Here is a 56,428-nt window from a genome sequence, read left to right as displayed (position 1 = left end):
TCGCGCAGCCGCCGGGTCGCCCCCGGCCGGTCGCGCCACCACCCGTCGGGGCGGGAGCCGACCACGTTGGCCGCGTCGACGATCAGCAAGGGGGTGGGTCGCATCCCTCCAGCGTCGCACCGATGAACGTTTGTCGGCGCGAGGGTCGGGTAGGCAGCGAACATGCGATCACTTTCCGGTAGCGACCGGAGCCGTGGGGCGGAGCAGAGAAGGACGGGGAGTAGGGCATGACCGGACCGTTCGGACGCGGTGGCCGGGGCGGAGACCCGTGGGAAGAGCTGTTGGCGCGGTTCCTCGCCGGGGGCGAACCGCGACTGCCCGTACACCGGGTCGATATCACCCGGCTGATGAGCGCGGACGCCCGCGAGCTGCTCATCGACGCCGCCCGGCGGGCGGCGCGGTCGGGCACCAGCGACCTCGACACAGATCACCTTCTCTGGGCCGCGCTGCAACGGCAACCGCTGCGCGAGCTCGTCCGCCGGGCCGGGGCGGACCCCGACGCGCTGCTCGACCAGCTCGGTGGTGGCGGCGGCGTGCCCGGCGGCGACATCCCGATGAACATGACGCTGACCCCCGCCGCGAAGCGGGGTCTGCTCGACGCGCATCAGCTCTCCCGCGCCACCGGCGCGACCTACATCGGGCCCGAGCACATCCTGATGGCGCTCGCCCTGAACCGGGAGTCGGCCGCGGGCCGGATGCTGGCCGCGAGTCGGCTGGAGCCGCAGTCGCTGCGCTCGGCCACCGCCGAGCGCGCCGGCGCTCCGGCGGCCGCGCCCGACCACGGCACCCCCACCCTCGACCAGTACGGCACGGACCTGACCGAGTGCGCCCGGCAGGGCTCGATCGACCCGGTCATCGGCCGCGCCGACGAGATCGAGCAGGCGGTCGAGATCCTCTCCCGGCGTACCAAGAACAATCCCGTCCTCATCGGCGAGGCCGGCGTCGGCAAGACCGCCATCGTGGAGGGGCTCGCCCAGCGCATCGTCGACGGCGACGTGCCGCAGACGCTGGCGAACAAGCGGGTCGTCCAGCTCGACATCACCGGGCTGGTCGCCGGCACCCGCTACCGCGGCGACTTCGAGGAGCGGTTGAAGAAGGTCATGGACGAGATCGCCGCGCACAGCGACGAGCTCATCGTCTTCATCGACGAGCTGCACACCGTGGTCGGCGCCGGCGGGGGCGGCGGCGAGGGGTCGATGGACGCCAGCAACATGCTCAAGCCCGCGTTGGCGCGGGGGCAGTTGCGCGTCGTCGGGGCCACGACGCTGGACGAGTACCGCACGAGCATCGAGAAGGACGCGGCGCTGGCCCGCCGGTTCCAGCCGGTGCTGGTGCCCGAGCCCACCGTCGACGACACGGTGTCGATCCTGCGCGGCCTGCGGGACCGCTACGAGGCGCATCACCAGGTGCGTTTCACCGACCAGGCGCTGGTGGCCGCGGCCCAGCTGGCCGACCGGTACATCGCCGACCGTTTCCTGCCCGACAAGGCCATCGACCTGATCGACCAGGCGGGGGCGCGGGTGCGGCTGCGCACCCGTACGCCGGCGGCGAACGTGCGGGACCTGGAGCGGCAGCTGGAGCAGTTGCAGCGGGACAAGGACCAGGCGGTCGCCGACGAGCAGTACGAGCGGGCGTCGGCGCTGCGGGACCGGATCAACGAGACGCGCGACCGGATAGAGCAGGCGCGGTCCGGCGGGGACGGCGCGCAGCCGGCGGTCCCGAAGGTCGACATGCAGGAGATCGCCGAGGTGGTCGCGCGGGCGACCGGGATTCCGGTCAGCCAGCTCACCGAGGAGGAGCGGGAGCGGCTGCTGCGGCTGGAACGGCAACTGCACGAGCGGGTGGTCGGCCAGGACGAGGCGGTGAACGCGGTCGCCGAGGCGGTGCGGCGGTCACGCGCGGGTCTGGGCGACCCGAACCGGCCGGTCGGAAGCTTCCTGTTCCTCGGACCCACCGGCGTCGGCAAGACCGAGCTCGCCCGCGCGTTGGCGGCCGCGCTCTTCGGCGACGAGGACCGGATGATCCGGCTGGACATGAGCGAGTTCCAGGAGCGGCACACCGTCAGCCGGCTCGTCGGGGCGCCGCCGGGCTACGTCGGCTACCAGGAGGCGGGGCAGCTGACCGAGGCGGTGCGCCGCCGGCCGTACGCCGTGGTGCTGCTCGACGAGATCGAGAAGGCCCACCCGGACGTCTTCAACATCCTGTTGCAGGTGCTGGACGACGGCCGGTTGACCGACAGCCAGGGCCGGACCGTGAACTTCACCAACACCGTCATGATCATGACGAGCAACGTGGGCTCCGAGATCATCACCGCGGGACCGCGGCGGGCGTTCGGCTTCGGCGGCGAGGGCGGGGAGGCCGAGAAGGAGGGCGCCGACGCCGAGGCGCGTGAGCAGCGCGAGCGGCTCATGAAGCGGCTGCAGGACTTCTTCCGGCCGGAGTTCATCAACCGGATCGACGAGGTCATCATCTTCCGGCAACTGGAGCGCGACCAGCTGCGGCAGATCACCGAGCTGCTGCTGGAGGAGACGCGGCGGCGACTGCACTCGCAGGACATCGCGGTGGAGATCACCGACGCGGCCGAGGACTGGATCGCCGAGCACGGCCACCAGCCGGAGTTCGGGGCGCGACCGATGCGCCGCACCATCCAACGGGAGGTGGACAACGAGCTGTCCAGGATGGTGCTGGAGGGCGCGCTGTCGGCGGGGCAGTGCGTGCGGATCGACGCGCGCGAGGACAAGCTCGTGTTCAGCGTCTCCGATGGCGGCGCACCGCGGCGTACGCCGGCGGAGGCGACCGCCCGGCGATGAGAGGAGGGGCCCGATGTACCAGCCCGAGGAGAATTCGCACAAGTCCCGCAAGACCGACGACGTGCTGCTGCGGGGACCGGGTCGCAAGGAGCCCGAGGCCAAGCGGCTGCCGCCACCGCCGCCCGCGGAGGAGGTGCTCAGCGAGCCGGTCGGCCGGGTGACGCGCCGCGACGGCGTGGAGCCGGCGGCCGGGCCGGAACCGCCGGAGTGACGACAGCCGGGGTGTGAGAGGGGGACGGCGATGGCCAGGCGCTACCGCATCGACGCCGACGTGGATCAGCTGTGGGAGGACTTCCACGCGTGCGTCAACGTCAGCTCCGCGCAGCTGCGCGCGTGGCTGATGACCGAGGGCTCGCGGGAGGAGGCGTTCACCGATCCGAAGATGAACCTCGACAGCCGGGGCGGGGCGATCATGGCGATCCTCGGCAAGCGCAAGGTCGACCTCACCGACGACGACATCGCGGTGATGTCCGAGACCGTCGAGGACGTCCAGCGGTTGCTGGAGCGGCGACCGCCGAACGGCCCCAGCGACGACCGGTGGCGGCGGGCGCTGCTCGATCTGGGGCACGACCCGCTGCAGGAGCCGAAGGACAGCCTGCGCTCCGAGCGCGGCCGCGAGACGCTGCACCACAGCGACGGCGGCGGGCGCCGCACGTAGCGGGTCGCGCCACCGGCGCGCCAGTCGTCGGCGTCGAGGCTGGGCCGGCGCGTCAGTCGTCGGCGTCGAGGCTGGGCATGGTCAGCCCCAGCGCGTCGAGCGCCGCCTCCCGGTCGGCGCGCCGCGCCTCCTCGATCGCGATCAGATTCGAGAACTCGACGATCTCGGCGGCGGTCGGCGTCGGCGGCACGCGGCGCAGGAACGCCTCGATCTCGCGGGCGGCCGCGGTGTACGCCGCGGCGGCCCGCCGCGCCGCCTCCCGGTCGTCGACCCCGTCGGGCGGTGAGGTGTCCGTCATGCCGCACCCCGTACCCCGTCGACACTGGTTGACACCCGTTGGCGAGCGCCCCTTCCTATGCGGAGACCGATAAGAAGGGGCCGTTCCTCTCGCCGGGGTCGGTGGGGAGCTGGGCGCCGAACGTCGGGTTGCGGCGCAGCCAGCGGAGGTATTGCGGGTTGCGGGCCAGTGAGTCGGTGTACGCGGCGGTGGCGTGCGAGAACACCCGGTCGGCGTACCGGGCGGCGGGCGTCTCGGGATGCCACCCCAGCAGCAGCCGCCAGCGCAGCGGCGCGCCGGCCAGCGGCCGGGTGACCAGGCCGGAGATCGGCCGGAAGGTGGCCTGGCAGAGCGCTACCGCCTCGCCGGCCTCCACCAGGTCGATGCAGCCGCGGATGTCGGTCTCGTACATCTTGCGCGGGGTGAAGCCGGCGCGCGCGCAGGCCGCGGCGAAGCAGTCGGCGAAGCAGCCGTCGCCGGGCGCGGCCACCCACTGCTCCTCGGCCAGGGCGTCGAGGTGGACCTCTTCGCCCGCGGCCAGCGGGTGCCCCTCGGGCAGCATCACGAAGACCGCGTCCACCGCCACCGCCCGCCACGACAGGCCGAACTCCGCCGACGGCACCGCGTCGCCGCAGACCCCGGAGAGCGCGTAGTCCAACCGTCCGCCGAGCACCATCTGCGCGAGCTCGTCGACGTACCAGGACGCGTACGTGCTGATCTGCGCGTGCGGGTGGTCGGCGGCGAGCCGGTGCACGAGCCCGCCGAGGATGGGGCTGTTGACCCCGCCCAGCCGGAACCGGTCCATCACCGTGCCGGTGCCGGCGAGCCGTGCCGCCTCGTCCTGCAGGCCCTTCATGGCCGGCAGCAGCACCCGCGCCCGGGCCAACACCAGCTCACCCAGCGCGGTCGGGCGCGCACCCCGGCGGTCGCGCTCGAACAGCGGTCCGCCCAGGGTCCGCTCGATGCGCTGGAGCTGAGCGGTGAGGGCCGGCTGCGCCAGGCCCAACATCGAGGCAGCCTTCGTCACGCTGCCCGTCTCCGCGATGGCGACGACCACTTTCAGGTGCCGCAGCTCCAGGTTCATAGCGTGACGGTAGGACCTGATTGGGATCGACGGGAAGACCTTCGGCCAGTGAAAGATCCGCCAACCGTGAAGAACTGGGTAACCGTTCGGTTACCTAATTCTCACGGCCTGCCCACAGTAGGTCACGTTCAGTAACGAGCCGCACGTCGGACGCCGCAAGATCATCGATGCGTTGACTCTCGGTGTTAACACAGACACGCGATGCCCGGCCCGCGGCTCCGGGCATCCGCGGCGGTCACGGCAGATCCGCGATCGACGTACGCCGCCCGGTCGCCACGTCCCGCACCTTGTCCACCACGCCGAGGGCCGGGTCGACCACCTTGTTCCACGGCGGGGTCGCGGGGGCGTCCGGGTGGGGACGGGTCGGCGCCGCCTCCTCGGCGATCTCGACGCGGTTGCCGAGCCGCACCAGCTCCTCCCGGGTGGCCGACGCCCGCAGTCGCGGCAGCAGCCGCGTCGCGGCCGCCTCCACGTGCCGGCGCAGCCGGCCGGCGAGCGTCTCCGCCAGCCGGTCGAACTCCGGATCCGGCGGCGCGGTGCGCTGCAGGTCCCGCAGCGTCCGCAGCAGCGCGCGGTCCTCGGCGATCTCGGCGTCCGCCAGCTCCCGGCCGTCGGGTAGCGCGGCGCGCACCGCCGGGAACAGGTACTGCTCCTCACCCGACAGGTGCCGGGCCAGCGTCGCGGTCAGCACGTCGGCGGTCTCGCGCCGGAGCTGCTGGTCCACGCCCGGGTCGGTGAGCCGCTCGCACAGCAGCGTCAGCTGCCGGTGCTGTTCCGCGAGCAGGTCCACGATGTTGGGGCCACCCGGGTCGTGCGCGGCATCGTCGGGGACGAAGACCGACGGCAGCGGGGGCAGGGGCACGGACACGGTCCCTCCTCGGGGTCGCTCGGCGGACGTCCGCGCGGATACCCGCCGCGCGACCGCGGCAAACGTCGATGCGTGCGGCGGCCGCCACCGGGCGGCGCCGGGTGGGCTGGTATGAAGAACCGCATGGACCGCCACCCCCCGGCGCCGCAGCCGGCCCCGACCGACGAGGTCGTCGAGCTCTGCCGCGACCTGCTCCGCATCGACACCACCAACACCGGCGACAACGCCACCAGCACCGGGGAGCGGGTGGCGGCGGAGTACGTGGCCGACAAGCTCGCCGAGGTCGGCATCGCCGCCGAGATCCACGAGGCGGCGCCGGGCCGGGCCAGCCTGGTCGCCCGGATCCCCGGCACCGACCCCGCCCGCGGCGCCCTGCTGGTGCACGGCCACCTCGACGTCGTCCCCGCCGACCCCGCCGAGTGGTCGGTGCACCCGTTCTCCGGTGAGCTGCGCGACGGCTACCTGTGGGGCCGCGGCGCGATCGACATGAAGGACTTCGACGCCATGGCGCTCGCGGTGGTGCGCGACTGGCAGCGCAGCGGCGTGCGCCCGCCCCGCGACATCGTGCTCGCGTTCACGGCCGACGAGGAGGCCGGCAGCGACTACGGCGCGCACTTCCTGGTCACCGAGCACCCGGAGCTCTTCGAGGGCTGCACGGAGGCCATCGGTGAGGTCGGTGGCTTCTCCTACACCGTCAACAACGACCTGCGGCTCTACCTGATCGAGACGGCCGAGAAGGGCATCGAGTGGCTGCGGCTGCAGGCCCGCGGCCGCCCCGGACACGGCTCGATGGTGAACGACGACAACGCCGTCACCGCGCTCTGCGAGGCGGTCGCGCGGCTGGGCCGGCACCGCTTCCCGGTGGTCGTCACCCCGACCGTGCGGGCCTTCCTCGAAGAGGTCTCCGAGCTGCTCGGCATCGAGCTCGACCTCGACGACCCGGAGGCGGCGATCGCCAAACTCGGACCGATCGCGAACATCATCGGGGCCACCATCCGCAACACCGCCAACCCCACGCGGCTGGACGCCGGATACAAGGACAACGTCATCCCGGGCCGCGCCACCGCCACCATCGACTGCCGCACCCTGCCCGGCAACTCGGAGCTCTTCCTGGAGCAGCTGCGCGCGGTGATCGGCCCGGACCTGGAGATCGAGCACATCCAGCGGCAGCCGGCGCTGGAGACCGACTTCGACGGTCCGCTGGTCGACGCGATGGCGGCGGCGTTGCGTGCCGAGGACCCGGGCGCGCGGGCGGTGCCGTACATGCTCTCCGGTGGCACCGACGCGAAGGCGTTCAACCGGCTCGGTATCCGCTGTTTCGGCTTCGCTCCGCTGCGGCTGCCGCCGGATCTGAATTTCTCCGGCCTCTTCCATGGCATCGACGAGCGGGTACCGGTCGACGGACTACAGTTCGGCGTGCGGGTGCTCGACCGCTTCCTCCGGAACAGCTGACCCGATCGGGGACGGGACAGCCCGCCCCGGCGCGGGGCGGGTCGCACCAACCATCATCGGCGAAGGGACAACCAGACCATGACCGACCAGCACGCGGAGCTCGACGCCGCCCTGGAGCGGGTGATCGAGGCCGCCCGGACGCACCTGGCCGCGGTCAAGGGCGCGCAGGGTCGGATCGACGACGACGGCGTCTGGCAGGCGTACGTCGCGCTCAACAACGCCTCGTACGAGTACGACGAGCTGCTGCTCGACGCGTACGGCGAGGTGACGCCGTGGGACGTGGAGTCCATCGACCCCGACGAGGCCGACCAGCGGTTCGGGGTGGGCATCGGCGGCGTCGACGGGGCGGCGCCGGCCGACCCGCACCCGCACGTGGTGTCGGTGCGGCAGCGGCGCGACTACCGGGTGCCCAGCGTGGCGGCGCTGATCCGGATCGCGGAGGCGGCGCGCCGCGAGGGCACGCCGGACGACGGTGAGAGCGAGCCCGTGGAGACCGTCGGCGAGGCGGTGCTGGAGCTGCTGCAGGCGGGCGACGGGTCGCTGGGCGCCCTGGACATCCCGGAGCTGGAGCCGCTCGACGGGGTGGTGACGGTGCACGAGGTCGCCGAGCGGCTCGACCTCGAGGCGTTCGACGAGGACGACAGCGCCGGCCCGTTCCGGCCGGCGGAGGGGGACCGTCTCGTCGGCCGGCTCGACGAGCACCCGTTCATGCCGCTGGATGCCGACGTCGAGCCGGCCTAGCCGCCCCGGGTCGTCAGTAGGAGAGGCCCGGTTGCGGCCGGTCCGCGACGCGGCGACGCAGCATGACCTGCCGCGTCCCGTCGCGGAACAGCCGCACCCGGGCCAACTCCCAACCGGAGAACTCCGCCTGGATCGCCAGTTGCGCCGCCGCGGTCACCCGATCGACATTCGGCGGCAACCGCAACGGCGCGTATTCGTAGTCCATGCGCTCTATCCTGCCCGCGCCCGCGCCGCCGGCACCACCCCTCGGCGCAGCCGGGGCCGCATTTGAGGTATGTCACGGCAGCGGGTGGGGTACCTCGCGTCGCACCGGGCGTGTCAGCCTTCCCGTTCCGGGTAGCCGACCGGCACCGCGGAGACGTCGTCGAGGGCGATCGCGATCTCTTCCGGCAGCGTCATCCGTTCCACCTGCAGCGCGCCCTGCAGCTGCCCGACGGTCCGGGCCCCCAGGATCGGGGCGACCACGCCGGGCCGGTCGCGGATCCACGCCAGCGCCACCTCCAGCGGCGCGACGCCGAGCCCGCCGGCGGCGGTGACCACCGCCTCGACGATCGCCGAGCAGCGCGGCTCGAGATAGGTGGCGACGAAGGGTTCGAAGTGTGGCGAGGCGGCGCGGGAGTCCGCCGGCCGGCCGTGCCGGTACTTGCCGGTCAGCACCCCGCGTCCGAGCGGCGACCACGGCAGCACGCCGAGCCCGAGCGCCGCGCAGGCCGGCAGCACCTCGCGTTCGACGCCCCGCTCCAGCAGCGAGTACTCCACCTGGGTGGCGACCACGGGCGCCCGACCCGGGTAGGCCGCCTGCCAGGTCGCCGCGCGGGCGGTCTGCCACCCGGAGAAGTTCGAGATCCCGACGTAGCGCACGCGTCCGCTGGCCACCGCGTGGTCGAGCGCGGCGAGCGTCTCCTCCAGCGGGGTGTCCGGGTCGCAGCCGTGCACCTGGAACAGGTCGACGTGATCGGTCCCGAGCCGGCGCAGCGAGGCGTCCAGGGTGCGCAGCAGATGCCCGCGGGAGCCGTCGCGGCGTCGCCCCGGCCCCGGCCGCAGCCCGGCCTTGGTCGCGATGAGCAGGTCGTCGCGGGGGACGAGCGTGCCGATCAGCGACCCGATCACCGCCTCGGCGTCGCCGTCGCCGTACACGTCGGCGGTGTCGATGAGGTTGCCCCCGGCGTCGAGGAAGCTCTTCAGCTGAGCGGCAGCGTCGTCCGCGTCGGTGTCCCGACCCCACGTCATGGTGCCGAGCGCGAGCCGGGAAACCGCCAGCCCGCTTCGGCCCAGCGGTCGCTGTTGCATGGTTGAACCTTATTCAGAACATCGCGTCGCCGATATCCTCGCACCGGTCAAGCGTTGAATCATCTCCCCGCTCGATGCGGGCGCCGATTCCCCGACCGGTGAACCGGCGTATCCGAGCCATTGCGTAACCTCTGGTGCGACTCGTGGCGCCGGAGCCGCTGTGCGCGACAGGCCGGCTCGGTCGCCGCCTTGATGGGGGAGGATCAGTGCGACTCGGACTCAGCCTCGGATATCAGACGGCGTGGAGCACACCGGCCGGGCATCTCGCCCTGGCGCAGGAGGCCGACCGGCTCGGCTATTCGGTGGTGTGGGCGGCCGAGGCCTACGGCTCGGACTCGCCGAGCATGCTGGCCTGGATGGCCGGCCAGACGTCCCGGATCGACCTGGGCGCCGCGGTGATGCAGATCCCGGCCCGGACGCCCGCCGCGACGGCCATGACCGCCGCGACCATCGACACGCTCTCCGGCGGCCGGTTCCGGCTTGGGCTCGGCGTCTCCGGCCCGCAGGTGTCGGAGGGCTGGCACGGGGTCCGCTTCGGCAAGCCGCTGGCGCGCACCCGCGAGTACGTCGACATCGTCAAGCTGGCCATCGCGCGCAAGCAGGTCGAGTACGACGGCGCGCACTACACGCTGCCGCTGCCCGACGGCCCCGGCAAGGCGCTGCGTCTCGGCTTCCACCCGCACCGCGACCACATCCCGATCTACCTGGCCGCCGTCGGCCCGAAGAACCTCGAACTGGCCGGGGAGATCGCGGACGGCTGGCTGGCCATCTTCTTCGCCCCCGAATTCGCCGAGGAGCACCTCGCCGCGGTGCGGGCCGGGCGGGCCAGGGCGGGCAGGGAGCTGGCCGGCTTCGACATCGTGCCCAGCGTCCCCGTCGTCGTGGGCGACGACGTCGCGTCCTGCGCCGAGCTGGTCCGCTGGTACGCCGCGCTCTACGTCGGCGGGATGGGCAGCCGGGAGAAGAACTTCTACAACCAGCTCGCCACCCGGATGGGCTACGGCGACGCCGCGCGCGAGGTGCAGGAGCTCTACCTGTCGGGGCGGCAGCGCGACGCCGCGGCGGCGGTGCCGATGGAGTTCATCGACCGCACCTCGCTGCTCGGCCCGAAGGAGCGCATCGCGGAGCGGATGCGGGAGTACGCGGCCGCCGGCGTCACCACCCTGTCGGTGACGCTCTTCGCCGCCGACGTGGACAGCGGCGTGCAGACCCTGCGCACGGTCGCCGAGGCGCTCGAGCTGTCCGGGGTCGGCGAGTGAACCAGATGGGCTGGATCGAGGCGATCGTCCTCGGGATCGTGCAGGGGCTCACCGAGTTCCTGCCGGTCAGTTCCTCCGCGCACCTGCGGATCACGTCCGCGCTCTTCTTCGAGCACGACGCCGGGGCCTCGTTCACCGCGGTCACCCAGCTCGGCACCGAGGCCGCGGTGCTGCTCTACTTCGCGAAGGACATCTGGCGGATCGCGAAGACCTGGATCGTCGGGATCTGGGACCGGTCGGTGCGCAGCAGCCCGGACTACCGGATGGGCTGGTACGTCATCGTCGGCTCGATCCCGATCGGCATCCTGGGGCTGCTGTTCAAGGACGCCATCCGCGGCGCGGCCCGCAACCTCTGGATCACCGCGACCGTGCTGATCGTGTTCGCCTTCATCCTGGCCTTCGCCGAGTACTGGGGGCGCCAGACCCGGACGCTGCCGCGGCTGAACATGCGCGACAGCGTCGTGATGGGCTTCGCCCAGGCGATGGCGTTGATCCCCGGGGTGTCCCGCTCGGGCGGCACCCTGACCGCCGGACTCCTGCTGAACCTGACGCGCGAGGCGGCGGCCCGGTTCTCGTTCCTGCTCGCCATCCCCGCGGTGGTGATGTCGGGCGTGTTCAGCCTGCCGGACGTGTTCGCGCCCGGTGAGGACGGCACCTCGGTGCCGAGCGGCCCGCAGATGGTCGTCGCGACCGTGATCGCGTTCGGGGTCGGCTACGCGGCGATCGCCTGGCTGCTGCGCTACGTCGCCCACCACAGCCTTTACGCGTTCGTGCTGTACCGGGTGGCACTGGGCAGCCTGGTGATGGCGCTGCTGATGACCGGCACGATCTCCGCCACGTAGCACCGCGGTGCGCCGGGCCGGGGCCGGCACGACCGAGCGCCACGGGTGCGCCGGGCCCGGTCGGGATCCGGTGCACCCGTAGGCTGACGGGGTGGCGACCCTCCTGCTTCTGCGACACGGCCGTACCGCCGCCAACGCCGGCGGGGGCCTCGCCGGCCGCCAGCAGGTCGAGCTCGACGACACCGGACGCGCCCAGGCCGCCGCGGTCGGCGAGCGACTGCGCGCGATGCCGCTGGCGGCCGTGGTGACCAGCCCGCTGGTGCGCTGCCGCCAGACGCTGGAGCTGGCGTTGCCGCAGGCGACCCCGACCGTGGAGGAGGGGCTGATCGAGTGCGCCTACGGCGCCTGGGAGGGGCAGCCGCTCAAGAAGCTCGCCAAGGACCCGCTCTGGCCGGTCGTGCAGCAGCATCCCAGCGCGGCGGTCTTCCCCGACGGGGAGTCGATGGCGGCGATGTCGGCGCGCGCGGTCGCCGCGGCGCGGCGCTGGGACGCCCGGGTCGAGGCCGAGCACGGGCCGGAGGCGATCTGGCTGGCGTGCAGCCACGGCGACATCATCAAGGCGATCGTCGCGGACGCGCTCGGCGTACACCTGGATCATTTTCAGCGGATCGTGGCCGATCCCGCGTCCGTGACGGTGATCCGCTACACCCCGATCCGGCCGTTCCTGCTGCGCCTCAACGACACCGGCGGCGACCTCGCCGGGCTCATCACGCCCAAGCGCCGGCGTTCCCGCCGGCCCCGGCCGGGCGACTCGGACGCCGCGGTGGGCGGCGGTGGCGGTGGCGGGGGCGACAAGGGGCCGTCACGATAGCGGGGATTGTCCCGCGGCGGGCAACCCCCGGCGATTCTCCGTCGGTGCGTTGCGCGGCCGGGTTCGCCGCCGGATAGGGTCTGGTTATGACCCACCAGGTGCACGCCTTCGAACCGCCGGAGCGGTTCGTCGCTGGGACCGTGGGTCCGCCGGGCGAGCGGACGTTCTTTCTGCAGGCCCGCGGCGGCGGGCGGCTGGTCAGCGTGGCGTTGGAGAAGGTCCAGGTGTCGCTGCTGGCCGAGAAGCTCGAGGAGTTGCTCGCCGAGGCGCACCGCCGCTTCGGCGTCCAGCTGCCCGAGGGTGTGGCCGCACCGTCCGACAACGACCCGCTGGACACCCCGGTCGACGAGGAGTTCCGGGTCGGCACGCTCGGGCTCGCCTTCGACGTCGACACCGCGACCGTCGTGATCGAGGCGATCGCGACGGGCGAGACCGAGGCGGTGGAGCTCAGCGAGGGCGACAAGGTCGAGGAGACGGACGAGGAGCCCGATGACGACCTCGACCGGCTGCGCGTGCGGATCTCCCCGGAGGCGGCGCGCGGGTTCATCGAGCGCGCCCGGCGCGTGGTCGCGGCCGGTCGCCCACCCTGCCCGCTCTGTGGCCAGCCGCTGGACCCCGCCGGCCACCTCTGTCCCCGCCACAACGGCTACCACCGCTGAGCGTCGTGACCTCGGGTCTGCAACCTGTGCTCGACGAGAGTGACGCGCTGCGGCTGCTGCGAAGCGGCGAGGTGGAGTTGGAGGGGCGGCTCGTCGACGCCTCCAACACGACGCTGCGCGCGTTCCTGACGCTCGACGGGGTGACCGCGCGCTGCGTCTACAAGCCGGTGCGCGGCGAGCGGCCGCTCTGGGACTTTCCGGACGGCACGCTCGCCGGCCGCGAGGTCGCCGCGTACCTGGTGTCCCGGGCCACCGGCTGGGGGCTGGTGCCCCCCACCGTGCTGCGCGACGGCCCGCTCGGGCCGGGCGCCTGCCAGCTCTGGATCGACGAGCCCGCGGAGGCGGAGCCGCTGGTCGGCTTCGTGCCCGCCCGCGAGCTGCCCGCCGGATGGTTCCGGATCGCGGCCGCCCGCGGCGACGACGGCCGGGCGTACGCGCTGGCGCACGCCGACGATCCGCGGCTGGCCCGGATGGCGGTGTTCGACGCGGTGATCAACAACGCCGACCGCAAGGGCGGCCACCTGTTGATGGGTCCGCAGGACCGGGTGTACGGCGTCGACCACGGCGTCAGCTTCCACGTCGAGGACAAGCTGCGCACGGTGCTGTGGGGCTGGTCCGAGCGGCGGCTGCCGGAGGAGGCGGTCGAGGTGCTGCGCCGGCTGGCGGCCGCGCTGGACGGGCCGTTGGCGGCGGAGCTGGCCGAGCACCTGACCGTCGCGGAGGTGCACCAGGTGGGCTCGCGGGTGCGCCGGCTGCTCTCGACCAACCAGTTCCCGTTGCCCCCGGAGGACTGGCCCGCCATGCCCTGGCCGCCCATCTGACGGCTCGGCGGCGCGCCGCCACCCGCGGCGCTGTCGCGTTGATCACTACGGCCGCGCCGCGCCGCCCGACCGCCGCTGGTTAGGCTGGCAATCATGGAGTCTTGGACCGGGCATCAGGTGCCGCGGCTGCCGGGCACGGGGCAGCCGCTCGCGTTGTACGACTCGGCGCGGCGCGCCGTCCACCCGACCCGACCGAGCGACACGGCGACGATGTACGTCTGCGGCATCACGCCGTACGACGCGACCCACCTGGGACACGCCGCCACCATGATCACTTTTGATCTGGTGCAGCGGATGTGGCGCGACGCCGGCCACGCCGTGACGTACGTGCAGAACGTGACCGACATCGACGACCCGCTGCTGGAGCGCGCCGCGCGCGACGGCGAGGACTGGGTCGTGCTCGGCATGCGGGAGACCGCGCTGTTCCGCGAGGACATGGAGGCGCTGCGGATGATCCCGCCGGCGCACTACGTCGGCGCCGTGGAGTCCATCCCCGCCATCGCCGAGAAGATCCGTGCCCTGCTCGACGACGGCGCCGCCTACCGGCTCTCCGACGGCACCGGCGACGTCTACTTCGACATCACCGCCGCGCCGGCCTTCGGCTACGAGTCCAACCTCTCCCGCGACCAGATGCTCGCCTTTTTCGCCGAGCGCGGGGGCGACCCCGACCGGGCGGGCAAGCGCGACCCGCTCGACCCGCTGCTGTGGCGCGGCGCGCGCGACGGCGAGCCGGCCTGGGAGGGGGGCCGGCTCGGCCCCGGGCGACCGGGTTGGCACATCGAGTGCACGGTGATCGCGCTCGGCCTGCTCGGCGACACCATCGACGTGCAGGGCGGCGGCAACGACCTGCTCTTCCCGCATCACGAGTGCTCGGCGGCGCACGCCGAGCGGCTGACCGGCAAGGCCCCGTTCGCCCAGCACTACGTGCACGCCGGGATGATCGGCCTGGACGGCGAGAAGATGTCGAAGTCCAAGGGCAACCTGGTCTTCGTCTCCCGGCTGCGCGGCGACGGCGTCGACCCGATGGCGCTGCGGCTGGGGCTCGTCGCCGAGCACTACCGGGGCGACCGGCAGTGGACCGACGACGTGCTCAAGACCGCGCAGCAGCGGCTGGCGCGCTGGCGCGAGGCGGCGGCGGCCCCGGCCGGGCCGTCCGGCGCCGGGCTGCTGGCCGCGGTCCGCGCCCGGCTCGCCGACGACCTCGACACGCCGGGCGCGTTGGCGGTGGTGGACGCGTGGGCGGACGCGGCGCTGGCCGGCTCCGGCGACGACCGCGAGGCCCCCGCGCTGCTGGCCGACACCGTCGACGCGCTGCTCGGCATCCGCCTCTGACCCCGGCGCCGGCGGGCGCCGGCGTCGACCGGCCTTGGGCGGTTACCCGAGCACCAGGCCCGGATCGGGGTCCGGGTCGGGCTGCGGCGCGGGGATCCGGTACTCCTCGGTCAGCGTGGTCACCGGGCCCGGCCAGGTCGCCTGGGCGACCTCGAGCGGCTTGTGCGCGGCGTCGTACGCCACGTGCAGCAGGTGCAGCACGGGGGTGTCGGGGCGGATCTGCAGCAGCTCGGCCTCTTCCCGGCTGGGCTGCCGGGCGCTGATCGTGTCGCGGGCGGAGACGTACGGCCGGCCGATCGCCTCCTCGGCCTCCTGGTACAGCGGACGCCCGAACGCCTCCATCCGCTCCAGCGACGTGCCGGCCGCGTCGGCGACCCGGAACCACGAGGCGCCGACCTCGACGGGGGAGTCCTCGGTGCGCACGATGTGGCGGCGTACCAGGAGCTCGGTGCCGTCGGCGACGCCGAACGCGTCGGCGACCTCCGGCGGGGCGGGCGCGCGCCCGACCTCGACCAGGTGTTGCCGGTAGCGCGCCGCGAGGTCCGCGTGGTAGCCGCGGTGTCCGCCGTAGCGGCCGCGGGAGAGCCGGTTGAGCCGCCGCCGGGTGCCCCGGACGTACGTCCCGGAGCCCGGCTTGGTGATCAACAGCCCCTCGACGCGGAGCTGGTCGATGGTGCGCTGGACGGTCTGTTTCGCCACCCCGAACATCTCGGCGATCGCCGGGATCGAGGGCAGCCGCTCGCCCGGCGCCCAGTCGCCGCGCCGGATCTGCGCGCGCAGCTGCTCGGCGATCTGCCGGTGCGGCACCTCGGCGGCGCCCGGATTGATCGTCACGCCTCCACCTCCACTCGTACACCTAGCCTCCTAGGATGCCTTACGGGGTGTGGCGCCGCGCACTCGACACGCGAAAACGGCCCGCCGACGGGGGTCGACGGGCCGTTGGCGAAACCGGGGGAGCGGACTACCAGGAGCCGGCGGTGGGACCCGCGGACCCGCCGCGCCGCCGCAGGTACTTCTCGAACTCCTGGGCGATCTCGTCGCCGGTCAGCGGCTGGATGCCCTCATCGCCGACGCGTTCCTCCAGCTCGCGCACGTACTCGCCGAGCTCGGCGTCCTGCTCGGCAGCGGTGCGCACCCGCTGCTCCCACTCGGCGGCCTCCTCGGCCAGGTCCGCGGTGGGCACCGGCAGGTCGAGCACCTCCTCGACGCGGTGCAGCAGGGCCAGCGTCGCCTTCGGGCAGGGCGGGTTGTTCGCGTAGTGCGGCACGTGCACCCAGAACGACACCGCGTCGACCTCGGCGCGGTTGCACGCGTCCTGCAGCACCCCGACGATCCCGGTCGGGCCGTCGTACCGGGTCGGCACCAGCTGATAGCGCTCCGCCGCGTCCTTGTCGGACGCGCTGCCGCTGATCGGCAGCGGCCGGGTGTACGGCACGTCGGCGAGCAGCGCGCCGAGCAGCACCACGCGGTTGATCTCCAGGCTGTGGCAGACCTCGAGCACCTGCTCGCAGAAGGTGCGCCAGCGCATGCTCGGCTCGATGCCGCGGATCAGCACCACGTCCCGTTCGGTGCCCTCGGGGCTGGCGACCATGAACCGGGTGGTCGGCCACTCGACGCGCCGGGTCTCCCCGTCGGCCATGGTGATGTTGGGTCGGCTCACCTGGAAGTCGTAGAAGTCCTCCGGGTCCAGCGCCGCCACTTCCCGCGCCTGCCACACCTGCTCCAGGTGCTCCACCGCGGCCGTCGACGCGTCCGCAGCGTCGTTCCACCCCTCGAACGCCGCGATCGCCACCGGCGAGCGCAGCATGGGCAGCCCGTCGAACTCGCTCACGACGTCTCCTTGCGGCGGATGGTCACGGCATACCTTTCATCCCTCACATCCGCCAGCCTACGTGCCTGCTCGGGTTGCGTCCCGGTGGCCGCGCCGTCGCCTTCCCGCCGCCGGGACGTGTCCGGGCGGCACGCCGGGGCAGGCCGACAGAGGCCGACGGTCGAGCGATGCCCATCACATAATGTGGGAGCGCAAAGCTTGGCGATCGGTGGCACGCGCGGCGGGCATTAGCCTAGGGACGTGCCGACTTCCCTGCTTGACGCGCTCGCCCACCGGATCCTCATCGCCGACGGGGCGATGGGCACGATGCTGCAGGCGGCTGACCTGACCCTGGACGACTTCCAGGGCCACGAGGGCTGCAACGAGGTCCTCAACGTCACGCGTCCGGACGTGGTCCGCGGTGTGCACGAGGCGTACCTCGCCGCCGGCGCCGACTGCGTCGAGACCAACACCTTCGGCGCCAACCTGCCCAACCTCGCCGAGTACGGCATCGAGGACCGGATCTGGGAGCTGTCCGAGGTGGGCGCCCGGCTGGCCCGCGAGGCCGCCGACGCGTACGCGACGCCGGAGCGGCCGCGCTTCGTCCTCGGCTCGATCGGGCCGGGCACCAAGCTGCCCACGCTGGGACACGCCAGCTACGCGACCCTGCGCGACGCGTACGCGCAGAACGCCGGCGGCCTGATCGCCGGCGGCGCCGACGCGCTCATCATCGAAACCTGCCAGGACCTGCTGCAGGTCAAGGCCGCCGTGGTCGGGTCTAAGCGGGCGATGGCCGAGCTGGGCCGGCAGGTGCCGATCATCTGCCACGTCGCGGTCGAGACGACCGGCACCATGCTGATCGGCAGCGAGATCGGCGCGGCGTTGACCGCCATCGAGCCGCTCGGCGTGGACCTGATCGGACTGAACTGCTCGACCGGGCCGGCGGAGATGGGCGAGCACCTGCGCTACCTGTCCCGCTACTCGCGCATCCCGCTGTCGGTGATGCCCAACGCCGGGCTGCCCGTGCTGACCGCCGACGGCGCGTACTTCCCGCTCACCCCGGACGAGCTGGCCGACGCGCTCGAACAGTTCGTCACCGACTACGGCGTCGGGCTGGTCGGCGGCTGCTGCGGCACCACCCCGGAGCACATCCGGGTGCTCGCCGAGCGGCTGCACGGCGCCGCGCCCCGCCCGCGCGAGCTGCGTCCCGAGCCGGGCGTCTCCTCGATCTACCACCACGTGCCGTTCGCGCAGGACGCCAGCGTGCTGATGGTGGGGGAGCGGACCAACGCCAACGGCTCCAAGGCGTTCCGCGAGGCGATGCTCGCCGCCGACTGGCAGGCGTGCGTCGAGATCGCGCGCGGCCAGGCGCGGGACGGCTCGCACCTGCTGGACCTCTGCGTCGACTACGTGGGGCGCGACGGCACCCTGGACATGCGGGAGCTGGCCGGCCGGTTCGCCACCGCGTCGACGCTGCCGATCATGTTGGACTCCACCGAGCCGGCCGTCATCGAGGCGGGCCTGGAGATGCTCGGCGGGCGCTGCGTCGTCAACTCCGTCAACTTCGAGGACGGCGACGGCCCGAACTCCCGCTACGCCCGCGTGATGCCGGTGGTCAAGGAGCACGGCGCCGCGGTGGTGGCGCTGCTCATCGACGAGGAGGGTCAGGCCCGCACCGCCGAGTGGAAGGTACGGGTGGCGGTGCGGCTGATCGAGGACCTCACCGGCCGGTGGGGGATGCACTTGTCGGACATCCTGATCGACGCGCTGACCTTCCCGATCGCCACCGGGCAGGAGGAGACGCGGCGCGACGGCATCGAGACCATCGAGGCGATCCGCGAGATCGCCCGCCGCTACCCGGGCGTCAACTTCACCCTCGGCATCTCCAACGTCTCGTTCGGCCTCAACCCGGCCGCCCGGCAGGTGCTCAACTCGGTCTTCCTGCACGAGTGCGTGCAGGCCGGGCTGACCAGCGCCATCGTGCACGCCAGCAAGATCCTGCCGATGTCGAAGATCCCCGACGAGCACCGGGAGGTCGCCCTCGACCTGATCTACGACCGCCGCCGCGAGGGGTACGACCCGGTGCAGCGCTTCATCGAGCTGTTCGAGGGCGTCGACGCGGCATCCGCGCGGGCGACCCGCGCCGAGGAGTTGGCGGCGCTGCCGCTGGACGAGCGGCTCAAGCGGCGCATCATCGACGGCGAGCGCAACGGCCTCGAGGCCGACCTCGACGCGGCGCTGACCCAGCGGTCCGCGCTGGCGATCATCAACGACACCCTGCTGGAGGGCATGAAGGTCGTCGGTGAGCTGTTCGGCTCCGGGCAGATGCAGCTGCCGTTCGTGCTGCAGTCGGCCGAGGTGATGAAGACGGCGGTCGCCTATCTCGAGCCGCACATGGACAAGGCCGACGACGCCGGCAAGGGCCGCATCGTGCTCGCCACGGTCAAGGGCGACGTGCACGACATCGGCAAGAACCTGGTGGACATCATCCTGTCCAACAACGGCTACGACGTGGTCAACATCGGCATCAAGCAGCCGATCAGCGCGATCCTGGAGGCCGCCGAGCAGCACGGCGCCGACGCCATCGGCATGTCCGGCCTGCTGGTCAAGAGCACTGTGATCATGAAGGAGAACCTCCAGGAGATGATCACCCGCGGGGTCGCGGAGCGCTGGCCGGTGCTGCTCGGCGGTGCCGCGCTGACCCGGGCGTACGTCGAGGACGACCTGCGGTCGCTCTACCCCGGACAGGTGCACTACGCGCGCGACGCCTTCGAGGGACTGTCCCTGATGGACCGGGTGATGACCGCCAAGCGCGGCGGCGCCGCGGTCGTCGACCCCGAGCGGGAGGCGGCCCTGGCCGCGCGCCGGGCGCGCCGGGAACGGCAGCGCGCCCTGGTCTCCGAGGCGCTGCCCGACCTCGACGACGCGTCGGTCCGCTCCGACGTGGCCCGCGAGGTCGACATCCCCACCCCGCCGTTCTTCGGCACCCGCGTGGTCAAGGGCATCCCGCTCGCGGAGTACGCCACCCTGCTCGACGAGCGCGCCACCTTCCTCGGCCAGTGGGGGCTGCGCGGCTCGCGCGGCGGCAACGGCCCGTCGTACGACGAGCTGGTCGAGACCGAGGGGCGGCCGCGGCTGCGCTACTGGCTCGACCGGCTCACCGCCGACAAGGTGCTCGAAGCCGCCGTCGTCTACGGCTACTTCCCGGCGTACTCCGAGGGGAACGATCTTGTCGTGCTCGACGAGAACGGCCACTCCGAGCGGGCGCGGTTCAGGTTCCCGCGGCAGCGGCAGGAGCGGCGGCTCTGCCTCGCCGACTTCTTCGCGCCGAAGGGCGACAAGCTCGACGTGGTCGCGCTGCAGCTGGTCACCGTCGGCCAGCCGGTCAGCGAGTACACGGCCAAGATGTTCGCCCGCAACGAGTACCGCGACTACCTGGAGGTGCACGGGTTGTCCGTGCAGCTGACCGAGGCGCTGGCGGAGTACTGGCACCGTCGGGTGCGCAGCGAGCTGGTGCTGCCCGGTGGCCGTACCGTCGCCGACGACGACCCGGCCGACCTCGCCGGCCTGCTGCGCACCGACTACCGCGGCTGCCGGTACGCCTTCGGCTACCCGGCCTGCCCGGACCTGGAGGACCGGGCGAAGGTGGTCGAGCTGCTCGGCGCGGAGCGGATCGGCGTGCAGCTGTCGGAGGAGTTCCAGCTGGTGCCGGAGCAGGCCACCGACGCGATCGTCGTGCACCACCCGGACGCCAACTACTTCAACGCCAAGTAGCAGGCGGAGGGGTTGTGAGCTGGGCAGAAGCACTCGACAACGCCCCTTGGACCGTGATCAGGCCGTCGCCGGGCCGTCACCGGTCTCCGGGTCGTCGGCGAAGGCTTCGTCGATGGCCCGGCGGGTCCGATCCTCGCTGCTGGGTAACAGGTGCGTGTAGACCCGCAGCGTGAAGCCGGGGTCGGCGTGGCCGAGGTATGCCGACAGCGCCTTGACGCTCTCCCCGGCGTCGAGGAGAACCGACGCGTAGGTGTGCCGGAGCACGTGCATCCCGTTGTGCCGCGTGTCCTCGATCCCGGTCGCACGGATCGCGGGCTTCCACACGCGCGCGTTGAACTTGGGTCGGCTCCGGCTGCCGGCGATGCCTGGTCTCGCATGATGGTTGAACCCGCCCGGAACGGCGTCGCAGGATGCTTGACGCTTAGGATTGCGATCGGGTTCGGGACTGTGAGCCACGCACCGAGAGCCACCAGGCGATGTCGATGACAACCTGTTCCGTTTCGAGGACATCACGCTCGAACGCTTCCACGTCGACGGGTCCCGGCGATTGATCCATCAGCTCGATGATCTCATTGGGGAGTCGCACGTTGTGCGCGTCGATGTAGTGCGCGAGCCCCTCTGGCCACACGAAGTACTTGCCGTCGGTCAGCTCGGTGGATCCATTGCTGGTGCCACACAGCCGACACAGTGAATGGCCCGCTGTAGCCACGAACCACGTGCCGCCACGCAGGTAGTCGCTTACCCGTCGCTGGCTCGCCACATCGGCCTCGCGGTCCACGAAAAGCGCGGCGTCGGGCCAGTGCTCTTCGCCTGGCTCACACCAGTAGCCGATCAGTCGCAAAGTCCGGGTGTTGTCTGCCTCGCTGCTCGACACGGGCATCATCATCGCAGGATCGGATAACGGGTCGAGCGTCAAGGATCAGCCGAGCCCGCCGGAATCCGTCCACCAGATGCTTGACAGTCGACCTTGGTCTGCTACGAGACTGAGCAGGGCGCGAAGACTGGGAGGGTGCCTTGATCGCGACGGAGCTGCAACTCTTCGCGGACTACTACCAGGTCCACCTGTTCGATGACGGATCCGTCACCGATCTTGGGGACGCCTGGACCGACGAGGCGGTGCTCGACAACCTTGCCGTCGACACGGACGCCATGGCCGTCGGCACCACCGTCAACGTCAACGTGGCGGTAACCGTGGAGGTGTTGGAGGCAGCGCCAGAAGACGACAGCGCGGAGTTCGACCACGTCGTGGAGGCAAGCTTGCAAGTTTCCTCGGGTCGACTCGTCGTCATGGGCTGCACCGACTACGAGCCGGAGGCCGCACGGTTCCGGGTAGCGGCGGGACCGGTTCGCGTACGCGCCGCGAGAAGCAACCTGGCCGAAGAAGAACATCTCGGCATTGATTCCGACGACGATCCGGCGACCATGGAGCGTCTTCGACTGCAGGTATGGCCTGCCCCACATGCTGACCCGGTTGTCATCAAGCGCTGGAAGCCGCTGGCGGCTTAGCTCACCCGCCGACCAACGCTGCCCACGGCGATCATGTCCAGCATCTGGTGGGACGCAGGTGTAAAGCATCAGGCGGGACACAACGCAGCCGGTATGTCGGGCTTCAGTTGATGCGTTACGGATCGTGGTCGGATGATCCGTGACAGCTCCGGTTGGAAATTTTGGGTCGATGCAACGTGAAGCGTATCGGCCGAAGCCGGTTGATTTTGTCAACCCTGAGTGGCCCCACCTGGACGGAGGTACCTGGCCCATCGCCAGGTTGGTCGAGCTGTGTCCCCGTTCCCCGCGCCATCGCCTGCTACGGTCCGCACGGCCGCTTGCAAGTCGCGATCACTCAGGAGGTTCGCGGTGCCGGACACCACTTGCCACATGTCGATCTCGCTGGACGGCTTCGTCGCCGGGCCGGACCAGAGCCGCGAAGACCCCCTGGGCAAGCGGGGGCGGGAGCTGCACGGCTGGCACATCGGCGACCCGCGAGCCAACGATGCCGACAAGGTCGCGAGCGAGTGGCTCATGCGCCCGCGGGGTGCGTATGTGATGGGTCGGAACATGTTCGGCCCGATCCGCGGGGACTGGGATGAGGAATGGACCGGGTGGTGGGGCCCCGAACCGCCGTATCACGCGCCGGTGTTCGTGCTGACCCATCACGGACATGACCCGATCGAGATGGACGGCGGGACGACCTTCCACTTCGTCACCGAGGGCTTCGACGCGGCCTACTCCGCAGCGTGCCAGGCTGCCGGAGACAACGGCGTGGACATCGCCGGTGGGGCCTCGACCGTCCGACAGGCACTGATCGCCGGCGTGATCGACGAGTTCACCCTCGACATCGCACCGGTCCTGCTCGGTTCGGGCGAGCGCATCTTCGACGGTGTTGAATCATTCGGCTTCGAACCCGCCGAGGTGCTTCACTCACCGCTGGCCAGCCACATCCGCTATCGCCGCGTCAGCTGACTCCTCAGGTGCTGCCCGCGCTATCGTGCCGTACTTCGCGGCTTCTCGGGTTTGCGGACCTTGAACCGAACTGCGGACTCGTAATGCGCGGGTCGATCAGCCGAGAAGATGATCTGACAACGGGCACCTGGGGCACTAGGCTCGCTGGCCATGGCTGGTGGTTTGGCTGGTCCGCGGGGGCGGGACACGGGGTTGGTATGGGGGACCGTCGCCGGGCTGTGTCTTGTCTCGGTCCTTTACGCGTGGTTTCGATCGCCCGATGCGACTGACCGGGCGGTGTTCGGTCGGCCGCTGTCGCTGGCGGTGCTCGTGGTGTCGCTGCTGTTGACGGGGATCGCCGCGGTGGCCTCGGTGGTGGCGTGGTATGGCGCGCGGGACTGGTCGCGTGGCCGCCGGTGGGGCATAGCTGGGCCGCTGGTCGCCGTCACGGTTGGGATCGTCGTGCTGGGGATGGGAAGCGTGGCGTCGACTCGTACCGGCAGCGATGCGGTGCTGGGGATGCTGCTGCTGGTCGGGGCGGCGGCGATGGCTGCGGTGGCTATGCGGCTGGTACGGGTACGTGCCACCGCCAGTGGCGAGCGGTTGCGGGGACGTTTCGAGCAGCTACGAAAGGACCGTTCGTGACCGCCGACATCCTCAGTTCGTTGCAGCAGTTCCAGCAGTACGCCGTGGGGATGCAGAACCTCTTGGCGCAGGCACAGGCCGGTGTGCCGGAACGGGTGGAGGCGACGGACCGTAGCGGCATGGTGCGCGCGGTACTCGGCCGCGACGGCCTGCCCGAATCCATCACCGTGGAGCCGGACTGGCAGCACCGGCTGACCGCCGACGGATTCGGTGCCGCGGTGTTAGAGGCATGTCAGACCGCTGCCGGTGAACGGATGGCGGCCTGGTCGCAGGCGTTGCAGGCCGACGGGCTGCGTGCACGGGTCGATCGGATGCGTGAGGACCTGGCCGAGCGGCCGGCGCCGGCGCCGGCCGATGCGCTGCCCGCTGAGCTGCGGCATCAATGGGACCGCGCGCGGCCACGCGGACTGGAGTACCTGGTGGAGGATGTGCTGCGGGCCGCCGACCGGGTCGACGAGTTCGCCGCCGCGTCGCCGTTGGCCGTTAGCGGAACCGGCACGGACGCATCGGGTCGACTGGTTGTCACCGTGTCCAAGGCCGGCCTGGTGTCGTGCGAGGCCGAACCGCGATGGGCGGGCCAGCAGCGTGGGACGGCCCTGACCGCCGCGCTGCGTGAGGCAGTCGCCATGGCTCGCGCGGACCTGGCTCGCGCATCTCAGCCCTCTCACTCAACCGGCGAGCTGGACCAGTTGCTTACCGAAGCCCTCGCGATCCTGAACGACCCGCAGCGGCTGGCCCAATCCTGAAGGGAACTGTCGTCATGTCTCCGCCCCCCAGCAAGCAAGAGGTCGCGGTCGCCACCGAGACGCTGCGTACCGAGGCGAACATGTGGCTGCGCCACAGTGACCAGATGGAAGTTATCGCCGGCAAGGCCCAAGGGCTGCGGATGACCCGGCTGGAGGCGGGAATCTTCCAGTTGCTGGTCTCCCCGTACGACGAAGTCGCCGATCAGATCACCGCCCGCTGCCGCGAGGGTCAGCAGCGGATGGCCGACATCGCTGCCACGCTGCGCCAGGTCGCCGACACCTACGACGCCGAAGACGCCAGCAACGCGCACAAGCTCCAGAACCTCTACTGACTTTGGGAACCGATCCGGATGGCATTCAGCGTCGCTCAGTACGAAGCCACTATCGACAAACTCACCGCCGGTATGGCAGACCTGTCAGCCAAGCTCCAGGAGGTCGGCCCGACGGTGCAGAAGGCGACCAGCCATTGGTACGTCACGCAAAGCGTCGCCGATGACCTCGTCTGGGTGGGCAACAAGATCCTCGAACTCGGATCGTGGGTCCTCGACAAGCTCGCAGAGCTACTCAAAGGCGCCGCCGCGCCCGTGACCTTCTTCTTCACCGCCCGGGACTGGGAAGATGTCCGCGGGCTCGCCACCGGCGTGTCCGGCCAGCTCAAGCCGGAACTGCTCGGGGTGGGCCGGGTCTGGCACGGCAGCGCCGCCGACGCCTACGTCAAGCAGATCAAGCCCCAGTCGGACGCCGCCGCCCGCGTCGGCACCCTCGCCGACAAGACCGCCGTCGCGCTGTACACGTGCGCGGCGACCGGCCTGGCCTTCTACGTGGCGCTCGCCGTCATTCTGATCAAGTTCATTGTCGCGACCATTACCGCGCTCGCGGCGCTCGGCAGTGTGGTCTTCTCCTGGGCCGGTGCCGCGCTCATCGTCGAGGAGGCCGCCGTCAACACAGGAATGATCGTCGCGGCGGTGAGTGGCCTCGTCGCGGTCCTCGGCGCTCAGGCCAGCCAGATGGTGGTACTGCACGGCGAAGCGGTTGACGGCAGCACCTTCCCCGGTGGTCAGTGGCCCAACGCCACCCCCGACCATTTCAGCGACGCCACGGTCACCGACGGCGACGCAGACTGGTCGCTCCAGCGCTGACAGCCACCTCTTCCTAACTCGAGGCTCTCCCCGCTGCCGCAGGCCGAATACCTCGGCCTCCGCCTACAGGCGCTGGGCGCCGCGCGGCTGTACCTGATGAACCGCTTCCGGTGCGGTGACGCCGCCGTCCGGTGCGCCGAGGTCCAGCCGGAGTCGATCGCCCACCCGCTGCGCCTTTGGGTGCCGGCCGCCGACGCGCACCCCGCGGGGGACGACCCGTCGGTCCGGCCGGCCGGGTGACCGCCCGGGTCACTTTCGGTGACTACGCGATCCTGGCTGGTGAGGGCGTCATCGCCTCGGTGCAGGTGGCGAACTGGGACGACGCCGCCTTGCCGCACCCCCGAGACGATCGATCCCGACCGGCCGCGCGCTCCTCGGCACCTCGCTTTCGGTGACGGCATCCACGTGTGCCTCGGCGCGTTCCTCGCCAAGCTCGAACTCAAGATGGTGCTGGAGCAGCTCGCCGTCCGCTATCCCCGCATAAAACTAGCAATTCCGGCGTCCAAGATTCCCTATCGTGCGTCGACTCACCTGCACGGATGCTATGCGCTGCCAATCGATGTCGGCTTGGTGTCGCATGAGTGCGGTAGCGTTGTCACGGACCCGCGATAGTGAGCATGCTATTGATGCAGGTCAGTCTGCATCATGGCAGTAGGGCCGTTGACACCCGCCGGAGCCTCTGTCAGGATCGGCCGGCTGGATCGCTCGGCCCGGAGTTCATCCGGCAACACGAGCAGCTTCACGGGGGAGGCGCTTTGAACAGCATTGGCTCCGTGCTGTACGCACCGCAAAATTCAAGCACCGAAGGTAAGGTTTTCGTCAATCTGCTGGGGCCGCTCGAGATTTTGGACGAATGCGGCAATTCGATCACGCCCGCGCCCGCGAAGATGCGTGCCCTGGTGGCTCTGCTCAGCGCCCACCCGGGGGTGGTCATGACCACGCAGCAGATGCAGGTCGCGCTCTGGCCCGACAACCCTCCCCGCACCGCGACGACCGCGATGCAGGTGTACGTGTCACGGCTGCGCAAGCACCTGGACGCCAACGGCACTCCGCAGGGGGCGATCGCCACCCGGCCGTCGGGATACGTGCTCGACGACGGCGACTACGTCATCGACCACCAAGTCTTCCGGTCGCTGGTTCGGCAGGCCGACCACGCCGAGAGCGAGAACCGCATCGAGGACGCGGTCGAGATGCTCCAGCAGGCGCTGCTGCTGCGCCGTGGGCCGGCCCTGGCCGACCTGCGCATGCTGCCGGCGTTGAACGCGATCGGGCGCCGGTTCGACGAGCAGATGCTGGCGACCTTCGGCCGCAAGGCGGAGCTGGAACTCAACCTCGACCGGCACGCCCGGTTGATCCCCGAGCTGATCGCGATGGCGGCGGAACACCCGCTGCACGAACACATCCACCAGCTCCTGATGTTGTGTCTCTACCGCAGTGGCCGCGCCGCCGAGGCGCTGTCCATCTACGCGCGCCTGCGTGAGCTGCTGATCGACGCCGCCGGCCTGGAGCCGAGCGCGACCACCCAGCGGCTCCAGCACCGGATCCTGCAGCTCGACATGCGACTGAGCGGGGCCGACGCGCTCGCGGCCTGACCGGTGACACCGTGCCCGCGCCGCCCCGTCGAGCGGCGCGGGCACCGGGGGGCCACCGGTCACCGAAGATCACGCCGAGGTGTCACACCACTTTCTCAGCCGCCGGACCGGCCCGCGCTGCCGGGCGTGCCTGACGCGGCGGCGTCCGGCCGGACGGCATAGGCGTTGACCGTCTCCTGGCCGGTCAGCTCCGCGATCCGGTCCATCACCTCATCGGTCATCGCCCGGATTTCCCGGGCGTTGCGCCGCGTCTCGTCGGAGCCCCGGAAGTGGAGCGGCTTGCCGAAGTGGACGCCGACCTCGAGCCCGGCACGGGGTAGGAGCTTGCCGCGCGGCTGCACGGCGTCAGTGCCGATCAGACCCACCGGGACCACCGGGGCGCCGGTCATCAGTGCCAGTCGGGTAACGCCAGTTTTGCCTCGGTAGAGCCGGCCGTCGACGGACCTGGTGCCCTCCGGGAAGATGCCGAATACCTTTCCGCTGAGAATCACCTGACGGGCCTGCTCAAGGCCGGCGAGAGCGGCCCGCCCCCCGCTGCGTTCCACCGGGATCTGACCCACCGACCGCATGAACAGGCCACGCAGTCGTCCTTTGGCGCCGGTTTCGACGAAATAGTCGGACTTGGCCATGAAGAACACCAGACGTGGACAGGCGACGGGCAGAAAGAGATGATCGGCCACGGAGAGGTGATTTGCGGCGAGAATGACCGGGCCACTTTCCGGCACGTGCTCGAAGCCGCTGACCCGCAGTTTCCAGAAGGTCTTCAGTGTGGGGCTGGCAATCATGCGGAGGCTGGAATATGCGAGTGACAACGTACCTTCCAAGTGTCACGGGGCCGGCTCCCCAGGCGGTCGCCCGGCCATTCTGGGTTGCATCACGGCCCGCTTCCGCAGCCCTCCGTATGGTAGATCCCCCTGACGACTCCGGGGAACGGAGCCGGACCGCCGTCGGCCGTTTCAGTAGACGAGTCCGCCGTCCACTCTGATCAGGACGGCATTGATGTAGTCCGCGTCGCTGCCGGCGAGGAAGACGGCGGTGGCCGCGATGTCGTCGACCGAGCCGATGCCGAGCATCGACCGCTGCGCCTTCTCCTCGCGGATCTTCTCATCGAGCGCCTCGCCCAGCCCGGTGTCCAGTAGGCCGGGGGCGAGCACCACGGTCCGGATGCCGTACGCCGATGGGGGAGGGGCCGGCGTGGTGGTGTTCAAACGCGCCGAGCACGCCGCCGCGCGCGGGGCCCGGATCCACGCCCGCCTGGTCGGCGCCGGGGTGACCGCCGACGGTCACGACATGGTGCAGCCCCATCCGGGCAGCCGGGGCGCGATCCGGGCGATCACCCTCGCCCTCGCCGAGGCCGGGCTCGACCCCGGCGAGGTCAGGCACGTCAACGCGCACGCGACCAGCACGCCCGCCGGCGACCTCGCGGAGGTGCGGGCCATCCGCAGCGCCCTCGGCGAGCATCCGGTCGTGACCTCGACCAAGTCGATGACCGGGCACCTGCTCGGCGCGGCCGGCGCGGTGGAGGCGATCGCCACGATCCTCGCCATTCGCGACGGCGTCGTGCCGCCGACGATCAACGTGGACGAGTTGGACGAGGCGGCGACGCTGGACGTGGCGGCGCACACGCCGCGGTATGTCGACATCCCGGTGGCGTTGAACAATTCCTTCGGCTTCGGCGGGCACAACGTGGCGCTACTGTTCAGCAGTCCGTGAGAGGGTCATGACGGGACCACCGTGGCGAAGGTACCCTGAATGCCGATCGGCCAGCGGCGCGGCTGGCGATCGGCCCGCGCGTGCCGATTGGCGAGGAGTTGCTCTCTTGACTGGGTCGAAGATCATTGGGCTGGGTCATTATCAGCCGTCGAAGGTGGTCACCAACGACGATCTGGCGAAACTGGTGGACACCAGCGACGAGTGGATCACGACTCGGGTCGGCATTCGCACCCGGCGCATCGCCGAGAAATCCGAGACGGTCGACGAAATGGCCGCCCAGGCCGGCGCCAAGGCGCTCGCGGCGGCCGGCCTGACCGGCGCGGACATCGATCTGGTCGTGGTCGCGACCTGCACCGCGATCGATCGTTCGCCCTACATGGCCACCCGGGTCGCCGCCCGGCTCGACATGGTGGCGCCGGCCGCGCTCGACGTGAACACCGCCTGCTCCGGGTTCACCCACGCGCTCGCCACGGCCGACCATGCCATCCGGGCCGGCTCGGCCAGCCGGGCCCTGGTCATCGGCGCGGACAAGCTCAGCGACTTCGTCGACTGGACCGACCGCAGCACGTGCGTGCTGATCGGCGACGGCGCGGGCGCGGCGGTGGTGGAGGCGTCGGACGAGCCGGGCATCGGGCCGGTCGTGTGGGGTTCGGTGCCGTCGATGGCGGGCGTGGTCCGCATCGAGGGTCCGTCCGGCCCGTTCCAGCAGGAGGGGCAGACCGTCTTCCGGTGGACCACCACCGTGCTGCCCGAGCTCGGCCGGCGGACCTGTGAGAAGGCGGGTGTCCGGCCGGAGGAGCTCGCCGCGGTCGTGCCGCACCAGGCCAACCTGCGCATCATCGAACCGTTCGTGAAGCGGCTCGGCGCCGAGCAGGCCCTGCTGGCCCGCGACGTGGTGGAGTCCGGCAACACGGCCGCGGCCAGCATTCCGATCGCGCTGGCGAAGCTGGTCGCGGCGGGTGACGTCCCGTCCGGAGCCCCGGTGCTGCTGTTCGGATTCGGTGGTGGCCTGGCGTACGCCGGTCAGGTGGTGCGCTGCCCGTAGGGCCGCGCAGAGGACGCTTTCCGGCCGGGCCCCGAGGGCCCGGCCGGAGTTTTTTCGCGCTCGTGTGCGGATCGCTAAAACCGCGCTTAATTGACGCCGAAGCAATCTCTTGCCGGCCGGCTAAGCGCGTTGCGGGTGAGGTCGGGCGTCTCCTACTTTCGAAATCGACGCGGGGCCGTCGGCGGCCGTCCCGAAATGCGGACGATTGGCTGTTCCGGCGATCCGATCATCGGTCATTCGAAAGAGGGGAAGCGATGCGCGTTACTGAGCGGAGCGGTGCCAGGTTCGGCGTGACCGTCGAATCGTTCGATCCGCGGACGGCTTCCGCAGACGAATTCGAGGCGCTCAAGAAGCTGGTCTACACCGAGAAGATCGTGGTGCTGCGGGGGCAGCGCCTCTCCTCGCCCGAGTTCATCGACCTCGGTCGGCGACTGGGACGCATCGACGTCTACTACGAGCCGATGTACCACCACCCGGAATACCCGGAGATCTTCGTCTCGTCCAACGTGAGCAGCGGGGACCAGCGCGTCGGCGTACCCCAGACCGGCAAGTTCTGGCACGCCGACTACCAGTTCATGGCCGAGCCGTTCGGGCTGACCCTGATCTACCCGCAGGTGCTGCCCAAAAAGAACCGCGGCACCTACTTCATCGACATGGGTCGGGTGTACGAGCAATTGCCCGACGAGCTGAAGGCCGCGGTCGCCAGCACCCGGACGATGCACAGCCCGCGCCGCTACTTCAAGATCCGCCCGAGCGACGTCTACCGGCCGATCAAGGACCTGCTCGAGGAGATCGAGCAGAAGACGCCCGCGGTGGCGCACCCCACCGTGTTCCGCCACCCGGTCACCGGCGAACGCGTGCTCTACCTGAGCGAGGCCTTCGCGTACGAGATCCACGACGCCGACGGCACGGTGCGCACCGACGACCTGCTCGACCGGCTGCTGGAGTTCAGCGGCCAGCTCGACGCCACCTTCACCAGCGAGTACATCCACCTGCAGACCTACGAGCCGGACGACCTGCTGATCTGGGACAACCGGTCGCTGGTGCACCGGGCGCTGCACACGGCCACGCCCGAGCCGGCCGTCTCGCACCGGGTGACCGTCCACGACGCCCACCCGTTCTACGAAGACGCGTCGTAGTCCCGTCGAGTCCCCGGAGCGCTTCTCATGACCGACGCCCAGAGCCGCTGCCCCGTCGCGGCGTTCGACGACACCTTCTTCGCCGACCCCTACCGCGCCTACGCGCTGATGCACCAGGCCGGCCCCGTGCACAGCATCGTGACCCCGGAGGGGGTGCCGGCCTGGCTCGTCACCGGCTACCCGGAGACCCGCGCGGCGCTGGCCGACCGCCGGCTCGCCCGTAACATCAAGCACGCCGGCAGCGCCTACCGAGCCATGCCGCTGCCGGCCGAGTTCCGCAGCCGCACTCTGGCCACCGAGGACGCGCCGGAGCACACCCGGCTGCGCGAGTTCATGAACCGCGCGCTGGCCTTCAAGCGGGTCAAGGGCCTGCGACCGCGGGTCGAGCAGATCACCGAGCAGCTCATCGACGCCGTCGTCGACAAGGGCGAGGCCGACCTGGTGACCGCGCTCGCCGCGCCGCTGCCCATCACCATCATCGGCGACCTGCTGGGCGTGCCGGACGAGCACCGCGCCAACTTCGTCCACTGGAGCGACGCGATGCTGGCCACCATCCCGGTGGCCGACGCCTCCGGCCGCGACTTGGCCGAGGTCGCCCACGAGGCGTCCGGCAGCATGCTGCGGTTCCTCGTCCGGATGGTGGCCGAGAAGCGCGCCGATCCCGGCGACGACGTGTTCTCGCAGTGGATCCTGGCCCGCGACGACCAGGGCCAGAGCCTGGACGACCACGAGCTGATCGGGCTCGGCTTTATGGTGCTGCTCGGCGGCTACGACACCACCGTCGGCATGATCGGCGGCAGCATCCTGTCGCTGCTGGAACACCCCGAGCGGATGGCCGAGCTGCGCGCGCACCCGGAGCGGCTGCCCGCCGCGGTCGAGGAGTTCCTGCGCTACTACGGCACCGCGCACACCGGCGTGCGGCGCTTCGCCACCGAGGACATGGAGATCGGGGGCGTGCAGATCGCGGCCGGCGACGTGGTGATCGTGGCGATGGGCGCCGCCGACCGCGACCCACAGCGGTTCCCCGAGCCGGACGAGCTCGACTTCAGCCGGCCGGAGAACCACCACCTGGCCTTCGGGCAGGGTCCGCACTACTGCCCGGGCTCGGAACTGGCCCGGATGGAGATGACGGTGGCGCTGCGGGCGGTGCTCGACCGGCTGCCGAACCTGCGTCTCGCGGTGCCGGCCGAGCAACTGCCGTGGCGGCGGTCGTACCTCATCCGCATCCTGCAGTCGCTACCCGTGACGTTCTGACCGACGCGTACGCGAGGAGGGTTCTTCGATGCCAGCCCCGGAGGAGGAGCACGCCCTGCGGTTCGGCGAGGACGCCGAGCTGTTGGATCGGGTGCTGCGGCCGTACCGTGAGCACTGCAAGTACCTCAAGTCGGCGGTGGTCACCGCGTCCACCGACCCGGACACCGCGCCGCTGACGGCGCGGTGCGAGTTCGAGATCCCGGAGTCGTGCTACATCGACGACACGGGCCACTTCAACGCCGTCGAGTTCAACATCTGCTACAACCAGATGTTCTACTACGTGGCCGCCAAGGCGGTGCTCGAGAAGGCCGCCGAGCCGTACGCGCAGTGGACGATGGACGACTACTGGCGCCGCCAGCTGCCGAACATCCTGATCACCGACTTCCGCAGCTCGTTCCGGCGGGCGATGCACGGCAAGCGCTTCTACGGCGAGATCAGCTTCACCCGGATCCACCAGCGCGGCAGCCTGCTCATCAACGACACGCGCTGCCGCTACTGGGACGACGGCACCGGCGACTGTCGCGGTGAGGTCAAGGTGGTCATCACCGACGCGCCGGCGGTGGGGTGAGCCGGTGACCACCGCCCCCGCCCGCCGGCACCTCGCCGAACTGCCGCCCCACGCCCGGTGGGCGGCCCTGGAGAACCTGGTCGTCGAGAAGTTCCGGGCCGCGCTGCTGCTGACCCCGGACGAAAACCTGCCGTTGGACGAGAACTACTTCGGGCTGGGTCTCACCTCGCTCGGGGTCACCGAGATCAAGCAGACCCTGGAGGCCGAGCTCGGCTGCGAGATCGACACCTCCGCGCTGTTCCACAAGCTGACCGTCGCCGACCTGCTCGACCACCTGACCGCCACCGGGCTGTCCGACCTGTTCCCGCCGCGTCCGGCCGCCCCGGCGGCCGACGACGGACCGGACCGGGCCGTTCGCCAGGCGCTCGTCCGGGACCTGCTGCACCGGCTGTACGAGGCCTGAACCCCGCCGTCGACCGGCGATCTGCCAGCCACCAGGGAGAACACATGCCGACGAGCGACCACGCCGATCCCGGTGCCCGGGACGAGCTCCTCAACGACCTGCTTCTGGAACGGTACGAACCCGTCGCGATCGTGGGGGTGGGGCTGCGGTTCCCCGGGGACAACGACTCGCCGGGCGGATTCGCCGAGTTCCTGCGCTCCGGCGGCTCCGGCACCGGCCCGATCCCGGCGGACCGCTGGGACGTGGCCGGGCTGGCCGCCACCGAGGCGGGGGAGAAGGGTGCGGTCGGGACCAGCGGCGGTGGGTTCCTGAGCGGCATCGACCAGTTCGACCCGCGCTTCTTCGCCATCTCGCCGAAGGAGGCCCAGTACATCGACCCGCAGCACCGTCTGGTGCTGGAGACGACCTGGGAGGCGCTGGAGCACGCCAACATCGATCCGGCCTCGCTGCGGCACGGCTCGGGCGGCGTCTACGTCGGGGTCAGCTGCGTGGACTACATCCTGGAGGTCGACGCGCTGGGCTACGAGGAGCTGGACGCCTACATCGGCACGGGCACCGCACACAGCGCCATCCCGGGCCGGGTCTCCTACTTCCTCGGGCTGCGGGGCCCCAGCATGGCCGTGGACACCGCCTGTTCGTCCTCCCTCGTCTCGCTGCACCTGGCGGTCGAGGGGCTGCGACGGCGGGAGTGCGAGATCGCGCTCTGCGGCGGCGTCAACGCGATCCACCACCCGCGCAACCACATCGTGTTCTCCCAGGCCAACATGCTGGCACCCGACGGCGAGTGCAAGACCTTCGACGCGGCCGCCGACGGGTACAGCCGCAGCGAGGGCTGCGGCATGCTGGTGCTCAAGCGGCTCTCCGACGCCAAGCGCGACGGCGACCGGATCCTCGCCCTGGTCCGCGGCTCGGCTGTCCGACAGGACGGCGAGAGCGGTGGCCTGACCGTGCCGAACGGCTCAGCGCAGGAGGCGGTGATGCGGGCCGCCCTGGACGCCGCGATGCTGGCGCCGGAGGAGATCCAGTACGTCGAGGCCCACGGCACCGGCACCCCGTTGGGCGACCCGATCGAGATGGGCGCGATCCGTGCCGTCTTCGCCGCCTCGCACAGCATGCGGGAGCCGATCCTGGTCGGCTCGCTTAAGACGAACGTCGGCCACATGGAGGCGGCGGCCGGCGTCGGCGGGATCGTCAAGACCGTCCTGCAACTGCGCGACGGGCAGATATACCCGCACCTCAACCTGGCCCACCCGTCCGAACACATCCCCTGGGCGAGCGCCCCGGTGGCGGTGCCCACCGAGGCCCGGGCATGGCCGGCGGGGACCAGGCGGGCGTTGGTCAACTCCTTTGGGTTCGCCGGCACCATCGCCAGCGTGGTCCTGGAGCAGGCGCCCGGCTGGGGCGAGGTGTCCCCGGCCCCGCCCTCCGGGGACGCGGAACCGCATCTGTTCACCCTCTCCGCGATCACTCCCCGGAGCCTGCGGCTCCAGGCGGCGCGTTACCGCGAATTCCTCGACGCCCGGCCCGAGTTGTCGCTGGCGGACCTCTGCCGCACCGCCCACCTGGGCCGCGCCCACCTCGGCACCCGGCTCGCCAGCGTGGTCCACAACCGGGACGAGCTGACCGAGCTGCTGGCCGCCGAGCCCCGCCCGGCCGGCCCGGCCGCCGCGCGGGTCGCCTTCGCCTTCACCGGGCAGGGCGCCCAGCGTCCGGGGATGGGCGCTCCGCTCTACGACCGGTATCCGGTCTTCCGCCGCCACGTCGACGAGTGCGATCGGCTCTTCGCCGGTCACCTGGGCCGCTCCGTCCGGGACCTCATGCTGGGCCGCACCGACGATCCCGACGAGATCCACCAGACCCGCTTCACCCAGCCGGCCCTGTTCACGCTGGAATACTCGCTCGCCCAGCTCTGGCTGAGCTGGGGAGTACGACCGGACGTCCTGATCGGGCACAGCATCGGAGAGGTGACGGCGGCGGCGCTCGGCGGGGTGCTGACCCTGCCGGACGCCGTGCGGCTGGTCGCGGCGCGGGCCGAGTTGATGCAGGCGGTGTCCGCGCCGGGCGGGATGGTCGCGGTGGCCGCGCCGATGGAGCAGGTGGCGGATCTGGTCTGCTCCCACGACGACCTGGCGTTCGCCGCGATCAACGCGCCCAACCGCTGCGTCGTCTCGGGAGGACGGGAGTCGCTGGCCGCCGTCGTCGAGGCAATCGAAGCGCGCGGCATCGGCACTCGCCGGCTGCCCGTCTCGCACGCCTTCCACTCGCCCCTGATGGCGGAGATCTACCCGCGCTTCCGGGCCGCCCTGGACGGCATCGAGTGGGCCGAGCCGCAGGTGCCCGTCGTCTCCAACGTGACCGGCCGGCTGGCCGATCCGGGCCAGATGAGCGACGCCGACTACTGGGTCCGGCACGTCGGCGAGCCGGTGCGCTTCGCTGACGGCGTGGCCGCCATCGGCGAGCGGGGGTCGCACACCTTCATCGAGATCGGCCCGGGGTCGACGCTGCTGACCCTCGGGCGCGAGTCGCTGGGCGCCGGCGAACACCGCTGGCTGCCCAGCCTCCACCCCGGAGACGAGCACGGCGACGTGCTGCTCCGCGCGCTCGCCGCCCACTACCAGGCGGGGGCGTCGATCGACTGGGCGGGTTTCCACGAGGGCGAGTCGGGACGGCCGGTCGATCTGCCGACGTACGCCTTCGACCGGAAACGGTACTGGCTGCCGCTCGACGGGCGCCGGCACGCGCGGGGCGGCGCGGCCGACGCCGCGGCCGTCACCCATCCTCTGCTGGGGCCCGAGGTCACCACCACCGAGCAGCGGGCCCGCGGGGAGCGCGAGTTCCGCACGACGCTCTCCCCGGACCGGCCGCGATACCTGGCCGACCACGTCGTGCTGGGTCAGGTGGTCTTCCCGGCCGCCGGATACGTCGAGGTGCTGCTCGCGCTCCAGGACGAGGTCTGGGGGGAGACCGGCCGGCTGATCCGCGACCTGGACATCCACGAGCCGCTGCTGCTCCCCGCCGACCAGGAGGTCGAGCTGCGGGCACGGCTGCGTCCGGAGGACGGCGGCGCCGCCGTGGAGGTGGTCAGCCGGGCGCCGGAGACCGGTGTCGAGCGGCGGCACGTGACCGCGTTCATCGCCGCCGACGCCCCGGCCGAGCCGCTGACCGTGCTGACGCGCCGGCTCACCGCCGACGCGGCGGCGCCGGCGACGGTGGTCACCGAGGGGGCGGAAATCTACGCCGACTACGCCGACCTGGGGCTCGAGTACGGGCCGGAGTTCCGCCGGATCGAGCGGATCGAACGGCATGGGGACGTCGCCGTGTCCGTGCTGCGTGGTCACCGCACCGCCGCCGTGGAGATGCTGGCCCCGTTCGTGCTGGACTGCGTGATCCAGACACTGGCGGCGGTCGCCGAGACCGAACACACCTACCTGCCGGTGCGCTTCGGCGCCTTCCGGTTCCTCCGCAAGCCCAAGGGCGAGCGGCTGCGCGGCCTGGTCCGGATCACCGGCGCGGACCCGGAGCGCGACGAGATCAGCGCGGAGCTGCTGCTGCTCGACGAGGGGCGGCCGGTGTTCCAGGTGAGCGGGCTGGCCTTCCGTCGGGTGGTCAACACGGCCGGTGCGGGGCGCCGGCTGTTCCACGAGCCGTCCTGGACGAAGCGGTCCCTGGTGCGGCAGCAGTCCCGGGTCCCCGAGCGGGTGGTGGCGGTGCACCCGGCCGCGGCGGAGGTGGCCCACCTGACCGAGCGGGTTGAGCGGGCCGGCATCGAGCTGGTCGTGGCCGAAAGCGCGGCAGAGGCCGGCAGGCTGCTGGCCGACCGGCCGGGCGACGTCTGCTGGTTCTGGCAGGCGGGCGACGGCCCGGTCGACGCCGGATCGTTGCGGGAGGAGTGCGAGCGCAACTACCGCGACCTGCTGGACCTGGCGCGCCGGCTGGACGGTGTCCCGTTCGGCGACGACCGGCGACTCTGGCTGGTCACCACCGGCGCGCAACGGCTGCCCGGCGACCGCCCGGCGGATTCCCGGCTCGCGCCGGCCACGCTCTGGGGTTTCGGCCATTCGTGGTGGAGCGAACACCCGACGTACCGCGTGACGCTCGTCGACCTGCCCGCCGGCCGTCCGGACGAGGCCGCCGAGTCGCTGGTCACCGAGTGGTGCGGCGCCGAGGCGGACGAGTTCCAGGTCGCCTACCGGGACGGGGCGCGGCACGTGCGGCGGATCCGAGCCGTGCAGCCGGGCGTCGCGACCGACGACGTCGAGCTGGTGATCCAGCGGCCCGGCGAGTTCGACGGCGTGCGACCGGTCCCGGTGCGGGCGGTCGCCCCGATCGACGACCAGGTGCAGGTCCGGGTGCACGCCGCCGGGCTCAACTTCAAGGACGTGTTGAACGCCCTCGGTCTGCTGCGCCAGCACGCCGAGGACACCGGCACCCCCTACCAGGAGCTGCCCCTGGGGTTCGAGGCGGCCGGCACCGTGGTCGCCAGCGGACCGCGGGCCGACTTCGCGCCCGGCGACGAGGTGATGGTCAGCGCGCTGGGATGCATGAAGCGCCTGGTCACCGTCCCGTCGACGGCCGTCGTGCGCAAGCCGGCGGGGATCGGCTTCGCCGAGGCGGCGGCGTTGCCCACCGCGTACGTGACCGCGTACCACGCGCTGCACGAGCTGGCCGGCATCCGGGCCGGCGACCGGGTGCTGATCCACGCCGCCGCCGGTGGCGTGGGTCAGGCGGCGGTGCGCCTCGCCCAGCTCGCCGGGGCCGAGGTCTACGCCACCGGGAGCCCGCGCAAGCAGGAGTTGCTGCGGCGGCAGGGGGTGGCCCACGTGTTCAACTCCCGCACCCTCGACTTCGCCGACGAGATCCTGCGGGTCACCGACGGCGCCGGCGTGGACATCGTGCTGAACAGCCTCAACAAGGACTTCATCCCGGCCGGCCTGCGCGCGCTGGGCCACGGCGGGCGGTTCGTGGAGCTGGGCAAGATCGGGATCTGGTCCACCGCTGCGGTACGCGACGCCCGGCCGGACGTGGCATACCACTTTTTCGACCTCAGCGAGTTGCCGGCGGACGAGCTGGCGGCGACCAACCAACGGATCCTCGGCCGGGTGGCCGATCTGATCGAGCAGGGCGCGCTCACGCCGATCCCGACCACCGAGTACGCGCTGAGCGAGACCGCGGAGGCGTTCGGTGTGCTCAGCCGAGGCGGCAACGTCGGCAAGCTGGTGCTGCGGTTCGGCGACGAGCGACCGCGACCGCGGCCGGTCGAGCTGCGGCCGGACCGGACCTACCTCGTCACCGGCGGGTTGGGCGCGCTCGGCTTGCTGGCCGGCGAGCGGCTGGTGGCGGGCGGGGCGCGCCACCTGGCGCTGCTGAGCCGGCGGGCGGTCGACGACGAGCGGCGGGCCGAGCTGGCCGCCCGGTTCGGGCCGGACGTCCGGCTGGAGGTCCTCCGCGGCGACGTCGCGGACCCCGTCGACATGGCGCGGGTCACCGCCGCGCTGCGCGCGGCGCCGCACCCGCTCGGCGGCGTCGTGCACGCCGCCGGCGTGCTGGCCGACACCCCGATCGCCACCATGGACTGGGCGCAGGTCGAGGCCGTGCTCCGGCCCAAGGTGTACGGCGGTTGGCTGCTGCACCGGTTGGCCGAGGACCTGGGCGGCGTGGACCTCTTCGTCACCTACTCCTCGGTGTCGGCGCCGCTCGGCCCGGTGGCCCAGGGGAACTACGCCGCCGCCAACTCCTTTCTGGACGGGCTGGCGCACTGGCGCGCCGGGCAGGGCCTGCCGGCGCTGAGCATCGACTGGGGCCCCTGGGCCGCGGTCGGCATGGCCGCCGGCATGGACGACCGGAGTCGCCGGCGGATCGAGCAGCAGGGCCTGCGCTTCCTCAGCCCGGTCGACGGTGGGCGCGCCCTGACCCGGCTGCTCGCCGACCCCCGACCGCAGGTCATGGTCGGTGAGTTCGACTGGGACCGGTACGTGGCCAGCCGGCCCGCCGGCAACGCGCTCTACCGCGAGGTGGCCCGCGAGGCCGCGCGGCGCGCGGTGCGGGTGGATCTGGACGAGCTGCGCGCCCAGCCGGCAGCGGTCCGGCTGGCGAGCGTCGGCGAGCTGCTCCGGGCCAAGCTGGCCGCGGTGCTGCACTTCGACGGCGCGGACGACGTGCCGGCCGGTGCCAAGTTCGCCGAGCTGGGCCTGGACTCGCTGATGGCGGTCGAGCTGAAGAACGCGCTCGAGTCGGTCTTCGGCGTCCCGCTGCCCACCTCGATGGTCTTCGACCACCCCACGGTCGACGCGGCCGCCCGATTCATCGACCAGCAGCTCGCGCCGCCGGAGCGGGCCGGCGCTGCAACGCCGGAGCGGGAGGTCGACGTGGCGCAGCTCAGCGACGCCGAGGCGATCGCCGAGCTCGACGCGCTGCGGGGGAGCTGACCGGTGCGGGACTACATCGACTCGCTGGGCGAGCTGTCCAAGCACCAGTTGATTCTCGCGCTGGCGCGGCAGCGCCTCGCGGAGACCGAACCGGCGGCCGTGGTGGGCATGGCCTGCCGGTTCCCGGGCGGCATCTCCGACCCGGCTGCGTTCTGGGCCACCCTCGTGTCCGGCCGGGTGGTGCTGGACGAGTCCCGCGGCATCCCGCGGATGAGCACCGGCGCGCCGCGCTGGAACGTGGCGGCGCCGGATCTGGCGCCGTACGCGGACCTGCTGGCCCGTGGCTCCTACCTGACCGACGTCGACCTGTTCGACCCGGAGCCGTTCGGCATCGGCGAGGACGAGGCGCTCTACATGGACCCGCAGCAGCGGCTGTTGCTGACCACGGCGGCGGCCGCGCTCGCCGACGCCGGGCTCGACGCGCCGACCGAGCGGTCCGTCGGGGTCTTCGTCGGGGTCAGCACGGTGGAGTACAACCTGGCCGGGCTGCGTAACGGGGCAGACCCGTCGCCGTGGATGGGCACCGGCGGCGCGCTGAGCGCCACTGCCGCGCGGGTCGCGTCGGCGTTGCGCCTCAACGGGCCGGCGCTGACCGTGGACACCGCGTGCTCGTCGGCGCTGACCGCCCTGCACCTGGCGGTCGGCGCGCTGCGTCGTCGGGAGTGCGACGTGGCCGTGGTGGGCGCGTGCCACCTGCTGCTCTCGCCGTACACCAGTGTGGTCTTCGACCGGGCCGGGATGCTCTCGCCGACCGGTCGCAGCCTGCCCTTCGACGGGCGCGCGGACGGCCACGTCCGAGGCGAGGGGTGCGGGGTGCTCGTGCTGCGGCGGGAGCGGGAGGCCCGGGCCGACGGCGTCCGGCCGTACGCGTCGGTGTGCGGCGGCTCCGTGCACCAGCACGGCGACCGGCCAGGCCTGGCGGCGGTCTCGGCGGCTGGTCAGCGCCGGACGATCCGGCAGGCGTTGCACGCCGCCGACCTGCCGCCGCACGACGTGCACTACGTCGAGGCGCAGGCGAACGGCAGCCGGATCGGCGCCGTGGTGGAGCTGGAGACGCTGGCGGCGGCGTACGACCGTGGCCCGGACGCCCCGCCGCTGTACGTCGGATCCGCCAAGGCGAACCTGGGTTACCTGGAGACCGCCTCCGGGGCGGCCGCGCTGATCAAGACGGTGCTCGCGCTGCATCACGGTGTCATCCCGCCCCAGCCCGGCCCGCCGGCGCTCGACCCCGCGGTCCCCTGGGACCGGATCGGGATCGAGGTGCCGACCCGACCGCTCAGCTGGCCCACGGCCGAACGACGGCGGGCCGGCGTCAGCGCGTTCGGGTTCACCGGCACCAACGCCCACGTGCTGCTGGAGGCCACGGACGAGCCGGCTGTGCCGGCCGCGTCACCGGCCGACGTCGCACCGGTCACCGGCCGCAGCTACTGGCCGGCCGTCAACGCCTGGTCCTGAGGAGAGACGTGCACCACTCGCAGCTGCGCACCGTCGCCGCCATCCCCGCCTTCCACGCGTCCCGCCGACCCACCGCCACCGCCCTGGTCTGCCAGGGACGCGCCCTCGACTACGCCGCGCTGCACCGGGAGAGCAACCGGGCCGGTCACGCGCTGCGGGCGGCGGGCCTGCGCCCGGGGGCGCGGGTGGCCTACCTGGGCCGGGAGTCGGAGCACTATTACGAGATCCTCTTCGGCTGCGCGAAGAGCGGGACGGTCCTGGTGCCGGTCAACTGGCGGCTGACCGCGGCCGAGGTGCGGCACATCCTGGCCGACTCCGGCACCGAGCTGCTCTTCGTGGAACGGGAGTTCCACGACTCGGTCGCGCGGATCCGCGACGAGCTGCCGGACCTGCGCCACCTGGTGGTGACCGACCGCGACGGCGAGCCCGGCGCCGGCTACCGGGCGTGGGCGGCGACCGGCTCCGACGACGAGTTGGACGCCGGGACCGGTCCGGACGATCCGATCGCGCAGATCTACACCAGCGGCACCACCGGGCTGCCCAAGGGCGTGGTGCTCGCCCAGCGCAGCTTCTTCGCGGTCCGTGACCTGCTGGCCGCGCATGGGCTGGACTGGATCGACTGGCGGGCCGGTGACGTCAGCCTGGTGGCGGTGCCCGGCTTCCACATCGGCGGGCTGTGGTGGGCCCTGCAGGGCCTGTCGGCCGGCGTCACGAACGTGGTGATGCGGATGTTCGCCGATGGGGACGCGGTCGACCTGATTCGCGAGCACAGGGTGACGACCACCTGCATGGTGCCGGCCATGCTGCAGATGGTGCTGGCCGAGCCCCGGGTCGGCCCGGCCGACTTCGCCAGCCTCCGCAAGGTGGTCTACGGCGGCTCGCCCATCTCCGAGTCGCTGCTCGGCTCCTGCCTGGCCACCATGCGGTGCGAGTTTGCCCAGATCTACGGGCTGACCGAGACCGGGAAACACCGCGGTCTGCCTGCCGCCGGCCGAGCACGTCGCGGGCGCGTCCCGCCTACAGGCGGCCGGTCGGCCGTACCCGGGGGTCGAGGTGCGGATCGTCGACCACGCCGGCGGTGACCTGCCCGGCGGGCAGATCGGTGAGGTGTGGATCCGGACGCCCGCCCGGATGCTGGAGTACTGGCGGCTGCCGGAGGCGACCGCGGCGACGCTCGTGGACGGCTGGATCCGGACCGGCGATGCCGGGTTCCTGGACGACGAGGGGTTCCTGTTCATCCGGGACCGGCTGAAGGACACGGTCATTGTGGCGGGGGAGAACGTCTATCCTGTCGAGATCGAGAACGCTCTCTGCCTGCATCCGGCAGTCGTCGAGGCTGCCGTGGTGGGTCGTCCCCACGACCGCTGGGGGGAGACGATCCACGCCTTCGTCGCGCTCGCCCCCGGCACCCGGCCGACCCCGCGGGAACTCACCCTCTTCCTGCGGCAACGGCTGGCCGATTTCAAGCTTCCCACCGGTTACGACTTCGTGGACCGGCTGCCGCGCAACCCCAGCGGCAAGGTGCTGCGTCGGGTGCTGCGGGACCGCTTCTGGGCAGGCCGTGACCGGCAGGTCAACTAGTCGGAGGAATGATGAGCTCATTGGTCACCGCGATCAGCACCGGCCTCAACACCACGTCCCTGGCGTCGGCCCGACTGGCCGGCGGTCTCGCCTTCTGGCTGTTCCGGCACCCGCTGCGGCGGGCCGCCGTGTCGGCCCGGGAGCAGGAGGTGCACGCCCGCGCCGAGCGGGGCACGCTGGTGGTGGACGGGCGGCCGGTGGTGACCTACCGGTGGGGCGACGGTGAGCGACCGGTCCTGCTGCTGCACGGCTGGGAGTCACGCGCGTCGCACTTCGCCGCGCTGGCCGCGGGGCTGGTCGAACGCGGCTGTTCTCCGGTGTCTTTCGACGCCTCTGGGCACGGTGACTCGGCGGGGCGTCGTGGCAGCACCATTCTGGAGTACCGGGCGATCATCGAGCGGCTCAGCGCCGAGCACGGCCCGTTCGTGGCGATCGTCGCGCACTCGTTCGGCGTGCCCTGCGCCTTCTACGCCGTCCGTACCGGGGCGGCGCGGACCGAGCGCATCGTCTCGCTGGCCGGGATCAGCGAGTTCGCCCACCTCACCGACGCCTTCTGCGCGCAACTGCGGTTGCGCCCGGCCATCCGGGACGACTTGCGCCGGCGCACCGAGCGATACTTCGCCGCCGAGGAGCACATCTGGCAGCGCTTCTCCGCCTGCCACGAGCCGGCGCAGGTCGGCGTGCCGGTCCTGGTGGTGCACGACCCGGCCGATCCGGAGGTGCCGATCGCGCAGGCGCACCGCATGCGCGACGCGTACGGGGCGACGTTCGTCAACGCCGACGGGGCGGGCCACCGGCGCATCCTGAAGGATCCCGCCGTGGTCGCCGCGGTGCTCGACTTCGTCGCCCCGGCGCCGGCCCGGTCGTGACGCGCCGCGCCCTGAGGCGGGACCGCGTGGTCGGGCAGCGCGGTGGCGTGACGACGAGCGACGCCTCGACGGTCGCCGTGGTCACCGTGTAGAGGACCGGTGGCCGCATGGACCACCTCGGCGGCGAACAGTAACGCTTCGGCGTACCTTTTCGGCCCGGACGACACATCCACCCGCGTCACCTCTCCTTGCGGTGACACGCGGTCAGGGATGGTTGGCGCCCTCCCGACCACCTCCGTCAGAGCAGAGCCGGGCAGGCCCTACCCACTCCACAGTGTGCGGACGAGGGGCGACGGGATGGCCAGAGGCGCAGCGGGGGAGGTCGGCACAAGCCGATGAGCCGGGCGTTGAACGAGCCCCCGGAGTCTGCGATAGAAGCCGGGCGGACCTTCCCAATGTTGGTGTAAACGCAGGTCAGCAAGCGCGTACTGTACGGCTCCGTAAGTGGTTCCGCAGGGGCATCCCGCCAGTCGTCGACCCGGGACATGCCGAGCAGACCACGGCCCGGCCCGCGAGCGTCCGAACACGTCAAGGTTCGCTTGACGTGTTCGGACCAGGCGGCGGCCCGCTTCCCACGCGGGCGGGCCGGCGGCAGACGGCATGGCCGGGAAGGAAGGGTGCTTAACGGGGTGCTGCTGCGCCAACGAGGCGGGGCTTATTCTGGCCTGCCTCGTGCCATTGGGATCACCGAAGGGTAGATATGGAAAACCTGCTCGTGTGTGTAGTGGTGCTCGCCGCTTTCTTGGCGGTCATGGTGCTGATGGGGCTGCGGAAGGGTAAGCAGTTGCGCGCGATGCTGAAGAACTCTCCTCAGCTTCCTCCTGACCAGCTACGTGCCCTGGGTTTGTCGGTATTGGGCAAGCTTGTCGAGGAAGGTCCCGACAAGGATGGTTACGTCGCAGTACTGCCCGTGCTTAATTCTCTGAAGATCCGTCCCATGTCCCGGGAGCACGTTGACGTCACGACATTCCTCGTTGAGCAAGGCTTCGTTGTAGAGAAGTCGGGTGAGCCAGTGCTGGCCAAGGCGATGGTCACGGATGCCGGCCGCGCTGCACTTGAAGCAGGACGTCCTCTTGCGACTGAGCCATAATGGGCGGATTCAACTGGTCGTCGCAACACCCTGATCGTGGGGGTGCTGATGGGCAGACCAGCGGGGTGGATGAAGGAGTTGACGGGCAGGTCGCCGATGAAGTCGCCGGGGGCACCGTCGCTTCGCCGGGACGTGGAGCGCTTGTTCTGGCGCGAGATCGCCAAGGGGCTCACGAGCGAGGAGGCGGCGTTGGCTGTCGGCGCGTCGCAGGCGGCTGGCAGCCGTTGGTTCCGGGACCGTGGCGGGATGCCCTCGTTCATGCTCACCCCTGTCACGGGCCGGTATCTGTCGTTTCCGGAGCGGGAAGAGATCGCCGTGCTGAAGGCCCAAGGCGCCGGGGTGAGGGAGATTGCCCGCCGGCTGGGCCGTGACCCCTCGACCGTCTCTCGGGAGTTGCGCCGCAACGCGGCGACCCGAGGAGGGAAACTGGACTATCGGGCGTCGGTGGCGCAGTGGAAAGCAGAGCTACTTGCGCGGCGCCCCAAGACGGCGAAGCTCGTCGTGAACGAGCGGTTGCGCGAGTACGTGCAGGAGCGGCTCTCAGGCCAGGTTCGCCGCCCCGACGGGACACCGGTGTCGGGGCCGGTGGCCGCACCGTGGAAGGGGCGTAACAAGCCGCGGCGCCAGGACCGGCGATGGGCAACGGCGTGGAGTCCGGAGCAGATCTCTCACCGGCTGACGGTCGATTTCCCCGATGATGAGTCCATGCGCATCTCGCACGAGGCGATCTACCAGGCGCTCTACGTTCAGAGCCGCGGCGCGCTCAAGCGCGAGCTGGTCGCCTGCTTGCGCACCGGCCGTGCGCTGCGTGTTCCCCGCTCTCGCACCCGCCAGCGCGCAACCGGCCACGTGACGCCGGAGGTGATGATCAGCGAACGGCCCGTGGAGATCGAAGACCGTGCAGTGCCCGGACACTGGGAGGGCGACCTGATCATCGGAACCGACCGGTCTGCGATCGGCACCCTCGTGGAACGCACCACCAGGTTCACGATGCTGCTGCATCTGCCGCGGATGCAGGGCTACGGCTTCGAGCCGCGCGTGAAAAACGGCCCCGCACTGACCGGCTACGGCGCCGAGGCCATGCGGGAAGCCCTCACCGCTCGCATGGCCACGATGCCCGACGAACTGCGGCGTTCGTTGACCTGGGATCGCGGCAAGGAACTCGCCCAGCACACTCAGCTGAGAATCGACACCGGCATCGCGGTCTACTTCGCCGACCCCCACAGCCCCTGGCAGCGCGGTACGAACGAGAACACGAACGGGCTGCTGCGCCAGTACTTCCCCAAGGGCACTGACCTGTCCCGATGGAGCGCCGAGGACATTGAGGCGGTCGCGGCCACGCTCAACGCTCGGCCCCGCAAGACACTCGGGTGGAAGACACCCGCCGAGGCGTTCAACGAACAGCTAACCTCGCTCCAACATGCCGGTGTTGCATCCACCGGTTGAATCCGGTATGAGTGGCTCGGTCGGAGTGCCCGACGCGGCATGCATCAGCGGCCTGTAAGGGCACCTCGATGCCCAGGACCTGAACGAGCCATGCTCCCTGCCAGGGAGCATGGCTTAATCGGTGTAGATCAAACCGACTCGCGGTTCTCCGGGAGGACAACCTTACGAGCGGGTTGAGTCTTGGCCGCCACTGCCTGAACGTCGGGCTGGGCGCTGCTCCCCGCGCGACGCGGGGGCTATCAGGTGTTTGTCACCCCGGTCCAGTGAGGTTCATTTTCGACTCAGTCCCTGGTCGAGTGCGGAGTGACGACCTGCGCGCCGGATACTGGCACGATGACGGATGAGCGGATCACGGGGACGACCCGGTGGACGATCCATGGTGAGCGCATCGTGGACGACACCCGTCGAGCCAGCTTGAGCATCGCGGACGTGGAGTTGCCGGACGGCGTGCGATTCGAGCAGTACGTGATCCGAGCGCCGCGTTCGGCGATGGTTGCGGTTGTCGACGAGCAGACGCGGTTGTTGCTGATGCGCCGGCACCGGTTCGTGTTCGACCGCTGGGTCTGGGAGCTGCCCGGCGGCTACGTCGATGACGCCGAGGATCCGGCCGCGTGTGCCGTGCGGGAGGTCGAGGAGGAGACCGGGTGGCGGCCGCGATCGGTTGAGCCTCTGTTGGCGTTCCAGCCGTGGGTGGGCACCGCGGATGCGGAGAACCTGCTGTTTCTGACCAGGGACGCGGAGCACGTCGGTGACGCCGTCGACGTGAACGAGGCCGAGGAGATCGCCTGGGTTCCGATGGACGAGGCGCGGGAGTTGATCTCACGCGGTGAAATCGTTAGTGCGGGGACGGTCATTGCGGTGCTGGAGTTGGTGGCCCGCCGCCAACGCGGGGAGTTGTAGCGGCTACCGCCGTGGTCCGAGCGCGGCGTCGACCCGGGCGGTGAACTGGCGTACCGTCGGGTGGCGGCGGTGCGGCGCGAGCTGGCTTTGCAGGTTGCGGACGTAGCGGACCGCACGCGCCGAGCGGAGTTGGCGGGTGACGGCCAGGGCCTCGGTGCCGATGGCGCAGGCGCGGTCAAGTTCGCGTTGTCGGGCGTAGGCCGTGGCGAGTAGTGCGAGGTTGAAGGCCCGGCCGCGTACGTAGCGGTTGTCCATCTGGAGTGAGCGTGCCGCGAATCGTTCGGCCTGTTTGGCCTGCCCGAGCGCGAGGAAGCAGTGGCCGAACTTGGCCGACAGGTATGCCTCGTCGAAGTAGCTGATCCATTGGGGATCCCCGTGCCGGTCGGCCCGGTCGAGGGTCTTTTCGGCCTGGTCCAGCGCGAGCGTGCAGGCGTGCGGGTCGTTGGCGCGGGCGTGCGCGTGGGCTTCGAGCACGTGCGCTTCGGCGATGAGGACCGGTACGCCGGCCCGGCGGGCGGTGTGGGCGGCGGCGCGGGCCAGGTCGATGCCGGTCGCGGCGTCGCCGAGGTACGTGGCCTGGTGACTCATCGCGGCAAGGATCTCCGCGCCCAGGCCGTCATCGCCAGCGGCGCGCGCGAGGTCGAGGGAGAGCACCAGGTATCGCTGAGCGATCCCATGTCGGGCACTGTCGTACGCCTGCCATCCCGCGAGCTGCGTCAGCTCGGCGCTGGCGCTGAACAATTGCTGTCCGGTGGCCCGGTCGTATCTGCCGTCGCGTAGCAGCGGCGACACCTCCTGGTCGAGGTAGCGGGTGACTGTGTCTCGGGCGTGGCCGCCGCCGTACTGGTTGTCCAGCCGCCGGTAGGTCGCGGTCATCTCGCGGATGGTGTCGATGTCGGATTGGCCGACGATGCGCTGGCCGTTCTGAACGACGGGAGCTGGGTCGGGGGCGGTGAACCAGTGCAGTGCCGGAAGCATGTAGCCGGCGGAGCTGAACGCCGCCTGGTGCAGTACGTCTCGACGGTTCACGTCACCTCGCCACAGTTCGCAGGCGCTGGTCACGACGTCGCGCCAGGATGGGATGCCGGGATTGGTTGGCCGGACCGACGCCGGAGGTGAGCGGTACGGGGCCTGCTGTGCCGCGAGCCCCATCGCGGTGCGTGCGTCGTCGGGCATGTCGCATCCGTCGGCGATGCGCTCCAGCACGTCTATTGACGTGACCTTGCGTCCGGCGATGATCCGGCTGACGTACCCCTGCTCCAGGCCGACCGCGGCGCCGAGCCGGCTCTGACTGGTGCCGGTGAGCTGGAGGATCAACCGGAACAGCGCCGCGGTGTCGCGCTTGCGCAGGGCCGCACGCACGTCGTCACGCAACCACAGATCCGGCGGGACGCGCAGAGGTTCCACTGGCATCGCCGATCCCTCCTGCTTCCGATATGAGCATCGACGGGGCTGACTGGGAGCGTAGAACCGTGCGCGACGAGCGTCGAGCCAGCTCATGTCACGGTGACATGGCTGCCGGACATGGCTGCGCACCGACGTCCGGCGCGATCGTTCGGGCATGTTCTTCGATGTCGACAACCCGCCCGACGACCCGCCCTCGGGGTGCCAGCACCGCCTGCTGTGGCGGCTGGCGCGGGCATTGTGGGACGCGCACACGCCGGATGGCGACGGCTTCTGCCTGGCGAGCCCGTGCCGCCGTGACAACCACCTGAGCCCGTGCCCAGCGACTCGCCTCGCAGCCGAGGGGATGCAGACCGCCTGCGGGGAGACGGTGCCGACGTCCCCGCAGTGGATCGCGATCACCAGGGCGAGGATCACGGCCGGCGAGATCGACCCGGTCGACGCCATCGCGGAACTTTTGTGGCACCACCACCAGCGCCGGGCGGGGAAGTAGATGGGAACGATCTACGGCTCGGACGCCTTCCGCCGGCACGCGCAGTGGCAGATCGACTGCGCGGACGTCTTCCTGGCCGTGCACGCCGAAGCGGGCCTGAGCCTGTGCCGGTGCGGCCGGCTACATCCGTGCGACGAGCGGCTGTACTGGTTACGAATGCGCGAGCACTACGCCCGGCTCCTCGACGAGGCGGTACAGCAGGGAAGTGCCGCGACCGGGCAGCCCGAACCCGACCGTCAACCCCCCAGCCAGCCGTCGTGACCTCGCACGAAACCCCACGCGCGAAGCCGAACGCGTCGCTCCAGTCGCAGTCCGCTGGTCGCCCTAGTGAGTTGGGGGACGCTGAAGCAGACCGCTCCAGGCGGGACCGAGTCATCGGCGGGTGCGATGGCCGATGCCCCGGTCCTTGCTGTCCGCCATGTTCGTGCTCGTCACGCCGATGGCGCGGTGGTCAGTCGGCCGCTGGCGGCAATAGCGGCCGCAGCGACGGCGCAGCATGCTGCGGTGGCGGCGAGGACCGGCGTGTAGCTACCGACGCTGGTGTGCACGGCGGCCGCTGCCAGGGGCGCGGCGGCCTTCGCGAGGGTCATGGGGACGACGAGGATGCCGGCGAGCGTGGCGTAGCGGTGGGTGTCGTATCGCTCAGCGAGTAGAACGGGTTTGGCGATGGTGGCGACGCCGAAGCCGATGCCGAACCCGATCACGGCTCCGATCGCGCCCGCGATCGTCGCGCCGACGATCGGCAGCGCCAGTGCGGCTGCTCCCTGAACCGCGAAGATCGCGGCGGTGATGGTGGTGGTGCGGTAGCGACGTTGCAGGCCGGTGGTGACCAGTCGGCCGGTCACGGACAGCACGCCGAGCAGGCCGGCGACGGTGGCGGCGAACGCGGGTGGGTGTCCCCAGGCGGTCAGGGCGGCGACGAGGTGCACGCTGAGGCCGGTGATCGCTGCTGTGTGGGCGGTGAACCCGGCGGCCAACAGCCAGAACGCGCGGTCGGCGAGGGCGGCGCGCAGCGTGCCGGCGTCACGGGTGGGTGTCCGCTGTGTGCGTTCCCGGGTGCGGGCTGTCCGTGGCACGGTCAGGGCGTGCAGCGGCACGGTGACGGCCTGGACGGCGGCCAGGACGAGCAGTGCGGTGCGCCAGCCGTGTCGGTCGACGAGGTAGCCGGTCAGGGGCATGAACACGGTGCTGGCGAATCCCGCCACGACGGTGATGGCCAGGACCGCGGTGGAGCGGCGCTCTGGCGTGAACCAGCCGATAACGACCGCGAACGCGGCCTCGTAGAGGCTGGCGGCGCTGGCGGCGCCGATGCCGACCAGCACGGCGTACAGCTGCCACAGGCTGTCCACGTGGGACCAGGCGACCAGCAGCGCCGCGCCGGCGGCGGAGCCGGCGGTCATCAGGGTGTGGCCGCCGTGGCGGTCCAGCCACCGTCCGATCGGTACGGCCAGCACCGCGCCGGTGAGCACGCTGACGGTGAGGGCGCCGGTGACCGCTGTGGTGGTGGTGTGTAGGTCGGCCGCGAGTGGGGCGAGGATGACGGCGAAGGCGTAGTACAGCGCGCCGTAGCCGATGGTCTGGGTGATGGCGAGGGCGGCGAGGAGCCGCCGTCCGGAGACACGGTTCCCGCCGGACCCGGCGGGAACCCGCGTCGCGTGCGACAGGGCCATCAGCCGCAGCAACCGCCGCTGCTGCCGCCGACGGTGATCAGCTGCGGGCGCTCGTCCGAGGCGCGGGTGTCGAACTGCTGGGCGGCATCGTCAACCATCGCGGCGGCGCCCAGCGTGGTGGAGCAGACGCCCGTTTCGGGCAGGACGAGCTGTACGTCGCGCGCGGCGTCCCAGTCGCCCGCGAGGGCGGCGACGATGGAGCGGACCTGCTCGTAGCCGGTGGCCATCAGGAATGTTGGGGCCCGGCCGTAGCTCTTCGACCCGACGGCGAAGTAGTTCGGTTCCGGCTGGGTCAGCTCGTCGACGCCGTGCGGGCGTACGCTGCCGCAGGAGTGCTCGTTGGGGTCGATCAGCGGTGCGAGCGCGCGGGTGCAGCCGAGGGCCGGGTCGAGATCGAGGCGAAGTTCGCCGGCGATGGTGTGGTCCGGGCGGAAGCCGGTGGCGCCGACGACGCGGTGCGCGACGATGCGGCGACCGGTGGCGTCGACCAGCTCGACCCGGCCGTCCGGCAGCGGGCGGACGGTGTGGACGCCGAAGCCGGTCACCAGGTCGACCCGGCCAGAGGTGACCAGCAGCCGCAGTCCGGTGCCCAGGGCCCCGCGAGCGGGCAGCGCGTCGGCGTCGCCGCCGCCGTATGCGCGGTCCGCGCTGCCGCTGCGCATCGCCCACGTGATGTGGGTGTCAGGCGCGGTCTCGGCGAGTTCGGCCAGCGCGAGCAGGGTGTTGGCCGCGGAGTGGCCGGAGCCGACGACGACGGTGTGCGTGCCGGCGTAGGCGTCGCGGTCGCGGCCGAGCACGTCGGGCAGCGCGTGGTCGATCCAGGCGGCGGCGTCGATCTCACCGTGGGCGGGCAGGCCGTTGGCGCCGAGCACGTTCGGGGTCATCCAGGTGCCGGAGGCGTCGATGACCGCGCGAGCGAGTAGCTCGGTGCCGTCGGCCAGGCGCACCACGAACGGCGCGGCCTCGCGGCCGGCGGTCCGGACCCGGTCGACGCCGAGCCGACCGATCGCGGTCACCCGGGCGTTGTAGCGCACGTGGGGGGCGAGGCCGGGCAGCTCGGCCAGCGGGCGCAGGTACCGCTCCGCCAGTTCACCGCCGGTGGGCAGCTCCTCCGGGTTCGGCTCGGTCCACCCGCCGGCGTCGAGGAGTCGACGGGCGGCGGCGTCGATGTTGTAACGCCAGGGGCTGAACAGCCGTACGTGGCCCCACTGTCGGACGCCCGCGGCGACGTCCTCGCCGGCCTCCAGCAGCAGGAACGGCAGGCCGCGCTCGGTCAGGTGGGCGGCGGCGGCCAGGCCGACGGGCCCGGCGCCGATGACCAGTACTGGCAGGTGCGTGACCTCGCTCTGGCCGGCGGCGGGGCGCGCTTGGGTCGCGGCCTCAGTGGCGCCGCAGCAGGGTTCGGTGGCAGCCGCTTCGGTCGCGACTGTGGGCTGGTCGTCGGCGGCGGCGGAGCCGCAGCAGCCGCCGCCCGAGGTGGTCTCGTTGCTCATGGCTTCTCCCGAAGGACCGGTCATTCCGAACTCTCTGCCTTGACAATTATCGAATCAGATCCCGACCCTGGCACCTGTTTCGACATCCGTCAAGCTAGGCAGGCATCAAAGTAGCTGGTGTGGTCGCCGTCGCCCCGCGGCGCGTGTTGGTTGCCGTACGCGCTGCCGCCTGGCAACCTAGACGCATGTCGAAGCAGCGGGGGTCTCTGCCGGAGGTCGTTGCGGCGTGCTGCCCGCCGCTGGCGGTCGCGCCCCTGACCGGCGAGCAGGCCACCAACCTCGCGCCGATGTTCAAGGCCCTCGGCGACCCGGTCCGACTGCGCCTGATGTCGCTGATCGCCTCCACCGATGAGATCTGTGTCTGCGACCTCACCGACGCGTTCGACCTGTCCGGCCCGACCATCTCCCACCACCTGCGGGTGCTGCGGGAGGCGGGCCTGGTCGACGCCGAGCGCAGGGCGACGTGGGTGTGGTACCGCGCCCGCCCGCAGGCGCTCAAGCAGCTGGCCGGGCTGCTCGACGTCGCCACGCCCGCCGCCGTCTGACCCGCCGGCGACGTCACCACTGTTCACCCACGAAGGCCGTTGCCCGGTGGACGACGAGGCAACGGCCTCGCACAGCGGGCCCGCGTCAACGCCGAGACCCGCCGGGAGTGCCCGTGACCACCACCGACCAACCTGCCGCACCGACCGCGGTGGTCGGCAAGCTCTCGCGTCTGGACCGGTTCCTGCCGCTGTGGATCGGCCTGGCGATGGCCGCCGGTCTGCTGCTCGGGCGACACGTTTCGGGCCTGAACACCGCCCTGGAGGCGGTCAAGGTCGGCGGCATCTCGCTGCCGATCGCGCTCGGCCTGCTGATCATGATGTATCCGGTGCTGGCGAAGGTGCGCTACGACCGGGTCGCCGCCGTTTCCGGCGACCGGCGGCTGCTGGTCTCCTCGCTGCTGCTCAACTGGATCCTCGGCCCCGCGCTGATGTTCGCCCTGGCCTGGATCTTCTTGCACGACCAGCCCGGATACCGCACCGGCCTGATCATCGTCGGGCTCGCACGCTGCATCGCGATGGTCGTCATCTGGAACGACCTGGCCTGCGGTGACCGCGAAGCCGCCGCCGTGCTGGTCGCCCTGAACTCGGTCTTCCAGGTGCTGGCGTTCGGCCTGCTCGGCTGGTTCTACCTGTCCGTGCTGCCCGGCTGGTTGAACCTGTCCGGCGCGGCACTGGACGTCTCCGCCTGGGACATCGCCCGCAACGTGCTCATCTTCCTGGGCATCCCGTTGGCCGCCGGCTACCTCACCCGCCGCCTCGGCGAGAAGGCGAAGGGCCGCACCTGGTATGAGTCGACGTTGCTCCCCAGGATCGGGCCGGCTGCGCTGTATGGGCTGCTCTTCACCATCGTCATCCTGTTCGCCCTGCAGGGCGAGGCCATCACCAGCCGCCCGGGGGACGTCGCCCGCATCGCCCTGCCGCTGCTGGCCTACTTCGCGATCATGTGGGCCGGCTCCTACGCCCTCGGCCGCGCCATCGGCCTGAACTACGAACGCACCACCACGCTCGCGTTCACCGCCGCCGGCAACAACTTTGAACTCGCCATCGCCGTGGCCATCGGCACCTTCGGTGTCACCTCCGGCCAGGCCCTCGCCGGCGTCGCCGGCCCGCTGATCGAAGTGCCGGTGCTGGTCGCCCTGGTCTACGTCAGCCTCGCCCTGCGCCAGCGCCTGTTCACCACCGACGTTCGATAGGAGGGTCCGCCATGACCACCAAGCCCAGCGTGCTCTTCGTCTGCGTCCACAACGCCGGCCGCTCCCAGAAGGCCGCCGGTTGGCTGCGGCACCTCGCCGGCGACGCCGTCGAGGTCCGCTCCGCCGGCAGTGCGCCCGCCGCGCAGATCAACCCCGTCGCCGTCGACGCCATGCGCGAGGTCGGCATCGACATCACCGCGAACACCCCGAAGATCCTCGACTACGCCACCGCCGAAGCCTCCGACGTGATCATCACCATGGGCTGCGGCGACGTCTGCCCCGCCTTCCCCGGCACACGGTACGAGGACTGGACGCTCGACGACCCCGCCGGGCAGGGGATCGAGGCGGTGCGCCCGATCCGCGACGAGATCCGCGACCGGGTGCGGCGGCTGCTCGACGATCTGCTGCCCGCCCACTCCTGACGCTTCGGATCGGCGCGCCGCCCGTTGTCAGAGCCCGCGTCCAGCCGACGGTTCGCCAGGTCGACGGAAGCCCCGTCGACCTGGCGAGGTCACCGGTCAGTCGACGGTCTCCGCGACGGCGTGGATGAGGTTGCGAGTCTGCTGGGCGATCGCCAGACGCCAGGCGTCGAAGGTCGCGTCGCTCGGCTGGTAATCGGTCTCGAAGTGCTGCATGTCCGGGGTGTGGATGTGGCCGGCCGGGATGTCCAGGCCCATCCGGTCCCGCAGCAGGGTGTTGCGGTACGCGCTCTCGTTCGACAGGTAGTTACCGCCGCCGCCGCTGTAGCTGCAGCCCTGCGGGTCCGGCGCGATCGGCGGCGTCACCGGCGGATACTGCACCGGCGGCGGGCTGTTGCGTGTTTCCCGCGTCGGCGAGGCGCAGTCGGGGAACTGGGTGTAGCTGGTGTTCCAGACCACCCCGAAGGCCACCGACTGGTCGGGCCACGTGTCGCCGGGCGGGCGGGGAACATTCCGTCCGGTGTCCGCCGCGATCATCTCGGCGATCGGCAAGGTCGCGGACGTCCACTGCGGCGGGTTACGGAGATCGAACGTCGACGGTCCGCCCCAGCGGTCGACGACCATGGTGTTGCATTCCGGGTTGTTGATAGCGAGTTGCGGCACGCCATTGACCTGTGGGCAGGGCCGGAACCGGTCGTTGCCGAGGGACACCCCGTGGTAGCGCGCGTTCCACTGCTCGAGGTTGAACTGCGAGCCACCGGCCTGGCTGACCGTGATGGAGGCGTCGACCTGCCGCGGGCCGGGGACCATGTATGGCCCGACCGTGTCCTCCAGGTAACCGCGGCGGAACTCCGGGAAGCTGACCGGAAGGGTGTACGCCTCGACGTAGGCGATCTCGCCGTCCGTCGTCCGATAGGTGGTGCCGTCGAGCGAGAGCGCGGTGGCGCCGGACGGGTTGCCGTGCCGGATGTTGTTGCCGGCCGCGCCGGGCGCGGTGCCCGCCGGGCCGCCATCGAGGGTGTACGGGTCGAAGCCGCTCACGATCACCCGCTTGACCCGTTCACCGCGGGGGAGGGTGATGTCGAACATGCCCCGCGACCCGCGGTCGAACGCTTCGATGAGGCCGAGCCGCTGTCCGGACGTCAGCGCGAACCGCGGCGTCCACTGCCGGATCGCGGCGGTGGCCTGCACGCGCGTCCAGTAGAGCGGCCGGTCGTCGCTGTAGGGCAGATCGCCCCGGACGTCGCGCCGCTGGGCGCGGTCGACGGCCATCCGCCACAGCTGCGCGGCGCGGCGCGACACCAGCGCCTCCGCGGCCGTGAGGCTGCCGGCGCCGCACAGCTGCCGGACGAACGCGGGTGTGAAGCCCTGGAAGCCGGCGCCGTCGATCATCTGCTGTGCGAACGGCCTGCTCTGCAGCACGGCTGGGTTGTCGTTGTCGGGAAGGGTGAAGGTCAGGCGGCTTTCCTCGACGGAGAGCGTGACGCTCTGGTCGCGGCAGTCACGGGAGGCCGGGCCGTGGGCGTGGGCGGCGGTCGTGGTGGTCGCGACGGCGGCGGCCGACAGCAGCGTCAGAATACTGATGCCGGCCGACGCGGATCGTGATCTTTTTCGGATCATCGTTTCGGTGCCTCCCCTTGAATGCCAAGATGGTTGTGGCACGCGCGTGTGCGGAACGGGTTCCGGCGGAGACTGCCAAACATAGGGGACCGTCGAATGATCCGCAAGATCGAGAAATCGCGGAGCCGGTGCGGCAAGGCCGCCATTGACAGGGCGGCGCCGGACGGTCCAACGTAGACGCACGGCGCTGCGATCGTCGATCGGAGGTAGGCCGCGATGGGTTCTGCGACGCCTTCCGTTCCCGACCGGCCTGGCGATCGACCCACCTCCGTGCGGCGGGTCATCGCTGCCAGCCTCATCGGTACGTCACTTGAGTGGTACGACTTCTTCATCTACGGCACGGCGGCGGCGCTCGTATTCAACAAACTGTTCTTCCCGAGCTTCGAGCCGCTGGTCGGCACGTTGCTGGCGTTCGCGACGTACGCCGTCGGTTTCGTCGCCCGGCCGCTCGGCGGCGTGGTGTTCGGGCACTACGGCGACCGGGTCGGGCGCAAGAACGTCCTCGTGGTGACGCTGCTGATCATGGGGGTCGCCACGTTCGCCATCGGGCTGCTGCCGACGTACGGCGGGGTCGGCGTGTGGGCGCCGGTCCTGCTGGTCGCGTTGCGGTTCCTGCAGGGCCTGGGCTTGGGTGGCGAGTGGGGCGGCGCGGTC

General features: G+C 71.3%; 55 protein-coding genes and 1 pseudogene (2 of these 56 only partly in view). 40 read left to right on the top strand and 16 right to left on the bottom strand.

Features of this window, described 5'->3' with window-relative positions:
* A protein-coding gene (locus tag BLW47_RS14730; protein ID WP_139307300.1) for a PIN domain-containing protein crosses the window boundary here: on the bottom strand, nt 1-104 show its start. The gene continues 319 nt to the left of window position 1, outside the view; the window shows 104 of its 423 coding nt (coding positions 1-104); its start codon is at nt 102-104; its stop codon lies beyond the left edge, outside the window.
* Nucleotides 105-227: 123 nt separating this feature from the next.
* Between BLW47_RS14730 and BLW47_RS14725 the strand changes: the two genes are divergently transcribed.
* From BLW47_RS14725 to BLW47_RS14715, 3 genes and pseudogenes are all read left to right on the top strand, one after another.
* A complete protein-coding gene (locus tag BLW47_RS14725; RefSeq protein WP_091556629.1) occupies nt 228-2,810 on the top strand; it encodes an ATP-dependent Clp protease ATP-binding subunit in 2,583 nt (860 codons plus the stop codon).
* A gap of 13 nt (nt 2,811-2,823) precedes the next feature.
* Nucleotides 2,824-3,021, top strand: coding sequence for a hypothetical protein (locus BLW47_RS14720; protein ID WP_091556627.1), 198 nt, complete (start codon nt 2,824-2,826; stop codon nt 3,019-3,021).
* A gap of 30 nt (nt 3,022-3,051) precedes the next feature.
* Nucleotides 3,052-3,393: pseudogene (locus tag BLW47_RS14715) on the top strand (DUF3140 domain-containing protein); the annotation flags it as partial.
* A gap of 127 nt (nt 3,394-3,520) precedes the next feature.
* Here the strand turns inward: BLW47_RS14715 and BLW47_RS14710 are convergent.
* From BLW47_RS14710 to BLW47_RS14700, 3 genes are all read right to left on the bottom strand, one after another.
* Nucleotides 3,521-3,766, bottom strand: a complete 246-nt coding sequence (locus tag BLW47_RS14710; RefSeq protein ID WP_091556623.1) for a hypothetical protein — start codon at nt 3,764-3,766, stop codon at nt 3,521-3,523.
* Nucleotides 3,767-3,821: 55 nt separating this feature from the next.
* Entirely contained in the window at nt 3,822-4,829 is a 1,008-nt protein-coding gene (locus tag BLW47_RS14705) for a LysR family transcriptional regulator (RefSeq protein ID WP_091556621.1), read from the bottom strand.
* A gap of 235 nt (nt 4,830-5,064) precedes the next feature.
* Entirely contained in the window at nt 5,065-5,697 is a 633-nt protein-coding gene (locus BLW47_RS14700) for a hemerythrin domain-containing protein (protein WP_091556619.1), read from the bottom strand.
* Between the two features lie 123 nt (nt 5,698-5,820).
* Here BLW47_RS14700 and BLW47_RS14695 point away from each other — a divergent pair, with 123 nt between their 5' ends.
* Together BLW47_RS14695 and BLW47_RS14690 are read left to right on the top strand one after the other, a co-directional pair.
* Complete coding sequence (locus BLW47_RS14695; protein ID WP_091556842.1) at nt 5,821-7,149, top strand: M20/M25/M40 family metallo-hydrolase; 1,329 nt, start codon at nt 5,821-5,823, stop codon at nt 7,147-7,149.
* Nucleotides 7,150-7,227: 78 nt separating this feature from the next.
* The gene (locus BLW47_RS14690) at nt 7,228-7,890 is read left to right on the top strand and encodes a hypothetical protein (protein WP_091556616.1); all 663 of its coding nucleotides are present in this window, start codon (nt 7,228-7,230) and stop codon (nt 7,888-7,890) included.
* A gap of 13 nt (nt 7,891-7,903) precedes the next feature.
* On the opposite strand, the gene BLW47_RS14685 is transcribed toward BLW47_RS14690, so the two are convergent.
* On the bottom strand, nt 7,904-8,095 hold the full coding sequence (locus BLW47_RS14685; RefSeq protein ID WP_091556614.1) for a DUF5703 family protein: 192 nt from the start codon (nt 8,093-8,095) through the stop codon (nt 7,904-7,906).
* A 113-nt stretch (nt 8,096-8,208) separates the two neighbouring features.
* On the bottom strand, nt 8,209-9,180 hold the full coding sequence (locus tag BLW47_RS14680) for an aldo/keto reductase (protein ID WP_091556612.1): 972 nt from the start codon (nt 9,178-9,180) through the stop codon (nt 8,209-8,211).
* Nucleotides 9,181-9,386: 206 nt separating this feature from the next.
* Between BLW47_RS14680 and BLW47_RS14675 the strand changes: the two genes are divergently transcribed.
* From BLW47_RS14675 to mshC, 6 genes are all read left to right on the top strand, one after another.
* Nucleotides 9,387-10,439, top strand: coding sequence for an LLM class F420-dependent oxidoreductase (locus BLW47_RS14675; RefSeq protein ID WP_091556609.1), 1,053 nt, complete (start codon nt 9,387-9,389; stop codon nt 10,437-10,439).
* Between the two features lie 5 nt (nt 10,440-10,444).
* On the top strand, nt 10,445-11,281 hold the full coding sequence (locus BLW47_RS14670) for an undecaprenyl-diphosphate phosphatase (RefSeq protein WP_091556840.1): 837 nt from the start codon (nt 10,445-10,447) through the stop codon (nt 11,279-11,281).
* A gap of 91 nt (nt 11,282-11,372) precedes the next feature.
* Nucleotides 11,373-12,092 carry an MSMEG_4193 family putative phosphomutase gene (locus tag BLW47_RS14665; protein ID WP_091556606.1) on the top strand — a complete coding sequence of 240 codons (720 nt, stop codon included), beginning with the start codon at nt 11,373-11,375 and terminating at the stop codon, nt 12,090-12,092.
* Nucleotides 12,093-12,178: 86 nt separating this feature from the next.
* Nucleotides 12,179-12,751 carry a DUF3090 domain-containing protein gene (locus tag BLW47_RS14660; protein WP_091556604.1) on the top strand — a complete coding sequence of 191 codons (573 nt, stop codon included), beginning with the start codon at nt 12,179-12,181 and terminating at the stop codon, nt 12,749-12,751.
* 17 nt (nt 12,752-12,768) lie between these two features.
* Nucleotides 12,769-13,572 carry an SCO1664 family protein gene (locus tag BLW47_RS14655; RefSeq protein WP_245736662.1) on the top strand — a complete coding sequence of 268 codons (804 nt, stop codon included), beginning with the start codon at nt 12,769-12,771 and terminating at the stop codon, nt 13,570-13,572.
* 93 nt (nt 13,573-13,665) lie between these two features.
* A complete protein-coding gene (mshC, locus tag BLW47_RS14650; protein ID WP_091556600.1) occupies nt 13,666-14,904 on the top strand; it encodes a cysteine--1-D-myo-inosityl 2-amino-2-deoxy-alpha-D-glucopyranoside ligase in 1,239 nt (412 codons plus the stop codon).
* 42 nt (nt 14,905-14,946) lie between these two features.
* On the opposite strand, the gene BLW47_RS14645 is transcribed toward mshC, so the two are convergent.
* Together BLW47_RS14645 and BLW47_RS14640 are read right to left on the bottom strand one after the other, a co-directional pair.
* Nucleotides 14,947-15,738 (bottom strand): GntR family transcriptional regulator, encoded by a 792-nt coding sequence (locus BLW47_RS14645; RefSeq protein WP_091556597.1) that lies wholly within the window; start codon nt 15,736-15,738, stop codon nt 14,947-14,949.
* Between the two features lie 127 nt (nt 15,739-15,865).
* Nucleotides 15,866-16,735 carry a PAC2 family protein gene (locus BLW47_RS14640; protein ID WP_091556594.1) on the bottom strand — a complete coding sequence of 290 codons (870 nt, stop codon included), beginning with the start codon at nt 16,733-16,735 and terminating at the stop codon, nt 15,866-15,868.
* A gap of 240 nt (nt 16,736-16,975) precedes the next feature.
* Here BLW47_RS14640 and metH point away from each other — a divergent pair, with 240 nt between their 5' ends.
* On the top strand, nt 16,976-20,488 hold the full coding sequence (gene metH / locus BLW47_RS14635) for a methionine synthase (RefSeq protein ID WP_175543634.1): 3,513 nt from the start codon (nt 16,976-16,978) through the stop codon (nt 20,486-20,488).
* Between the two features lie 57 nt (nt 20,489-20,545).
* Here the strand turns inward: metH and BLW47_RS14630 are convergent, their stop codons facing one another.
* Both BLW47_RS14630 and BLW47_RS14625 read right to left on the bottom strand, forming a co-directional pair.
* Nucleotides 20,546-20,812 (bottom strand): tyrosine-type recombinase/integrase, encoded by a 267-nt coding sequence (locus BLW47_RS14630; RefSeq protein WP_217634851.1) that lies wholly within the window; start codon nt 20,810-20,812, stop codon nt 20,546-20,548.
* A gap of 97 nt (nt 20,813-20,909) precedes the next feature.
* Nucleotides 20,910-21,362, bottom strand: a complete 453-nt coding sequence (locus BLW47_RS14625; protein ID WP_139307299.1) for a hypothetical protein — start codon at nt 21,360-21,362, stop codon at nt 20,910-20,912.
* 140 nt (nt 21,363-21,502) lie between these two features.
* Between BLW47_RS14625 and BLW47_RS14620 the strand changes: the two genes are divergently transcribed.
* The 8 genes from BLW47_RS14620 (at nt 21,503) to BLW47_RS14590 (ending at nt 27,049) form a co-directional block, all read left to right on the top strand.
* A complete protein-coding gene (locus BLW47_RS14620; RefSeq protein ID WP_091556589.1) occupies nt 21,503-21,994 on the top strand; it encodes a hypothetical protein in 492 nt (163 codons plus the stop codon).
* Nucleotides 21,995-22,363: 369 nt separating this feature from the next.
* The gene (locus BLW47_RS14615) at nt 22,364-22,948 is read left to right on the top strand and encodes a dihydrofolate reductase family protein (RefSeq protein ID WP_217634850.1); all 585 of its coding nucleotides are present in this window, start codon (nt 22,364-22,366) and stop codon (nt 22,946-22,948) included.
* A 276-nt stretch (nt 22,949-23,224) separates the two neighbouring features.
* The gene (locus BLW47_RS14610) at nt 23,225-23,572 is read left to right on the top strand and encodes a hypothetical protein (RefSeq protein ID WP_091556584.1); all 348 of its coding nucleotides are present in this window, start codon (nt 23,225-23,227) and stop codon (nt 23,570-23,572) included.
* A complete protein-coding gene (locus BLW47_RS14605) occupies nt 23,569-24,318 on the top strand; it encodes a hypothetical protein (RefSeq protein WP_091556582.1) in 750 nt (249 codons plus the stop codon). The genes BLW47_RS14610 and BLW47_RS14605 overlap by 4 nt, the downstream gene beginning before the upstream one ends.
* A 14-nt stretch (nt 24,319-24,332) precedes the next feature.
* On the top strand, nt 24,333-24,650 hold the full coding sequence (locus BLW47_RS25625; RefSeq protein WP_245736642.1) for a hypothetical protein: 318 nt from the start codon (nt 24,333-24,335) through the stop codon (nt 24,648-24,650).
* A gap of 18 nt (nt 24,651-24,668) precedes the next feature.
* Nucleotides 24,669-25,457, top strand: a complete 789-nt coding sequence (locus BLW47_RS14595) for a hypothetical protein (protein WP_091556580.1) — start codon at nt 24,669-24,671, stop codon at nt 25,455-25,457.
* Nucleotides 25,458-25,553: 96 nt separating this feature from the next.
* Entirely contained in the window at nt 25,554-25,697 is a 144-nt protein-coding gene (locus BLW47_RS25125; RefSeq protein WP_175543633.1) for a hypothetical protein, read from the top strand.
* 386 nt (nt 25,698-26,083) lie between these two features.
* Nucleotides 26,084-27,049 (top strand): AfsR/SARP family transcriptional regulator, encoded by a 966-nt coding sequence (locus tag BLW47_RS14590; RefSeq protein ID WP_175543632.1) that lies wholly within the window; start codon nt 26,084-26,086, stop codon nt 27,047-27,049.
* A gap of 95 nt (nt 27,050-27,144) precedes the next feature.
* Here BLW47_RS14590 and BLW47_RS14585 read toward each other — a convergent pair whose 3' ends face one another.
* Together BLW47_RS14585 and BLW47_RS14580 are read right to left on the bottom strand one after the other, a co-directional pair.
* Nucleotides 27,145-27,834 carry a lysophospholipid acyltransferase family protein gene (locus BLW47_RS14585; protein ID WP_091556576.1) on the bottom strand — a complete coding sequence of 230 codons (690 nt, stop codon included), beginning with the start codon at nt 27,832-27,834 and terminating at the stop codon, nt 27,145-27,147.
* Nucleotides 27,835-28,005: 171 nt separating this feature from the next.
* On the bottom strand, nt 28,006-28,206 hold the full coding sequence (locus BLW47_RS14580) for an SDR family oxidoreductase (protein WP_245736641.1): 201 nt from the start codon (nt 28,204-28,206) through the stop codon (nt 28,006-28,008).
* 37 nt (nt 28,207-28,243) lie between these two features.
* Here BLW47_RS14580 and BLW47_RS14575 point away from each other — a divergent pair, with 37 nt between their 5' ends.
* From BLW47_RS14575 to BLW47_RS14515, 14 genes are all read left to right on the top strand, one after another.
* Complete coding sequence (locus tag BLW47_RS14575) at nt 28,244-28,762, top strand: beta-ketoacyl-[acyl-carrier-protein] synthase family protein (protein WP_425435398.1); 519 nt, start codon at nt 28,244-28,246, stop codon at nt 28,760-28,762.
* Nucleotides 28,763-28,868: 106 nt separating this feature from the next.
* Nucleotides 28,869-29,807, top strand: coding sequence for a beta-ketoacyl-ACP synthase III (locus tag BLW47_RS14570; protein WP_091556574.1), 939 nt, complete (start codon nt 28,869-28,871; stop codon nt 29,805-29,807).
* A gap of 254 nt (nt 29,808-30,061) precedes the next feature.
* On the top strand, nt 30,062-30,946 hold the full coding sequence (gene scoE / locus BLW47_RS14565) for a (3R)-3-[(carboxymethyl)amino]fatty acid oxygenase/decarboxylase (protein WP_091556572.1): 885 nt from the start codon (nt 30,062-30,064) through the stop codon (nt 30,944-30,946).
* Nucleotides 30,947-30,973: 27 nt separating this feature from the next.
* Entirely contained in the window at nt 30,974-32,200 is a 1,227-nt protein-coding gene (locus BLW47_RS14560; RefSeq protein ID WP_091556570.1) for a cytochrome P450 family protein, read from the top strand.
* A gap of 28 nt (nt 32,201-32,228) precedes the next feature.
* Complete coding sequence (locus tag BLW47_RS14555; protein ID WP_091556568.1) at nt 32,229-32,768, top strand: FcoT family thioesterase; 540 nt, start codon at nt 32,229-32,231, stop codon at nt 32,766-32,768.
* Nucleotides 32,769-32,772: 4 nt separating this feature from the next.
* On the top strand, nt 32,773-33,171 hold the full coding sequence (locus tag BLW47_RS14550; protein WP_091556566.1) for an acyl carrier protein: 399 nt from the start codon (nt 32,773-32,775) through the stop codon (nt 33,169-33,171).
* 44 nt (nt 33,172-33,215) lie between these two features.
* The gene (locus tag BLW47_RS14545) at nt 33,216-39,596 is read left to right on the top strand and encodes a type I polyketide synthase (protein ID WP_091556564.1); all 6,381 of its coding nucleotides are present in this window, start codon (nt 33,216-33,218) and stop codon (nt 39,594-39,596) included.
* 3 nt (nt 39,597-39,599) lie between these two features.
* Nucleotides 39,600-41,051, top strand: coding sequence for a beta-ketoacyl [acyl carrier protein] synthase domain-containing protein (locus BLW47_RS14540; protein WP_091556562.1), 1,452 nt, complete (start codon nt 39,600-39,602; stop codon nt 41,049-41,051).
* 8 nt (nt 41,052-41,059) lie between these two features.
* Complete coding sequence (locus BLW47_RS14535; RefSeq protein WP_281247268.1) at nt 41,060-42,133, top strand: AMP-binding protein; 1,074 nt, start codon at nt 41,060-41,062, stop codon at nt 42,131-42,133.
* Nucleotides 42,105-42,632 (top strand): AMP-binding enzyme, encoded by a 528-nt coding sequence (locus BLW47_RS25810; RefSeq protein ID WP_281247267.1) that lies wholly within the window; start codon nt 42,105-42,107, stop codon nt 42,630-42,632. The genes BLW47_RS14535 and BLW47_RS25810 overlap by 29 nt, the downstream gene beginning before the upstream one ends.
* Before the next feature lie 11 nt (nt 42,633-42,643).
* Nucleotides 42,644-43,501 (top strand): alpha/beta fold hydrolase, encoded by an 858-nt coding sequence (locus tag BLW47_RS14530; protein ID WP_091556829.1) that lies wholly within the window; start codon nt 42,644-42,646, stop codon nt 43,499-43,501.
* 700 nt (nt 43,502-44,201) lie between these two features.
* Nucleotides 44,202-44,591: a hypothetical protein gene (locus tag BLW47_RS14525; protein WP_091556561.1), complete on the top strand. Its 390-nt coding sequence runs from the start codon at nt 44,202-44,204 to the stop codon at nt 44,589-44,591.
* Nucleotides 44,592-44,660: 69 nt separating this feature from the next.
* Nucleotides 44,661-46,037 carry an IS30 family transposase gene (locus tag BLW47_RS14520; protein ID WP_091556558.1) on the top strand — a complete coding sequence of 459 codons (1,377 nt, stop codon included), beginning with the start codon at nt 44,661-44,663 and terminating at the stop codon, nt 46,035-46,037.
* Between the two features lie 333 nt (nt 46,038-46,370).
* Complete coding sequence (locus BLW47_RS14515) at nt 46,371-46,937, top strand: NUDIX hydrolase (RefSeq protein ID WP_091556556.1); 567 nt, start codon at nt 46,371-46,373, stop codon at nt 46,935-46,937.
* Nucleotides 46,938-46,940: 3 nt separating this feature from the next.
* Here BLW47_RS14515 and BLW47_RS14510 read toward each other — a convergent pair whose 3' ends face one another.
* Complete coding sequence (locus BLW47_RS14510) at nt 46,941-48,350, bottom strand: helix-turn-helix domain-containing protein (protein ID WP_091556554.1); 1,410 nt, start codon at nt 48,348-48,350, stop codon at nt 46,941-46,943.
* Between the two features lie 148 nt (nt 48,351-48,498).
* Here BLW47_RS14510 and BLW47_RS14505 point away from each other — a divergent pair, with 148 nt between their 5' ends.
* Together BLW47_RS14505 and BLW47_RS14500 are read left to right on the top strand one after the other, a co-directional pair.
* Entirely contained in the window at nt 48,499-48,834 is a 336-nt protein-coding gene (locus tag BLW47_RS14505) for a hypothetical protein (RefSeq protein WP_091556551.1), read from the top strand.
* Nucleotides 48,835-49,095, top strand: a complete 261-nt coding sequence (locus BLW47_RS14500) for a hypothetical protein (protein WP_245736639.1) — start codon at nt 48,835-48,837, stop codon at nt 49,093-49,095.
* 170 nt (nt 49,096-49,265) lie between these two features.
* Here the strand turns inward: BLW47_RS14500 and BLW47_RS14495 are convergent, their stop codons facing one another.
* Both BLW47_RS14495 and BLW47_RS14490 read right to left on the bottom strand, forming a co-directional pair.
* Nucleotides 49,266-50,516: an MFS transporter gene (locus BLW47_RS14495; protein WP_245736638.1), complete on the bottom strand. Its 1,251-nt coding sequence runs from the start codon at nt 50,514-50,516 to the stop codon at nt 49,266-49,268.
* Entirely contained in the window at nt 50,504-51,997 is a 1,494-nt protein-coding gene (locus tag BLW47_RS14490) for an NAD(P)-binding domain-containing protein (RefSeq protein ID WP_091556549.1), read from the bottom strand. The genes BLW47_RS14495 and BLW47_RS14490 overlap by 13 nt, the downstream gene beginning before the upstream one ends.
* 185 nt (nt 51,998-52,182) lie before the next feature.
* Between BLW47_RS14490 and BLW47_RS14485 the strand changes: the two genes are divergently transcribed.
* The 3 genes from BLW47_RS14485 (at nt 52,183) to BLW47_RS14475 (ending at nt 54,157) form a co-directional block, all read left to right on the top strand.
* Nucleotides 52,183-52,542 carry an ArsR/SmtB family transcription factor gene (locus BLW47_RS14485; RefSeq protein ID WP_091556547.1) on the top strand — a complete coding sequence of 120 codons (360 nt, stop codon included), beginning with the start codon at nt 52,183-52,185 and terminating at the stop codon, nt 52,540-52,542.
* 113 nt (nt 52,543-52,655) lie between these two features.
* Entirely contained in the window at nt 52,656-53,735 is a 1,080-nt protein-coding gene (gene arsB / locus BLW47_RS14480; protein ID WP_091556824.1) for an ACR3 family arsenite efflux transporter, read from the top strand.
* Between the two features lie 11 nt (nt 53,736-53,746).
* On the top strand, nt 53,747-54,157 hold the full coding sequence (locus BLW47_RS14475; protein ID WP_091556544.1) for an arsenate reductase ArsC: 411 nt from the start codon (nt 53,747-53,749) through the stop codon (nt 54,155-54,157).
* A 96-nt stretch (nt 54,158-54,253) separates the two neighbouring features.
* On the opposite strand, the gene BLW47_RS14470 is transcribed toward BLW47_RS14475, so the two are convergent.
* On the bottom strand, nt 54,254-55,774 hold the full coding sequence (locus BLW47_RS14470) for a hypothetical protein (protein WP_091556542.1): 1,521 nt from the start codon (nt 55,772-55,774) through the stop codon (nt 54,254-54,256).
* Between the two features lie 270 nt (nt 55,775-56,044).
* Between BLW47_RS14470 and BLW47_RS14465 the strand changes: the two genes are divergently transcribed.
* Nucleotides 56,045-56,428 carry the 5' portion of an MFS transporter gene (locus tag BLW47_RS14465; protein WP_245736637.1) on the top strand. The gene runs 915 nt beyond the window's last position, so only the first 384 of its 1,299 coding nucleotides appear in the window; its start codon is at nt 56,045-56,047; the stop codon falls past the right edge of the window.

The organism is Micromonospora pattaloongensis (genome assembly GCF_900107255.1).
GTDB lineage: Bacteria > Actinomycetota > Actinomycetes > Mycobacteriales > Micromonosporaceae > Micromonospora_I > Micromonospora_I pattaloongensis.
This window is presented reverse-complemented; position numbering and strand designations above follow the sequence as displayed.

Bases quoted from the DNA above. Each gene is read 5' to 3' on its own strand.
- BLW47_RS14545 (WP_091556564.1), top strand. From the start codon at position 33,216: ATGCCGACGAGCGACCACGCCGATCCCGGTGCCCGGGACGAGCTCCTC.
- BLW47_RS14530 (WP_091556829.1), top strand. From the start codon at position 42,644: ATGAGCTCATTGGTCACCGCGATCAGCACCGGCCTCAACACCACGTCC.
- scoE (WP_091556572.1), top strand. From the start codon at position 30,062: ATGCGCGTTACTGAGCGGAGCGGTGCCAGGTTCGGCGTGACCGTCGAA.
- BLW47_RS14695 (WP_091556842.1), top strand. From the start codon at position 5,821: ATGGACCGCCACCCCCCGGCGCCGCAGCCGGCCCCGACCGACGAGGTC.
- BLW47_RS25125 (WP_175543633.1), top strand. From the start codon at position 25,554: ATGAACCGCTTCCGGTGCGGTGACGCCGCCGTCCGGTGCGCCGAGGTC.
- BLW47_RS14660 (WP_091556604.1), top strand. From the start codon at position 12,179: ATGACCCACCAGGTGCACGCCTTCGAACCGCCGGAGCGGTTCGTCGCT.
- BLW47_RS14670 (WP_091556840.1), top strand. From the start codon at position 10,445: ATGGGCTGGATCGAGGCGATCGTCCTCGGGATCGTGCAGGGGCTCACC.
- BLW47_RS14525 (WP_091556561.1), top strand. From the start codon at position 44,202: ATGGAAAACCTGCTCGTGTGTGTAGTGGTGCTCGCCGCTTTCTTGGCG.
- BLW47_RS14615 (WP_217634850.1), top strand. From the start codon at position 22,364: ATGTCGATCTCGCTGGACGGCTTCGTCGCCGGGCCGGACCAGAGCCGC.
- BLW47_RS14470 (WP_091556542.1), bottom strand. From the start codon at position 55,774: ATGATCCGAAAAAGATCACGATCCGCGTCGGCCGGCATCAGTATTCTG.
- BLW47_RS14520 (WP_091556558.1), top strand. From the start codon at position 44,661: ATGAAGGAGTTGACGGGCAGGTCGCCGATGAAGTCGCCGGGGGCACCG.
- BLW47_RS14515 (WP_091556556.1), top strand. From the start codon at position 46,371: ATGACGGATGAGCGGATCACGGGGACGACCCGGTGGACGATCCATGGT.
- BLW47_RS14500 (WP_245736639.1), top strand. From the start codon at position 48,835: ATGGGAACGATCTACGGCTCGGACGCCTTCCGCCGGCACGCGCAGTGG.
- BLW47_RS14505 (WP_091556551.1), top strand. From the start codon at position 48,499: ATGTTCTTCGATGTCGACAACCCGCCCGACGACCCGCCCTCGGGGTGC.
- BLW47_RS14595 (WP_091556580.1), top strand. From the start codon at position 24,669: ATGGCATTCAGCGTCGCTCAGTACGAAGCCACTATCGACAAACTCACC.
- BLW47_RS14590 (WP_175543632.1), top strand. From the start codon at position 26,084: ATGCAGGTCAGTCTGCATCATGGCAGTAGGGCCGTTGACACCCGCCGG.
- BLW47_RS14560 (WP_091556570.1), top strand. From the start codon at position 30,974: ATGACCGACGCCCAGAGCCGCTGCCCCGTCGCGGCGTTCGACGACACC.
- BLW47_RS14485 (WP_091556547.1), top strand. From the start codon at position 52,183: ATGTCGAAGCAGCGGGGGTCTCTGCCGGAGGTCGTTGCGGCGTGCTGC.
- BLW47_RS14720 (WP_091556627.1), top strand. From the start codon at position 2,824: ATGTACCAGCCCGAGGAGAATTCGCACAAGTCCCGCAAGACCGACGAC.
- mshC (WP_091556600.1), top strand. From the start codon at position 13,666: ATGGAGTCTTGGACCGGGCATCAGGTGCCGCGGCTGCCGGGCACGGGG.
- BLW47_RS14510 (WP_091556554.1), bottom strand. From the start codon at position 48,350: ATGCCAGTGGAACCTCTGCGCGTCCCGCCGGATCTGTGGTTGCGTGAC.
- BLW47_RS14475 (WP_091556544.1), top strand. From the start codon at position 53,747: ATGACCACCAAGCCCAGCGTGCTCTTCGTCTGCGTCCACAACGCCGGC.
- BLW47_RS14680 (WP_091556612.1), bottom strand. From the start codon at position 9,180: ATGCAACAGCGACCGCTGGGCCGAAGCGGGCTGGCGGTTTCCCGGCTC.
- BLW47_RS14705 (WP_091556621.1), bottom strand. From the start codon at position 4,829: ATGAACCTGGAGCTGCGGCACCTGAAAGTGGTCGTCGCCATCGCGGAG.
- BLW47_RS14555 (WP_091556568.1), top strand. From the start codon at position 32,229: ATGCCAGCCCCGGAGGAGGAGCACGCCCTGCGGTTCGGCGAGGACGCC.
- BLW47_RS14685 (WP_091556614.1), bottom strand. From the start codon at position 8,095: ATGGACTACGAATACGCGCCGTTGCGGTTGCCGCCGAATGTCGATCGG.
- BLW47_RS14490 (WP_091556549.1), bottom strand. From the start codon at position 51,997: ATGAGCAACGAGACCACCTCGGGCGGCGGCTGCTGCGGCTCCGCCGCC.
- BLW47_RS25625 (WP_245736642.1), top strand. From the start codon at position 24,333: ATGTCTCCGCCCCCCAGCAAGCAAGAGGTCGCGGTCGCCACCGAGACG.
- BLW47_RS14725 (WP_091556629.1), top strand. From the start codon at position 228: ATGACCGGACCGTTCGGACGCGGTGGCCGGGGCGGAGACCCGTGGGAA.
- BLW47_RS14710 (WP_091556623.1), bottom strand. From the start codon at position 3,766: ATGACGGACACCTCACCGCCCGACGGGGTCGACGACCGGGAGGCGGCG.
- BLW47_RS14585 (WP_091556576.1), bottom strand. From the start codon at position 27,834: ATGATTGCCAGCCCCACACTGAAGACCTTCTGGAAACTGCGGGTCAGC.
- BLW47_RS14690 (WP_091556616.1), top strand. From the start codon at position 7,228: ATGACCGACCAGCACGCGGAGCTCGACGCCGCCCTGGAGCGGGTGATC.